This is a genomic window from Nocardia sp. NPDC004340, assembly GCF_053602575.1.
On the sequence record NZ_JBSGDW010000005.1, the window covers coordinates 540,883 to 598,553 of the forward strand.

The 57,671-nt window shown below is 68.2% G+C and carries 48 protein-coding genes and 1 tRNA gene (2 of these 49 only partly in view); 23 read left to right on the forward strand and 26 right to left on the reverse strand.

Translation table 11 applies throughout. The features are described 5' to 3' along the window. The 4 genes from ACWEOI_RS23535 to ACWEOI_RS23550 form a co-directional block, all read right to left on the reverse strand. Nucleotides 1-3,191, reverse strand: partial view of a protein kinase domain-containing protein gene (locus ACWEOI_RS23535; RefSeq protein WP_452361005.1) — the 5' portion only. The gene continues 55 nt to the left of window position 1, outside the view; 3,191 of the gene's 3,246 nt are visible here — the first part of the coding sequence; it begins with the start codon at nt 3,189-3,191; the stop codon falls past the left edge of the window. Nucleotides 3,192-3,333: 142 nt separating this feature from the next. Then, nucleotides 3,334-3,567 carry a hypothetical protein gene (locus ACWEOI_RS23540; protein ID WP_083869469.1) on the reverse strand — a complete coding sequence of 78 codons (234 nt, stop codon included), beginning with the start codon at nt 3,565-3,567 and terminating at the stop codon, nt 3,334-3,336. A 70-nt stretch (nt 3,568-3,637) separates the two neighbouring features. Next, the gene (locus ACWEOI_RS23545; RefSeq protein WP_433667072.1) at nt 3,638-4,117 is read right to left on the reverse strand and encodes a hypothetical protein; all 480 of its coding nucleotides are present in this window, start codon (nt 4,115-4,117) and stop codon (nt 3,638-3,640) included. A 249-nt stretch (nt 4,118-4,366) separates the two neighbouring features. Then, the gene (locus ACWEOI_RS23550) at nt 4,367-5,203 is read right to left on the reverse strand and encodes an NAD(P)H-binding protein (protein WP_452361006.1); all 837 of its coding nucleotides are present in this window, start codon (nt 5,201-5,203) and stop codon (nt 4,367-4,369) included. A 171-nt stretch (nt 5,204-5,374) separates the two neighbouring features. On the opposite strand from ACWEOI_RS23550, the gene ACWEOI_RS23555 reads away from it, so the two are divergent. From ACWEOI_RS23555 to ACWEOI_RS23570, 4 genes are all read left to right on the forward strand, one after another. Then, the gene (locus tag ACWEOI_RS23555; RefSeq protein WP_452361007.1) at nt 5,375-6,838 is read left to right on the forward strand and encodes an MFS transporter; all 1,464 of its coding nucleotides are present in this window, start codon (nt 5,375-5,377) and stop codon (nt 6,836-6,838) included. A gap of 101 nt (nt 6,839-6,939) precedes the next feature. Then, on the forward strand, nt 6,940-8,358 hold the full coding sequence (locus ACWEOI_RS23560; protein ID WP_452361008.1) for an MFS transporter: 1,419 nt from the start codon (nt 6,940-6,942) through the stop codon (nt 8,356-8,358). A gap of 60 nt (nt 8,359-8,418) precedes the next feature. After that, nucleotides 8,419-8,763: an ArsR/SmtB family transcription factor gene (locus ACWEOI_RS23565; RefSeq protein ID WP_452361009.1), complete on the forward strand. Its 345-nt coding sequence runs from the start codon at nt 8,419-8,421 to the stop codon at nt 8,761-8,763. Then, complete coding sequence (locus tag ACWEOI_RS23570; protein ID WP_452361010.1) at nt 8,763-9,470, forward strand: cation transporter; 708 nt, start codon at nt 8,763-8,765, stop codon at nt 9,468-9,470. The genes ACWEOI_RS23565 and ACWEOI_RS23570 overlap by 1 nt, the downstream gene beginning before the upstream one ends. 46 nt (nt 9,471-9,516) lie before the next feature. On the opposite strand, the gene ACWEOI_RS23575 is transcribed toward ACWEOI_RS23570, so the two are convergent. From ACWEOI_RS23575 to ACWEOI_RS23595, 5 genes are all read right to left on the reverse strand, one after another. After that, nucleotides 9,517-10,737 (reverse strand): vWA domain-containing protein, encoded by a 1,221-nt coding sequence (locus ACWEOI_RS23575; RefSeq protein WP_433667066.1) that lies wholly within the window; start codon nt 10,735-10,737, stop codon nt 9,517-9,519. Further along, nucleotides 10,734-11,957: an AAA family ATPase gene (locus ACWEOI_RS23580; protein ID WP_433667065.1), complete on the reverse strand. Its 1,224-nt coding sequence runs from the start codon at nt 11,955-11,957 to the stop codon at nt 10,734-10,736. Before ACWEOI_RS23580 ends, ACWEOI_RS23575 begins: the two co-directional genes overlap by 4 nt. A 54-nt stretch (nt 11,958-12,011) precedes the next feature. Continuing rightward, nucleotides 12,012-12,830, reverse strand: coding sequence for a hypothetical protein (locus tag ACWEOI_RS23585; protein WP_452361011.1), 819 nt, complete (start codon nt 12,828-12,830; stop codon nt 12,012-12,014). A gap of 694 nt (nt 12,831-13,524) precedes the next feature. Further along, nucleotides 13,525-13,761, reverse strand: coding sequence for a hypothetical protein (locus tag ACWEOI_RS23590; protein WP_452361012.1), 237 nt, complete (start codon nt 13,759-13,761; stop codon nt 13,525-13,527). Nucleotides 13,762-13,850: 89 nt separating this feature from the next. After that, nucleotides 13,851-14,261, reverse strand: a complete 411-nt coding sequence (locus ACWEOI_RS23595; protein ID WP_433667062.1) for a hotdog fold thioesterase — start codon at nt 14,259-14,261, stop codon at nt 13,851-13,853. A 113-nt stretch (nt 14,262-14,374) separates the two neighbouring features. Here ACWEOI_RS23595 and ACWEOI_RS23600 point away from each other — a divergent pair, with 113 nt between their 5' ends. Next, the gene (locus ACWEOI_RS23600; protein WP_452361013.1) at nt 14,375-17,515 is read left to right on the forward strand and encodes a BTAD domain-containing putative transcriptional regulator; all 3,141 of its coding nucleotides are present in this window, start codon (nt 14,375-14,377) and stop codon (nt 17,513-17,515) included. A gap of 6 nt (nt 17,516-17,521) precedes the next feature. On the opposite strand, the gene ACWEOI_RS23605 is transcribed toward ACWEOI_RS23600, so the two are convergent. Continuing rightward, nucleotides 17,522-18,910: a serine hydrolase domain-containing protein gene (locus ACWEOI_RS23605; RefSeq protein ID WP_452361014.1), complete on the reverse strand. Its 1,389-nt coding sequence runs from the start codon at nt 18,908-18,910 to the stop codon at nt 17,522-17,524. 169 nt (nt 18,911-19,079) lie between these two features. Between ACWEOI_RS23605 and ACWEOI_RS23610 the strand changes: the two genes are divergently transcribed. After that, nucleotides 19,080-20,117 carry an alpha/beta hydrolase gene (locus ACWEOI_RS23610; RefSeq protein ID WP_452361015.1) on the forward strand — a complete coding sequence of 346 codons (1,038 nt, stop codon included), beginning with the start codon at nt 19,080-19,082 and terminating at the stop codon, nt 20,115-20,117. 167 nt (nt 20,118-20,284) lie between these two features. After that, the gene (locus tag ACWEOI_RS23615; RefSeq protein WP_452361016.1) at nt 20,285-21,265 is read left to right on the forward strand and encodes an alpha/beta hydrolase; all 981 of its coding nucleotides are present in this window, start codon (nt 20,285-20,287) and stop codon (nt 21,263-21,265) included. Between the two features lie 69 nt (nt 21,266-21,334). Here ACWEOI_RS23615 and ACWEOI_RS23620 read toward each other — a convergent pair whose 3' ends face one another. The 3 genes from ACWEOI_RS23620 to ACWEOI_RS23630 form a co-directional block, all read right to left on the reverse strand. Further along, complete coding sequence (locus ACWEOI_RS23620) at nt 21,335-22,942, reverse strand: NAD(P)-binding domain-containing protein (protein ID WP_433667057.1); 1,608 nt, start codon at nt 22,940-22,942, stop codon at nt 21,335-21,337. 117 nt (nt 22,943-23,059) lie between these two features. Then, complete coding sequence (locus ACWEOI_RS23625) at nt 23,060-23,425, reverse strand: metalloregulator ArsR/SmtB family transcription factor (protein ID WP_433667056.1); 366 nt, start codon at nt 23,423-23,425, stop codon at nt 23,060-23,062. Nucleotides 23,426-23,429: 4 nt separating this feature from the next. Further along, on the reverse strand, nt 23,430-24,668 hold the full coding sequence (locus tag ACWEOI_RS23630; protein ID WP_452361017.1) for an MFS transporter: 1,239 nt from the start codon (nt 24,666-24,668) through the stop codon (nt 23,430-23,432). A gap of 112 nt (nt 24,669-24,780) precedes the next feature. Here ACWEOI_RS23630 and ACWEOI_RS23635 point away from each other — a divergent pair, with 112 nt between their 5' ends. Further along, a complete protein-coding gene (locus tag ACWEOI_RS23635) occupies nt 24,781-25,545 on the forward strand; it encodes a hypothetical protein (RefSeq protein WP_433667054.1) in 765 nt (254 codons plus the stop codon). Here the strand turns inward: ACWEOI_RS23635 and ACWEOI_RS23640 are convergent. Together ACWEOI_RS23640 and ACWEOI_RS23645 are read right to left on the reverse strand one after the other, a co-directional pair. After that, nucleotides 25,535-26,320, reverse strand: a complete 786-nt coding sequence (locus tag ACWEOI_RS23640; RefSeq protein ID WP_452361018.1) for an SDR family oxidoreductase — start codon at nt 26,318-26,320, stop codon at nt 25,535-25,537. The two genes, ACWEOI_RS23635 and ACWEOI_RS23640, sit on opposite strands and share 11 nt — an antisense overlap. Nucleotides 26,321-26,473: 153 nt before the next feature. Beyond that, on the reverse strand, nt 26,474-28,108 hold the full coding sequence (locus ACWEOI_RS23645; RefSeq protein ID WP_452361019.1) for a TerD family protein: 1,635 nt from the start codon (nt 28,106-28,108) through the stop codon (nt 26,474-26,476). Nucleotides 28,109-28,217: 109 nt separating this feature from the next. On the opposite strand from ACWEOI_RS23645, the gene ACWEOI_RS23650 reads away from it, so the two are divergent. Further along, nucleotides 28,218-28,712 carry a hypothetical protein gene (locus tag ACWEOI_RS23650; RefSeq protein ID WP_433667051.1) on the forward strand — a complete coding sequence of 165 codons (495 nt, stop codon included), beginning with the start codon at nt 28,218-28,220 and terminating at the stop codon, nt 28,710-28,712. A 14-nt stretch (nt 28,713-28,726) separates the two neighbouring features. Here the strand turns inward: ACWEOI_RS23650 and pabB are convergent, their stop codons facing one another. Further along, nucleotides 28,727-30,850, reverse strand: a complete 2,124-nt coding sequence (pabB, locus tag ACWEOI_RS23655; protein WP_452361020.1) for an aminodeoxychorismate synthase — start codon at nt 30,848-30,850, stop codon at nt 28,727-28,729. A 116-nt stretch (nt 30,851-30,966) separates the two neighbouring features. Between pabB and ACWEOI_RS23660 the strand changes: the two genes are divergently transcribed. Next, on the forward strand, nt 30,967-32,031 hold the full coding sequence (locus ACWEOI_RS23660; RefSeq protein WP_433667049.1) for a phosphotransferase: 1,065 nt from the start codon (nt 30,967-30,969) through the stop codon (nt 32,029-32,031). Between the two features lie 79 nt (nt 32,032-32,110). Next, on the forward strand, nt 32,111-32,692 hold the full coding sequence (locus ACWEOI_RS23665) for a DinB family protein (RefSeq protein WP_452361021.1): 582 nt from the start codon (nt 32,111-32,113) through the stop codon (nt 32,690-32,692). Between the two features lie 3 nt (nt 32,693-32,695). Here ACWEOI_RS23665 and ACWEOI_RS23670 read toward each other — a convergent pair whose 3' ends face one another. After that, nucleotides 32,696-33,886 carry a serine hydrolase gene (locus ACWEOI_RS23670; protein WP_433667047.1) on the reverse strand — a complete coding sequence of 397 codons (1,191 nt, stop codon included), beginning with the start codon at nt 33,884-33,886 and terminating at the stop codon, nt 32,696-32,698. Nucleotides 33,887-34,102: 216 nt separating this feature from the next. On the opposite strand from ACWEOI_RS23670, the gene ACWEOI_RS23675 reads away from it, so the two are divergent. The 5 genes from ACWEOI_RS23675 to ACWEOI_RS23695 all read left to right on the forward strand — a co-directional run bounded on the left by ACWEOI_RS23675 (nt 34,103) and on the right by ACWEOI_RS23695 (nt 39,464). Next, the gene (locus ACWEOI_RS23675) at nt 34,103-35,509 is read left to right on the forward strand and encodes an amino acid permease (protein ID WP_452361022.1); all 1,407 of its coding nucleotides are present in this window, start codon (nt 34,103-34,105) and stop codon (nt 35,507-35,509) included. Between the two features lie 9 nt (nt 35,510-35,518). Next, nucleotides 35,519-36,331 (forward strand): serine hydrolase domain-containing protein, encoded by an 813-nt coding sequence (locus ACWEOI_RS23680; protein ID WP_452361023.1) that lies wholly within the window; start codon nt 35,519-35,521, stop codon nt 36,329-36,331. A 121-nt stretch (nt 36,332-36,452) separates the two neighbouring features. Next, a complete protein-coding gene (locus ACWEOI_RS23685; protein ID WP_379278772.1) occupies nt 36,453-36,986 on the forward strand; it encodes a DUF3145 domain-containing protein in 534 nt (177 codons plus the stop codon). A gap of 112 nt (nt 36,987-37,098) precedes the next feature. Beyond that, entirely contained in the window at nt 37,099-37,518 is a 420-nt protein-coding gene (locus tag ACWEOI_RS23690) for a hypothetical protein (RefSeq protein ID WP_433667044.1), read from the forward strand. 554 nt (nt 37,519-38,072) lie between these two features. After that, a complete protein-coding gene (locus tag ACWEOI_RS23695; protein ID WP_452361024.1) occupies nt 38,073-39,464 on the forward strand; it encodes an FAD-binding oxidoreductase in 1,392 nt (463 codons plus the stop codon). 78 nt (nt 39,465-39,542) lie between these two features. Here the strand turns inward: ACWEOI_RS23695 and ACWEOI_RS23700 are convergent, their stop codons facing one another. From ACWEOI_RS23700 to aceE, 6 genes are all read right to left on the reverse strand, one after another. Beyond that, nucleotides 39,543-40,973, reverse strand: a complete 1,431-nt coding sequence (locus ACWEOI_RS23700) for a carboxyl transferase domain-containing protein (RefSeq protein ID WP_433667042.1) — start codon at nt 40,971-40,973, stop codon at nt 39,543-39,545. Nucleotides 40,974-41,134: 161 nt separating this feature from the next. Then, nucleotides 41,135-42,385 carry a KasA/KasB family beta-ketoacyl-ACP synthase gene (locus ACWEOI_RS23705; protein ID WP_213560178.1) on the reverse strand — a complete coding sequence of 417 codons (1,251 nt, stop codon included), beginning with the start codon at nt 42,383-42,385 and terminating at the stop codon, nt 41,135-41,137. Nucleotides 42,386-42,395: 10 nt separating this feature from the next. Beyond that, the gene (gene acpM, locus ACWEOI_RS23710; RefSeq protein ID WP_357098105.1) at nt 42,396-42,695 is read right to left on the reverse strand and encodes a meromycolate extension acyl carrier protein AcpM; all 300 of its coding nucleotides are present in this window, start codon (nt 42,693-42,695) and stop codon (nt 42,396-42,398) included. A 95-nt stretch (nt 42,696-42,790) separates the two neighbouring features. Further along, nucleotides 42,791-43,705, reverse strand: a complete 915-nt coding sequence (locus tag ACWEOI_RS23715; protein WP_379276474.1) for an ACP S-malonyltransferase — start codon at nt 43,703-43,705, stop codon at nt 42,791-42,793. Nucleotides 43,706-43,833: 128 nt separating this feature from the next. Then, nucleotides 43,834-45,135 (reverse strand): helix-turn-helix domain-containing protein, encoded by a 1,302-nt coding sequence (locus tag ACWEOI_RS23720; protein WP_433594726.1) that lies wholly within the window; start codon nt 45,133-45,135, stop codon nt 43,834-43,836. A gap of 45 nt (nt 45,136-45,180) precedes the next feature. Further along, nucleotides 45,181-48,081 carry a pyruvate dehydrogenase (acetyl-transferring), homodimeric type gene (gene aceE, locus ACWEOI_RS23725; RefSeq protein ID WP_433667041.1) on the reverse strand — a complete coding sequence of 967 codons (2,901 nt, stop codon included), beginning with the start codon at nt 48,079-48,081 and terminating at the stop codon, nt 45,181-45,183. Nucleotides 48,082-48,313: 232 nt separating this feature from the next. On the opposite strand from aceE, the gene ACWEOI_RS23730 reads away from it, so the two are divergent. The 4 genes from ACWEOI_RS23730 (at nt 48,314) to ACWEOI_RS23745 (ending at nt 50,176) form a co-directional block, all read left to right on the forward strand. Then, a complete protein-coding gene (locus ACWEOI_RS23730) occupies nt 48,314-48,877 on the forward strand; it encodes a hypothetical protein (protein ID WP_433667040.1) in 564 nt (187 codons plus the stop codon). Between the two features lie 187 nt (nt 48,878-49,064). Then, nucleotides 49,065-49,487, forward strand: coding sequence for a DUF3052 domain-containing protein (locus ACWEOI_RS23735; protein ID WP_433673437.1), 423 nt, complete (start codon nt 49,065-49,067; stop codon nt 49,485-49,487). Nucleotides 49,488-49,609: 122 nt separating this feature from the next. Then, complete coding sequence (locus ACWEOI_RS23740) at nt 49,610-50,074, forward strand: peroxiredoxin (protein WP_452361025.1); 465 nt, start codon at nt 49,610-49,612, stop codon at nt 50,072-50,074. A 27-nt stretch (nt 50,075-50,101) separates the two neighbouring features. Beyond that, nucleotides 50,102-50,176: transfer RNA gene (locus tag ACWEOI_RS23745), tRNA-Val, on the forward strand. 914 nt (nt 50,177-51,090) lie between these two features. Here ACWEOI_RS23745 and ACWEOI_RS23750 read toward each other — a convergent pair. The 3 genes from ACWEOI_RS23750 to ACWEOI_RS23760 all read right to left on the reverse strand — a co-directional run bounded on the left by ACWEOI_RS23750 (nt 51,091) and on the right by ACWEOI_RS23760 (nt 54,130). Beyond that, complete coding sequence (locus ACWEOI_RS23750) at nt 51,091-51,876, reverse strand: alpha/beta fold hydrolase (protein WP_452361026.1); 786 nt, start codon at nt 51,874-51,876, stop codon at nt 51,091-51,093. Between the two features lie 143 nt (nt 51,877-52,019). After that, a complete protein-coding gene (locus ACWEOI_RS23755) occupies nt 52,020-52,499 on the reverse strand; it encodes an SRPBCC family protein (RefSeq protein ID WP_452361027.1) in 480 nt (159 codons plus the stop codon). Then, entirely contained in the window at nt 52,499-54,130 is a 1,632-nt protein-coding gene (locus tag ACWEOI_RS23760) for an aldehyde dehydrogenase family protein (RefSeq protein ID WP_452361028.1), read from the reverse strand. Before ACWEOI_RS23760 ends, ACWEOI_RS23755 begins: the two co-directional genes overlap by 1 nt. Before the next feature lie 679 nt (nt 54,131-54,809). Here ACWEOI_RS23760 and ACWEOI_RS23765 point away from each other — a divergent pair. The 3 genes in view from ACWEOI_RS23765 to ACWEOI_RS23775 are tightly spaced (each overlapping or abutting the next) and all read left to right on the forward strand, a layout consistent with a single transcriptional unit that may run on beyond the window. Then, nucleotides 54,810-57,095, forward strand: coding sequence for an MMPL family transporter (locus ACWEOI_RS23765; protein ID WP_452361029.1), 2,286 nt, complete (start codon nt 54,810-54,812; stop codon nt 57,093-57,095). Then, a complete protein-coding gene (locus tag ACWEOI_RS23770; protein ID WP_452361069.1) occupies nt 57,082-57,354 on the forward strand; it encodes a phosphopantetheine-binding protein in 273 nt (90 codons plus the stop codon). Before ACWEOI_RS23765 ends, ACWEOI_RS23770 begins: the two co-directional genes overlap by 14 nt. Then, nucleotides 57,273-57,671, forward strand: partial view of a wax ester/triacylglycerol synthase domain-containing protein gene (locus ACWEOI_RS23775; RefSeq protein ID WP_452361030.1) — the start only. Its footprint extends 987 nt past the window's final position; 399 of the gene's 1,386 nt are visible here — the first part of the coding sequence; its start codon is at nt 57,273-57,275; the stop codon falls past the right edge of the window. Before ACWEOI_RS23770 ends, ACWEOI_RS23775 begins: the two co-directional genes overlap by 82 nt.

The window sequence follows — 57,671 nt, forward strand, 5'->3', positions numbered from 1 at the left end:
GCGCGCGAGGTGAATCCCAGTTTGGTCAGGATGTGTTCCACGTGCCCATCGGCTGTGCGTGGTGAGATCGTCAGCCGGGCGGCGATTGCCTTGTTGGTCAGACCCTGCGCAACGAGATCGGCAACCTGACGCTCTCGTTTGGTCAGGTCACCTTCCGAATGGGGTTCCGGTTCAACCGCTTTGGCTCGTTCCTCGAGCGCGAATTCCATCGCGGCATCGACAGTCATCGCGGTGCCTTCTTGGTGAGCCGCCTCGAATGCTTGCTCTCCGAGTGCTTCGCGGCTGCATTTGGTGCATTTCTCACGGTAGGCGAGCAAAGCGCGCAGCGTGGCCGTGGAGCCGCCGGCAAGACGGCCCAGCGAATCGGCGGCACCCAGCAGGACAGCGGCGCGCCGGACGTGGTGCTGCTCGGCCGCGATCCAGGCCAGCGTCTCCACACAGGTACCGATGATGAGAGGGTCCGCGGCCAGCCGGGCCGTTCGAATCCCGTCCTGCAGCAGGTGCGCAGCGCGGTCGGGTTCATGTCCTCGCCACACGGCGAATCCCGCTGCCCACAACTCCCACGGACGAAGCATCATCTCACCGGTGGATTCGGAGATCGTGAGTGCTTTGTCGAGGTACGCGAGAGCTTGCGCGGCGTCCCCCTGCAGGGCGTAGGCCCATCCGAGCGCAATCAGGGCATCCAACTGCAGCCAGAGGTTCCCGGATGCCTCGTAGGTGTCGACGGCCTCGGTGAGCACGGTTTCTGCGCGAGCCCGATCATCGTCACCGCCCTCGAGCCAGGTGATTGCCTCGACATGCCTGCACAAGGTTCTGACCAGCGGCTCGTCGGTCCGCTCGGCCAGGAGCTCGAGCTGCGTGATTCTGTCGGCGGCGGCCGACAGGTCACCCTGGAACCCTGCCAGCGTGATTGCGTCGTAGAGGCTCTTGGCCCGGTCGGCGGTCGGCGCGCCGGTCGTATGGTCGAGGGCACGCTCGCACCAGTGGCGCCCCTCGCTGAGCCGTCCGCGCGTTGTCCACAGAGGGAAGAGAGCGGAGGCGATCCGCAGTGCGGCATCGTTCGACTCGCTCACGCTGAGTTCCAGTGCGTCGCGCAGATTGGGTAGTTCCCTTTCCAATCGGGCAACCCACTGCAGCTGGTGCGGGCCGACGAATTCCGCCGCTGCTCGGAGCGCCAGCTGCTCGTACCAATCTCGATTCCGCCGAACGTATTCGAGGTGCCGTCCGCTTTCCACGGCCCGCTCCCGGCCGTATTCCTGGACTGTTTCGAGCATTCGGAAGCGAATCGTGCCGTCGGTTTCCTTGCGGATCAGAATCGACTTGTCCATCAGCCCGGACAGCCCGTCGTGTAATTCCGCCTCGGTCAGGTCGCAGACCTGTTCGGCGGCATCGAGTTCGAACCCGCCGGTGAACACCGACAGCTGGTTCCACAGCCGCTGCTCGACCGGGGTGCACAGGTCGTAGCTCCAGCCGATGCACCACCGCAAGGTCTGCTGCCGCTTCGGGGCAACACGGCTGCCGCCGGTCAGTAAGGAGTATCGGTCGTCGAGCCGGGACAGGATCTGCGCGGGCGACATCGTCATCAGGCGGGCCGCGGCCAGCTCGATCGCCAGCGGCAGGCCGTCGAGCCGTGCGCAGATGCGAGCGATGGTGTGCCTGTTGTCATCGGTGATCTCGAACCCCGGTGCGGCTGCGGCGGCGCGGTCGGCGAACAAGGCCAGCGCGTCGTAGCGTGCACGCGCCGACGGCTTGTCCGTCACGTCGGGAATCCCCAAGGGCGGCACCGCGAATACCGATTCCCCGCCTACGTTCAAGGCCTCGCGGCTGGTTGTCAGAATCCGCAGCTGTGGGCAGGTCTGCAGTAGTGACTTGGTCAGCTTCGTGACGGCCTCGATCACCTGCTCGCAGTTGTTCAGGATCAGCAGCAGAGTGCGTTCGGACAGCAGTTCCGCCATGACCTCGAGCATGGGGCGCGGGCTCTGATTCCGTAGGCCGAGGGTGGCGGCCACCACGTCGACCAGCAGTGTTTCATCGCGCAGATCACCCAACTCGACGACCCAGACGCCGTCGGCGAAATTGTGCTTCACTTTGCCGGCGACGTGCAGTGCGAGCCGTGATTTGCCGACTCCGCCCATGCCGGTCAGCGTCACCAGGCGCGACCCGGCCAGCAGATTCTTGACCTCGGTCACCTGGATCCGCCGACCGACGAAGCTGGTGAGCTCGAGTGGGAGATTTCCGATGCCGTTCCCCACCGCGGGCATCGACGACACCGCCGATGGACGGGCGGCTCCGGGTTCGGCCGGCAGGGCCATCGTGTCTACGGCGAATCCGTGCTCGCGCTCGATCTCCTGGAGTCGCCGACCCAATTCCACGGCGGTCGGTCGGTCTTGCGGGTCGCGTGCCATCGCCGCCTCGATCACCGCGGACAGGTCGTCGGGGATGCCGCTCTCGCGCAGATCCGGGATCGGTTGCTCGGTGATTCGCACGAAGTGCGCGAGAAGTTGCTCGCCGCTACGGCGTTCGAAGGCGACGTGACCGGTCAGGGCGCAGAACAGGGTAGCGCCGAGCCCGTAAACATCCGAGGCCCGGCTCGGGGCTTCCCCGCCGAGTATCTCGGGCGCGGTGAACGCCGGTGAACCGGTGATCATGCCGGTCGCGGTCTCGAACCCGCCGGCGATATGGGCGATCCCGAAGTCGGTCAACACCGGTTCGCCGTAGTCGGTCAGCAGAATGTTCCCCGGCTTGATGTCGCGATGCAGCACGTCCGCCCGATGCGCCGTTTCCAGCGCCCCGGCGATCCTCACCGCCAGGTGCAGTACGTCTGGCAGCGACAGTGGGCCGTCTCGCCGGATACGGGCATCGAGGGAGCCGCGCGAGTAGTAGGGCATCACCAGGTATGGAAGGTCGCCCGAGGTCTGACCCACCTCCAGCATGTCGGCGATATTGGGGTGCCCGGTCAGCTGCCCCATCGCGCGCTGCTCGCGGAGGAAACGTTCCCGATCATCGTCGAGCTCACCGGTGAGCACCTTCACCGCGACCGTACGGTCCACAGCGAGCTCGGTACACCGATATACCTGGCCGAACCCGCCGCGGCCGATCTCTTCCGCATCGTCGAAACCGGCAGCGTGCAGTTCCGTGATGACATCGCTACCCGCATCACGCTGTGTCTGGAATTGATCGCTTTCGGCCATCGCGTGCTCGTGCCTCGTACTCAGCGGCCACTTGCCAGGGTATCCCTGTGGCCCTTTGCCCCGCCCGCCCCACAACCGCCACGGTGCGCAGTCCGAAATGCCGAAGCACCGCAGGGGTGTTCGGCATTCCGGACCGCCCGTTTCAGATGTGGTCGACCAGGCCTATGGCACCCTCGGACACGGCGCAGTGCACGCAGCAGAAGAATCTGCCCTCGGACTCCACGCCGTGTCCGATGATCTTGCAATTGCAGTGCTCGCAGATGGGTGCCATACGGTGGATCGCACATTCGAAGCAGTCGAAGACGTGCCGCACTCCCTGAGCTTCGACGACGATCGGCATGGCGTAATCGTTACCGCAAACCTCGCATGCGCTCATTGACCGCACGCTACTCCGTGGGGCCGGTCCGGTGTTCCGGGTTCCGGCTTATGTGCCCCTCACCAGGGGCTCAAGGAGTGGTGAACGTTCCGAGTCCCGAGGACACGTTGGCGGCGACGCCGCCGGCGGTCACGATCGCGGCGATCCGGCCCGGTCCGGTGTTCACCGACACCGGGACCGGGGCGCAGTCGCAGGGCTGCTCCGCGGTCTCGCGAACGTCCATGTCGACGATGCCCGCCGCTCCGGTCGACAGGTTCGCCCACCAGATCCGGGCGGGCGAATCGAGCGGGTGCTTGCCGTCGAACGGCGGCGGGTTGGCGACACCGAAGGTGGTGACTCCGGGTTCGTTGCCGACGGTCGCCGTCAGGAAGATCGTGAATGATGCTGGGACACCCCATGATTGGGATACCTCCAGCAGCGGGAGTTGGAACGTGGTCGTCTCGGCGGCGTGCGCGACGGCGTGCTGTTCCAGAACCAACGCACCGGCCACCACACCCGCGAAACCCAGCCTGCCGACCATGCCGGCCCGCTGAACCACCTTGCTCGTCACTAGCCCTCCTCACTGTTGATTCCTGCATGTGCATCTGATTCCTGCATGTGCATCGAGTGATTTCTGCGTGCATCGAGATCGGCGGTGCGATGACGATCGATCACGCGATCGCCGGATCGGCAAGGCCGACATCCGCAAGCGCAGCGACGCCGGTCCATTCACCAGGGCGCCGTGATCGAGCACCTTGCCATCAAGGAACCCAAGATGCGATTTTCACCGCATCGAACCGCGCGTCGCTGCGCGTGTCGCTCAGGAGAAGTCAGCGAGGTGGTCGGCTGCCCAGTCGGCGTAGGTGCGGGGAGCGTGGCCGGTGAGGTCTTCGATGACGGTATTGAGTGCGGCGGGCTTGCCGACGGTTTCGGCCATCAGGTCGAACAGGGCGTTGATGAAGGCCGGGTCCATGAACTGGGCCATCTGGGCGCGCACCGGGGCGTCGTCGAGTTCCTCGAAGGTGAGGGGACGGTCGAGGGCCGCGGCCAGGATCCCGACCTGCTCGGTCTGGGTGAGGGACTGCGGGCCGGTCAGGTCGTAGGTCATTCCGGCGTGGCCGCCGGGCAGTACCGCGGCGGCCACCTCGGCCACATCGTTCTCGTGGACCACCGACGCGGCGGCCTGGCCGTAGGCGGCGCGGATGACGTCGCCGCCGGCCAGCTGCATGGCGAAGGTCAGGGAGTTGATGGCCGGGAACAGCAGGCGCAGGAACGTCCATTCGATGCCGGACGCCTCGATCGCGGCTTCGACGTCGCGGTGGTACCGGGCGATCACGTCGGGCTGGGCCTGCGCGCCGTCGACCACCGCGCCCGAGGACAGGAAGACGATGCGCCGCACTCCGGCGCGGCGGGCGGCGGCCAGCAGGGGAGCGACCTCCATGCCGTAGGGGAGCACCAGGAAGATCGCCTCGACGCCTGAAACCGCTTCGGCCAGAGCGTCTTCGGAGGTGAGGTCGCCTGCGGTCACCTGTGCGGCCGCGGGCAGCCCGGCGGTCTCGGGGCGGCGGGTCAGAGCCCGTACCGGCAGGCCCGCGGTCAGCAGGGCGTCCACGGACTGACGGCCGAAGTGAGCGGTGGCGCCGACGACGAGGTACATGGGTTCTTCCCTTCGGATCAGCGACCCGGGTCGGTCGCATGCGGCGACAGTATCAGAACGGAATGTTCTATTCCAATTCAATTTCACGCTTGATCCGAGCGGAGCCCTCTGCTTCACTGGAACGGAACAGATCATTCCGTTCTGATTAGGCATCGGCGTCAGGAGACAGCCATGACCGTCACGGTCGACCATCCGCCCCTCGAAACCTCCACGATCACAACCGATTCCGCCGGACCGTTGCCGCGGCGGTGGTGGGGGCTGCTCGCCATCCTGGCCGCGACCCTGCTGAATCTGCTGGACGCCACCATCGTGAACGTGGCCGCGCCCGCCATTCGCGGCGAGCTCGGCGGGTCGGTGGCGACCGTGCAGTGGCTCAGCGCGGGATACACCCTGGCCATGGCGATCGGGCTGCTGACCGGCGGGCGGCTCGGCGACATGTACGGGCGCAAGCGGGTGCTCATGATCGGGCTCGCCGGATTCCTGATCGCGTCGCTGCTGTGCGGGGCCGCCGGGTCCATCGAACTGCTGCTGGCCGGACGGGTGGTGCAGGGCTTGTTCGCGGCGGTCATGGTGCCGCAGTGCTTCGGTCTCATCCGCGATCTGTTCGGACGCGAATTCGGTAAGGCCTACGCGGCTTTCGGGCCGCTCATCGGCGTCGCCACCATCGCCGGGCCGATCGTCGCGGGACTGCTCATCGACGCCGACCTGCTCGGCAGCGGGTGGCGTGCCATCTTCCTGATGAACCTGCCGCTGGGCGTGGTGGCGCTGGCATTGGGCGCGTGGATCCTGCCCGCCGCCGCCCCGCTGCCGGGTCTGACCTTGGACCTGCGCGGTGCGATCGTGGCCGGCGCCGGTTTGGGCATGCTGCTGTACCCGCTGGTCGAGGGGCGCGCGGCCGGGTGGCCGAGCTGGATGATCGCCATGGCGATCGCGTCCATTCCGGTACTCGGACTGTTCGCCCGGGATCAGGTGCGCCGCTCCCGCGCCGGGCAGGCCGCGCTCATCGAGACCAGTGTGTTCGCCAAGCGTTCCTACACCTCCGGCATCGGCTTCATCACTGTGTTCTTCGGCGGCGTCGGCGGATTCTCGCTGGCGGTCGGGCTGTTCCTGCAAATGGGTCTCGGCTTCAGCGCGCTGCGGGCCAGTTTGACCATGGCGCCCTGGGCAATCGGCGCGTTTCTCGGGTCCGGAGTCAGCGCGGGCCTGGCGCCCAAGCTCGGCCGCAAGGTGCTGCACCTGGGCCTGGGCGGGATGCTGCTCGGCCTGATCGCCCTGTTCTGCCAGTTCAGTTCGGCAGCAACGCCGACCGCGCTCGCTCTGGCCCCGGCGCTGCTGGCGTACGGGCTCGGGATGGGCATGATCTTCGTGCCGCTGTTCGGCATCATCGTCGGCGAGCTCGATGATCACGAAATCGGTTCGGCCTCGGGGCTGCTGGAGTCCTTCCAGCAGGGCGCGGCGGCGCTCGGTGTTGCCATTCTCGGCACGGTGTTCTTCAGCGGCTTCGCGCTCGGCGACGGCCCGGCGGTCGCGGTGACCGCCATCCGCGCCGTCACCGGGGTGGCGATCGCGCTCACCGTGGCTTCCTTCGCGGTGGTGTACGGCCTGCCGAAACAGGCCGCCGCGCAACCGCACTGATCGCGCATTGCCCATAGGCCCGCCCCGGCATCCGTCGGGGCGGGCCTTCGTTCAGTCACCTGACTTGATGCAACCATAGTCAGCATCTACGGTATCTAACTATGGTTGAAACAAGTCAGGTGGATTCTGCTGCGCAACAGACGCGGAATCGTTCGGATCTCGTTCTGCTGGTGCTGTGTTCGGCGGCCTTCATGGCGATGCTCGATACCTTCATCGTCAATGTCGCCTTCGAGGCGATCGGGGAGGGCTATCCCGGGTCGACATTGTCGGATCTGAGCTGGGTCCTGAATGGGTACACGATCGTGTATGCCGCGCTGCTGATTCCCGCCGGGCGGCTGGCCGATCGGTTCGGGCGCAAGCGGGGATTCCTCATCGGCCTCGCGGTTTTCACGCTCGCCAGCGTGGCGTGCGCGCTCGCCCCGACCTTGTGGTGGCTCATCGGATTCCGGGTATTGCAGGCCGCCGGCGCCGCGGTGCTGACGCCGACCAGCCTGGGGCTGCTGCTGACCGTGCTGCCGGTGGAACGGCGCGCCGGGGCGGTGAAGATCTGGGCCACCTCGACCTCCCTCGCCGCCGCGATCGGGCCGGTGATCGGGGGTGCGCTGGTGAAGGTGTCGTGGCAGTGGGTGTTCCTGGTCAATGTGCCGGTCGGCGTGATCGCGCTCATCGGCGCGCTGGCACTGCTGCCGGATACCAAAGGCGAGACGGTGGAACGGATTCCGGATCTACTGGGCGCGCTGATTCTCGCCATCGGACTAGGCGCGCTGGCGCTCGCGCTGGTGAAGGGCCAGGAATGGGGTTGGTCGGGGAGTTCGACGCTCATCGCCTTCGCGGCGGCCGCCATTGCCGCGGCGCTGGTGATCGCCCGAGTGCTCACCCACGCGTCGCCCATCATCGATCCGGCCCTGATGAAGGTTCGAACCTTCTTCTGGGCCAATGTGACCGCCCTGCTGTTCTGCACCGCCTTCGGTGCGGTGCTGCCCAGCGTCGTGCTACGGCTCGAGGGTGGCGCGGGGTACAGCGCCCTGGCCACCGGGCTCGCGGTGGCTCCCGGCCCGCTGATGGTGCCTGTGTTCGCCGCGGTGGGGCAGCGCCTGACCGGGCGCGGCTGGTCGGCCGGTTATCTTGTAGCCCTGGGTAATTCGTTGGTTTTCCTGGGCGCGTTGGTCTTGGCTCTGAGTGCCCGGACCGAGGTCGACTACCTGACCCAGGTACTGCCCGGTTGGTTGATCATCGGTGTGGGCGTCGGCTTCTCGTTGCCCAGCCTGCTGGCCTCCGCCACGGTGGATCTGCCGCCCGCCCGGGTCTCGACCGGCAGCGGCATCGTGAACACCAGCCGCCAGCTCGGCTACGTCCTCGGTGTCGCCATGCTGGTCGCCCTGCTCGGCACGCTCACCGCCTCCGAGGGTGACTCGCTCGACAGGTTCACGCACTCATGGTGGGCGATCGCGTCGGTGGCTCTGCTCAGTGTGCTGACCGCGCTCGGCATCACGGCGCGGCGTGCCTCGACCGGTTCGTGAGACAGGTTGCCGAATGGGCGGCTCCTCGAATGGTTCATCATTTTCTGAATACAGATTCTGATGTACTGTCAGGGTGTGGACGCCCTGCTGCACCGTGATGCGCTTGCCCGGTTCGGGCATGCTTTGTCGGATCCGACGCGGACCCAGATTCTGCTGAGTTTGCGGCGGGAGCCGAGTTATCCGTCGGAGTTGGCGGAGCGGATCGGGGTGTCTCGGCAGATTCTGTCGAATCATCTTGCGTGCCTGCGGGGTTGCGGACTCGTCGTCGCGGTGCCGGAGGGGCGGCGGGCGCGGTATGAGTTGGCGGATGCGCGGATCGGGCGGGCGCTGGATGATCTGACCGGGCTGGTGTTGGCGGTCGATCCCGCGTGTTGTGCGGCGGCCGAGGCCGAGGGGTGCTGTTGATGTCGGCGTCGCTGGGGATGCCGTCCGCTGGGGTGGTGGGGCCTTCGGCGGAGCGGAGGGCGCTGCTGGCGAGTCGGATTCGCTGGTTCGTGGCGGCGACCATCGGCTACAACGTGGTCGAGGCGATCGTCGCGCTGAGTGAGGGCGCTCGGGCGTCGTCGACGGCGTTGATCGGGTTCGGTCTGGACTCGGTGATCGAAGTGTCCTCGGCCGCGGCGGTCGCGTGGCAGTTCGCGGGCCGGGATCCGGAGCGGCGGGAGCGGACCGCGTTGCGGATCATCGCGTTCTCGTTCTTCGCGCTGGCCGCGTACGTCACGGTCGACTCGGTGCGCGGGCTGGCCGGTGCGGGGGAGGCTCGGCACTCGCCGATCGGGATCGCGCTGGCGGCGGTGAGTCTGGCGGTGATGCCGGTGCTGTCGTGGGCGCAGCGCCGGGCCGGGCGGGAACTCGGGTCGGCCTCCGCGGTGGCCGATTCGAAGCAGACGCTGCTGTGCACCTATCTGTCCGCGGTATTGCTGGTCGGACTGGTGGTCAACACTGCGTTCGGCTGGTCGTGGGCCGACCCGATCGCCGCTCTCGTCATCGCCGTCATCGCGGTGAAGGAAGGTGTCAACGCGTGGCGCGGTGACACCTGCTGCCCGTCCCCGGCCGCGCTCGGAGCAGGCGCCCGAGCGGCGGACCGTGAGTGCGACTGCTGCGAGGACTGAATCCGATTGCGCGGCGGCGTTGTTCGACCTGCCGCCGCCACGAATGTCAGCCGATCTCGACGACACGGGCCCACGATGGGGGCTTGTCGGGGACGAAGCCCGTGTCGTCCGCGGTCCAGGTGATGGGGCGGCGGAAGAGTCCGACCACGGTTCGAGCGGACGGACACTGCTTGGGCCAGGGGGTTTGGCCGTCGGTGAGGACCACCAGGACATCCGGGCGGGGTTGGGCGCGTGCGGCTTTGGCGAAACCCGCACAGAGGTCGGTGCCGCCACCGCCGATCAACGGAATGCTCTCGGACTGGCAGAACGGGCCCGCGATGTGCGCCGCGGCATCGCAGGAGATGACGGTCAGGAGGTCCTTTCGGCCGCCCAGAGTCCGGGCTATGGCGGCGGTTTCCACTAGGGCGCTGCCCAGTTCGGTGTCGCTCACCGAGCCCGAGGTGTCGATGATGACGGTGACGCGGGGTGGGGTGCGGCGCAGGGTCGGGAGAATGGTTCGGGGGAGGGCGGTGGCGCGGCGTGACGGTCGCGAGTAGGTGTGGGTTGCGCCGAGGCCGGGCGCGGAGGCGGCGGAGCGGAGGGCCGCGCCGAGGAGATCTCGCCAGGGCTGGGGTGGGTGGAGGGCGCGGTCGGCCCAACGACGCCAGCCTTCGGGGGCGTCGCCGGGCTGGCCGACAATACCTTGGGCGACACGGAATTTGACGGCGTCCCGTTGCTGGTCGGTCAAGCCGTCGGCATCGCCCGGGCCCAGATCCCACTCGCGGTCGAGACCGTCGGCGCCGCTGCCGCAGTCGAGCCAGGCCAGGTGCTGGGCGTCGACGGTGAGCCGGAACTGGTGGAGGTAGTCCTCCATGAGCTCGCCCGGGGACAGCCCGAGGGTGGCCGGGGTGACCGCGTCCTCGGGCTGGATCAGGCCGTCGCCGAACGCGTCGTCGTTGATCTCGGCGTCGGCGGCGATGTTCATGCGGAGGCGTTCGGCGGGGCCGGACAGGTTGTGGGCCTGGGCGAAACGATCGCTGCGGCCGTGGTGGTCGCGGAGGAGATGGGAAACCTCGTGCACGAGAATCGACGCCAGATTCTCGACTGGGGTGTGGTCGACGAAGGCGGGGGAGACGTAGCAGCGCCAGTAGCGGTCGACGGCCATGGTGGGGACCCGGCGGGATTCGACGATATTCAGGGCGTAGAGGGCCGTGGCCAGGTAGGGCCGGGCGCGGACGGCCAGCAGGCGGGCGGCGAAGAGCTTCTCGGAGTCCAGGATCGGGGTCATCGGCCCACCTGCGCGGTGACGCGGGCGGCGGCGCGGTCCGCGCCCTGGGAGACCGAGACCATGCCGGTGAGGCGCTCGATCGAGGCGGGCACGTCCCAGGTTTCGTGGCGCAGACTCGCGAGGGTGGTGGCCGGAACGACCACCAGGTCGGGAGCGCCGGTTTCGGCGGCCTTCGCCAGCAGCGCCCAGGCGGCGTCCCAGCGGGCCTTGGTGCGGCGGCTGCGCACGGCCGCCACCACGGCGTCGAGCGCCGCCTGCCGTAGGTCGCCGCGGGTCGGCAGGTCGGCGGCGTCGGGATCGGCGAGCAACAGCTCGGGATCCGGGAGATCCATGCGGTCGATGCTGGTGAGCAGCTCGAACCCGGGGCCGTCGCCGACCGAGCCACGGACCAGCAGCGACAGCACGTCACGGCCGGCCCCCGCGGCGGTGGCGAAGGCGATGAGCCGCACCGTCATCTCCCAACTGCGCGGCGACGGCCACGCGCCGCCCCGACGAGCCTCGCTGCTGGGCAGCTGGTGCACGAGCTTCGGGCGGCCCGAGAGCAGGCCGCACACCGCGCGACGGGCGAAATCGACTGCCTCCGGGAACTTCTCGGGATCGAGCGTGGGCAGCGTCGCGTACGGCCACGTCCCGCCGAGACCGCGCACCACCACCTCATGGTCGTGCACCCAGTTCAGGTGGACGAAACGGTTGGCCAGCGGCGGGCTCAACTCCCAGCCGTCGGCCGCCGAGGACCGCGGGTTGGCGGCGGCCACGATCCGGACGCCCGGCGGCAGTCGCAGGGTGCCGATCCGGCGTTCCAGCACCAGGCGGAGCAGGGCGGCCTGGACGGCGGGCGGCGCGGTGGACAGCTCGTCCAGGAACAGCAGGCCACGCCCGGCGCGCACCAGGCGGACCGCCCACTCCGGCGGGGCCATGGGGACACCCTGGGTGGCGGGATCGTCGCCGATGATCGGCAGGCCCGAGAAGTCCGACGGTTCGTGCACGCTGGCGATCACCGTGGTCAGCGGGAGGTCGAGGGCGTCCGAGAGTTGGGTCAGGGCCGCGGTTTTGCCGATGCCCGGCTCGCCCCACAGGAGAACCGGCAGGTCGGCGGCCACGGCCAGGGTGAGGGCTTCGAGCTGAAGATTGGGCCGGGGCTCGGTGGCGACATCGCCCAGCAGGGTCAGCAGGTCGCCCGCGATGGCGAGTTGGGAGTCGGAATGGGCTTCAGTAGACATGCGTGAATCACCTTGGGAGTTCAGAGGAATGGGGAAAGGCGCGACGGCCGGGGATCAGCGGGAGGTCGCGTTTCGTGGATGGGCGCGGTGCGTCGGCCGAGGAATGCAAGGGAACGGCTTGGACAGGCCGGATCGGAACAGGCCGTAGGTGATCCGTTGCCGCGCGGCCGCCTCCAGCTCGTCGCGCAGCGCGCCCTCGCGGAGCAACGCGTCGGGACCCAGAGCGCGCTCGACAACGGTCAGTGCACCGGCGGTGTCGCCGTGCATCAACCGTTCCCGGACATCGGACAGCCAGTCCGGTTGCCGGTGCGCCCGGTCGATCGCCTGCAGACACGGCAGGGGAGTGCCGGTCAGGGCGACCAGCAGCTCCTCCCGCCGGACCTCGGCGGGAGCGTGATCCAGGGCAGTCAGCACCCCGTCCACCAGTGCCACCCGATGCAGCTCGCCGCGGCACTCCACCAACAGCGTCCGACCGTCCTGACCTGTGCCACCGGAGGTTTCGGACCTCGAATGGCCCGGCTCCAGCGCCGACGCGACCAGTGGATGCAGCCGATCGGCCGTGATCGCACCCGCGCGCAACAACTCCAGATCGGGCAGCACCCAGGTCGCGGCATCGGGCAGCACAGGTAGCCCGGACATCTCGCCGCGTGGATATCGCTCGGCGATTCGCACATCGGGCGGATCACCTGCGTGCGAATACAATTCGAGAACGATCCGCCGCCGAACCCCGGCCCGCACGAGCACCTGGCCGCCGGTATTCCCTTCGGCGCGCAGCAGAATCCCGGCCTCGTCGGCCCACCGGTCCACGGCGCAACCGGGTGGGGCCGCGCCCGAGAGTTGGGTCTCGATTTCGTTCGGGCTGTCGAGTCGCACTGCCCCGGAACGTATTCGGAGCTCGTCGCTACGAAGCGAATCCCACAGGTGGCGATGAAGATCGAGCCGATACCGCCGGTCCGGACGGGGATGCGGATGCAAGGTGCCCACGTCCCGGTCACCGGATCCGTCCCACAGCGCGAGACTCACCCGCTGACCGGCATCTGCCCACGCGGGAGCGGTCCGCACCACCAGATGAACCGAATCGGCTCCGCCGCAGCCACTTCCGTACTCGTCGCCGCCGTACCGAGCCAGCGACATCGTCAGCCCGGGCCGCAGCAATCCGTCAGGAGCGACCCGGGGCAGATGCCAGCGCAGCAGATCCGGTGCCAGACTTCGCAGATCGTCTCGAACGCGAGCGGCAAGCCCTCGCCCATGGACGCGGGCCACGGCCCGCAGATCGATATCCACATCGAAACCCGCTGCGGCACAAGCCCCAGCCCAATCCCCGGCACGACGCCGAGTGGTAGCGGTCTCGATCATGGAGGGCGGCACGGCGAGCTCCCGCACGCGCAGCCAGAATGAATGTCGGGAAGTCGTCCCGTTCGCGGTGGATGGGTGCATCAGCACTCACCAGAAGCGAACGAGACCCCCAATCGTGGATTGGAATGAGTAATCATCGAGCCGATCATAACGCCCCACCCCGATCCGGGCCACCCGGCCGGATCGAGGAGTGATCGGCATCCACTCGGGATCAGATGACGGTGCAGTGGGACGGGGGAGCGGTCTCGGCGGCGGAGCTGGTCATGGTGCCGCCCTTCAGCTGGCACAACAGCGTCTGGAGTCCGAGGCCGACCAAAGTGCCCGAGCCCGAGGCGGAGCCGCTGTCGGCGACGGGGGTGGCGGGCTCGGGCGCCGCGGCGGCGGTGGCGGCCAACGGGCCGAGGGCGAGAAGTGTGCTGGTGGAGGCTGCGGCGATGAATCGGTTCACGGAGGGTCCCTTTCGACGGGACGAACAGTAGTTGCGGTCGTTCCGTTTGGAACGACCGCAACTTTGGGGGCATCGCGTCGACAGCCGGGCTAGAGCACCGCCTGGGTCTGGGTCACCTTGGCGACGAGAGCGCCCGCGTCATCGCGGATCTCGGTCTCCACGACGATGAAGCTCCGGCCGGTGTGCAGCGGCGTGGCGGTGGCGGTGGCGTGACCGGACCGCAGGGCGCGCACGAAGTTCGTTTTCGACTCCACGGTGGTCGTACCCTGCTTGCCCGCCGGGAGATTCAGGTACGCGCACACCGCCGCGGTGGCGTCGGCCAGCGCCATCAGCGCGCCGCCGTGCAGGGAACCGCCCAGCGTGCACAGGTTCTCGCGCCAAGGCAGCCGGCTGCGCACGAGTTCCGGGCCGCAGTCGAGAACCTGCACGCCGAGGCTCTCGGTGAACGGCATGGTGGCGAACAACTGGGGGCCGATCGGGTCGGCGGAGATGTCGGTCATGGGATCGACTGTGCCCGCCGCGGCGCCCGGAGTCGATTACCTCAGGGGTAAACGGCTGGGCCCCGCCCGATCGGAGACGGGTGCCCGGCCGGTGTGTCTGGAAGACTCGCCGGGTGCAGGTGAGTGTGCTCGGACCGGTTCGGGTCCATGCGGAGGACGGGACCCGGGTCGAGATCTCCGGCGTCCGGGTGCGAATGCTGGTGGCGCGATTGGCGCTGGAGTCGGGGCGCGATGTGTCGGTCTCCGCGCTCGTCGACGGCCTCTGGGGCGAGGAACCGCCCGCCGAGGCGTCGGGCGCGTTGCAGGCGCTGGTGTCGCGGCTGCGCAAGGCCCTGCGCGATGTGGGCGCCGTCGAATTCGGGCCCGGCGGCTACCGGCTGCCCGGGGTCCGCGTGGACGCGGAGCAGTTCGAGGATCTGGTGCGGCGCGGACGGCAGGAACTGGCCGCGGACCGTGCCGAACCGGCTGCCCGACTGCTGGGCGAGGCCCTCGAGCTGTGGCGCGGGCCCGCCCTCGGCGACGTACTCGACGCCCCGTACGCCCAGACCGCCGCGACCCGGCTCGACGATCTGCGGGCCGCCGCCCTCGAGGACCGCTTCGAGGCCGATCTGCGGTTGGGCCGCCACATCGAGGTGCTCACCGACCTCGAGGTCGCGGCCTCCGACAATCCGCTCGGCGAACGGCTCGCCGCCCTGCGCATGCGGGCCCTCGCCGCGGCCGGACGGCAGTCCGACGCGCTGGCGGCCTACGAGGAGACCCGGGCCCGGCTCGACGAGGAACTGGGCATCGACCCGTCGGCGATCCTGCGCGAAACCCACCTGGCACTGCTGCGCGGCGAACTCGAAAGCCCCTCCCCGCGAAGGGAACCCGCGACCCGGAACCTCCCGGCCCGCCTTACCGGATTCGTCGGCCGCGAACCGGAGATCGCGGAAGTGATCGGGCTGCTGGCGGATTCACGACTGGTCACCATCGTGGGACCCGGCGGCGCCGGCAAGACCCGCCTCGCGCTCGAGGCCATGGACCGGCACGGCACCGGCGCGGTGTTCTTCGTCCCGCTGGCCGAACTGGGCGCACCCGACCAGCTCGCCGACGCCGTCGCGGGCGCACTCGACAGTGCTGCCGCCGAACGTCCCGACAAGACCGGCCGGCTGATCGAACTCCTCGACGTCGGGCCCGCCGTCCTGGTGCTCGACAACTGCGAGCACGTCATCGCGGCCGCCGCCGGGCTCGCCGAGACACTGCTGGACCGGCTGCCGCAACTGCGGGTACTCGCCACCAGCCGCGAACCCCTCGCCATCACCGGTGAGGCCCTGTGTCACCTGGGTCCGCTCGACGTGCCCGCCGAGACCGCGGATTCCGCTGCGGCCCAACGCTCCTCGTCGGTGCGGCTCTTCGTCGAACGCGCCGCCGCCATCCGTCCCGGCTTCGCGCTCGACGACGACACCGTCGCACCGGTGGTGGAGATCTGCCGCCGGCTCGACGGCCTCCCATTGGCCCTGGAACTGGCCGCCGCGAAACTGCGCGCCATGAGCGTCGACCAGGTGGCCCGGCGGCTCGGCGACCGCTTCCGGCTGCTCACCTCCGGCAGCCGCACCGCCCTGCCCCGGCAGCGCACCCTGCTCGCCCTGGTCGAATGGAGCTGGGATCTCCTCGAAGAGCCCGAAAAGGTCCTGGCCCGAAGGCTTTCCGCGTTCCCCGGCGGCGCGACCGCGGAAGCCGTCGAGATCATCTGCGGCGACGAGCAACTCCCGGCCGACGACCTGCTCTACCTGCTGGACGCCCTGGTCGAGAAGTCCCTGGTCACCGTGAACTCCGATGATCCGCCGCGCTACCGCATGCTGGAGACCATCCGCGCCTACGCCGCCGACCGGCTCGCGTCCTCCACCGACCACCTCACCGAGCCGTTCACCGACTACTACCTGACCCTCGCCGAACAGGCCGAACCCCACCTGCGCGGCACCGAACAGCTCGCCGCCATCGCCCTTTTCGACGCCGAACACGCCAACCTGGCCGCCGCGCTACGCACCGCGCTGGGGCAGCCGGCATCGCCGGAGATCGCGTCGCGGCTGGTGCGCGCCCTGTTCTGGTACTGGGGGATCCGGGGGATGAGCACCCAGTTCGAGAGCTCGCTGGCCGGAATCCTGGCCCTCGCGGATCAGCTGCCGGAATCGGCGCGCGCCGCGTTCCGGGTCATCGCCCTCATGGCCGGAGCCCCGCCCGCCGGAAGCTCGCTGTCGACACTGATCGAGGACTGCGTGGCAGCCGGTGGGCTGGAATTCCATCCCGCTGTACCACTGTGGACCGCGCTGCTGGCCGCCCGCGCCGAGGACGGGAAGCTCGCCGAACGACAGCTGCGGCAAGCCATGACCTGGCCGGATCCGTGGGTGCGGGCCAGCGCCCAGTTCGCCCGCGACATCGCCCTGACCGGGGAGGGACGGCTGGCGGAGGGAGTCGAGGCCCGGCGAGAAGCATTGCGAGGCTTCGAGATCGTCGGTGATCGCTGGGGCCTGGGCATGGCCCTGCTCGCGGACGGACGCGCCCACGCGGTGGCGGGCGAGCACGATCGGGCCCTCGCCGACTTCGCCCGCGCGGTCACCCTGGCGTCCGAACTCGGGACCGAGGACGATATCGCCGCCGCTCGCACCGCCCTCGCGGAAGAACGAATGCGTGGCGGCGAACTCGCCGAGGCCGCCGGCGATATCGAGGCCGCGCAACGACTCGCCGCCGACCAGGGCCTGGCTCGGCTGAGCGCGGTGATCCTCTTCGCCAGCGCCGAATTGCATCGCCGCACAGGTGATCTCGATCGTTCCGGCCGCGATCTGGAGCAGGTCGAACAGCGGATTCGTCACCTGCCCTACCCGGAACCCATGGCAGCCAACCAGATAGCGGTCGCGCGGCTGCGGAATCACCTCTCGGGAGCGGACGTCGGGTCCGCCCGTGCGCTGCTCCCTCAGGTGATCGACGGGTCGTTCGTGCACGGCGACTCCGCCCTCACCGCGCACGCGCAGGCTCAGGCCGCGGAACTGCTCGCGAAACTCCGTCTCCTGGAGGATGATCCCGCAGCGGCCGCCACGGCTCTCGGCCTCAGCGAGGTCATCCGCGGTGTCTTCGATCACGGAGAGCCCGAGCTGACCACGCTCGTCGCCACCCTCACCGAGCGTCTCGGCGAGGACGAGTACCACCGCGCATATCGCCTCGGGGCCGATCTCTCCAGGCCGGAAGCCCTGGGCCGCTTGACGGGGGCGGTGGGCTGACGCCGCTCAGGACACCCTGCTGAACAATCGCCCGGCCAGATCCACCCCGATGATCTCCCCGTCGGCGTCCCGGCTGAAGAACCCGCGCTGACCCTCGAAAGACCCCGCGGTGATCACATAGTCGTCCCCGTCGCCCGGCAGGATTCCGAACGGGAACGGCGGGTGATCCTGCGGGATCTCCGCGCCCCCGGCGGCCCGGATCTCCGGCTTGACCTTGCAGTCCAGGTACAACTGATCGCCCTCGGCGTAGCAGGTCATGGTCATAGCGTCGATGTCGTACACGCCGGACAGCTCCGGGACGCGGGCGGCGTCGAACGGCACCGGCTCCGGGTCCTGGTCGAGCACGCCCAAGTAGTGCTCCAGCGCCCAGCGGACGATGGCCTGGTTGGCCGGAATGCCGTCCGGGCTGGCATTGGAGAGCACCACGATCGCGAAATCGCGCTCCGGCACCAGCTGGAAGTCCGCGAACTGGCCGAAGCCGGAACCGCCGTGCCCGGCCATGCGTACCCCGTCCACCTCGCGCAGCATCCAGCACAGGCCGAACGCGTCGGCCAGGGTGCTGTTGCGCAGCGTGACGGTCGGCTCCCGCATGGCGCGCAGCAGATCGGTGGGCAGCACGGTCTCGCCGTGCGCGCCCCGGCCGTCGCCGAGGTGGAAGCGGCCCCAGCGCAACAGATCCGACACCGTGGTGCCGAGGCCGCCGCCGGGATTGTTGGCGCGGGTACCCTTCCAGACCCGCGCCACCTCGAGGGCCCCGTCCTCCTGGCGCTCGTGCCCGGCCGCGAAACGGCGAGTCATGATGTCGCCCTGGAAGTAGTGGCTCTCGGTCAGCCCGACCGGCGCGAAAACGGTGTCGGCGACGACCTTTTCGAACGGCTCGCCGGTCACGTTCTCGATGACGCGGCCCAGCAGATTGAAACCGGCCTGACTGTAGGACGCGCGCTCACCGGGAGCGCCGAGCAGCGGCAGCTCGGCCAGCGACGCCACGAACGCGGCCAGCCCGTCCTCGCCCTCGCCGGTGTTGTTGATCAGGTTCCACTCGAACCCGGCGGTGTGGTTGAGCAGCTGCGCCACGGTGATGGTGGCCGCGGTGTGCTCGTCGAGCAGTTCGAGCTCGGGAACGTAGGTGCGGACCGGGGCGTCCAGGTCGACCCGGCCGTCGGCGACCAGGCGCAGCAAGGCGGTGGCGGTGAAGGTCTTGGAGGTCGAGCCGATCGCGAACACGGTGTGCTCGGTCACCGGCACCGGGTTCTCGGTGCTGGTCACGCCGACCGTGGCATGGATCTCACGGCCGCCCGCCCAGATACCGACGGCGATGCCCGGCATGTCGTACCGCGCGGCCGTGGCCTCGACGAAAGCGGTCAGGGCGGCGTCGGAAGTTGTGGTCTGTGTCATATCCATGACGATGCCGACCGCCGCTGACACCTCACCGACAGTGCGCTGACAGCCACTGACCGGGGTTCTCAGCCACCACTCAGTTTCGAGCCAGCAATTACTTAGAACGTATCGGCAATGTGATGCGCTGAGTAGTAACAAGCTGGAAAACACTGCCGAAGGAGAAAGCGTGCGTTCAACGAAGATCTGGTGCAGTGGAGTACTCGCCTTGACCGCAACCGTCCTGCTACCAATCGCCGCCGGTGCCGCCTGGGCCGACCCGGGCGCCTCGGTGGACTATGCCGGGGCCTCCGCCGACGGCTCCCGCATCGCCTCCAGCAAGCCCACCGATGCGCGGAACCTGACCTTGCAGGTCTATTCGGCCGCCATGGACAAGAACATCCAGGTCGACGTGCAACGAGCCGCCGACACCTCAGGGCCCACCCCGGTGCTGTACCTGCTCAATGGCGCGGGCGGCGGCACCGACACCGCGACCTGGCGCAAGCGCACCGACGTCCTGAACTTCCTGTCCGACAAGGACGTCAATGTGGTGCAGCCGATCGGCGGCGCGTTCAGCTACTACACCGACTGGCGCGACCCGGATCCCACACTGGGCGTGAACAAGTGGAAGACGTTCCTCACCGAGGAGCTACCCCCGCTCATCGACGCGGCCTTGAACACCAACGGGCGCAATGCCATCGCGGGTCTGTCCATGGCGGGCACCTCGGTGTTGCAGCTGCCCATCGCCGCGCCGGGCCTGTACAAATCGGTGGCCGCCTACAGTGGTTGCGCCCAGATCAGCGACCCGCTCGGCTACAACTTCGTCAATATGGTCGTCGCCGTGGGCGGCGGTGACAGCAAGAACATGTATGGCCCCCAAGGCGATCCGGAATGGGCCGCCAATGATCCCTACCTGCACGCCGATCAGCTGCGCGGCCTGGACCTGTTCATCTCCAGCGGATCCGGCCTGCCGGGCGAATGGGACACCCTCGACGGCCCGCACACCCAGCCGGGCGCGGGCGGCCTGGTCAACCAGCTCGCCCTCGGCGGCGGGCTCGAGGCCGCCGCCAACTACTGCACCCAGAATCTGAAGGTCAAGCTCGACGGCCTCGGTATTCCGGCGACCTACGACTTCACGCCCACCGGCACCCACTCCTGGGGGTACTGGGAGGACGCGCTGAAGAAGTCGTGGCCGGTCCTGGCATCCGGTCTGGGCCTGCCCGCCTGATCGGAGACGACGAAACCGGCGCGCCTCTAGGGGAAGCGAGCCGGTTTCGTCGTGTCCGGGGGTGGTCGCGGGACGGCCACAGTGCGGTCACCGGGGGCGGAATCCGGCCCTGACCGGCGGCGCGGAATCGTACCCTCAGGCATAGTTCCATCGCCGAAGGAGACACCGTGCGATCGACAAATTCCCTGGTCAGCGCACTATCCGCCGTGGCCGCAACCATCCTGCTCACGACCGCCGCGGGCACCGCCGCCGCCGAACCCGATACCGGCGACGGGCGCCTCCAGACGCTGTGGGTCCATTCCGACGCCATGGGCCGCGACATCCAGGTCGAGGTGCAGCGCGCCGCCGACACCACGCAGCCCGTCCCGGTGCTCTACCTGCTCGGCGGCGCGGGCGGCGGCGTCGGCGCGGTGAACTGGCAGACCGCGACCGACGCCATGGACTTCCTCGCCGGCAAGAACGTCACCGTGGTGGCGCCCATCGGCGGCGACTACACCTACTACACCGACTGGCGCGCGCCCGATCCCGTTCTGGGCGTGAACAAATGGCGGACCTTCCTCACCCAGGAGTTGCCGCCGGTCGTGGACCGGGAACTGAACGGCAACGGGCGCAACGCGATCGCGGGCCTGTCCATGGCGGGCACCTCGGTGCTGCAACTGGCCATCGCCGCGCCCGGGCTGTATCGATCGGTCGCGTCCTACAGCGGCTGCGCCCAGATCAGCGACCCGCTGGGCCACCATTTCGTGAGCACCGTGGTGGAGAAGGGCGGCGGCAACCCGGCCAACATGTACGGGCCCGCGGGTGATCCCGAGTGGGCGGCCAACGATCCCTTCCTGCACGCCGATCAGCTGCGCGGCCTGAACCTGTTCGTCTCCAGCGGATCCGGGGTGCCGGGCCAGTGGGATCTGCCGGGCGGCCCGCACACCCTGCCCGGCCTCGACGGCTGGATCGACCAGCTGACCCTCGGGGGCTCCATCGAAGCCGTCACCGACTACTGCAGCCACCATCTCGCGGGCCGGCTCGAATGGCTCGGCATTCCCGTCACCTGCTACTTCACGCTCACCGGCACCCACTCGTGGGGCTACTGGCAGGAAGCGGTGAAGCAGTCGTGGCCGGTGCTGGCGGCGGGCTTGGGACTGCCTGCCTGACACGACACAGCGCCGAATACGACGAAACCGGCTTGCTTCCACGGGAAGCAAGCCGGTCTCCTCGGCCGATTACGCGGTCAGCTCGAAGTTCGGGTAGCCGTTGTCGCGCTCGTCGTCGCAGTAGCGGCGGTAGTTGCCGAAACCGCCGATGTAGGGCATGAACACGCGCTTCTTGCCCTCCACGTTCGCGCCCATGTACCAGGAGTTGGCCTTCACGAACAGCGTGCCCTCGGCGACCTCCAGCAGGTGATCGGTCCACTTGACCGCCGCCTCCGACCGCGCCTCGGCGGTGCGGATGCCATGGGCGCGGCAGTGCTGCACCAGCGCCAGCACCCAGTCCAGCTGCTGCTCGGAGTGCAGCACCATGTTCGCCATCACCGACGGGGTGCCGACACTGTTGATGCTGAACATGTTCGGGAAGCCGGGGATGCCGAAGCCCAGGTAGGTGACCGGGCCGTCGGCCCACAGGTCGCCCAGGCGGGCGTCGCCCGCGCCGTGCAGGTCGATGCGCAGCAGCGCGCCGGTCATGGCGTCGAAACCGGTGGCGTAGACCAGGGTGTCGAGCTCGATGAACTGGTCCGCGGTGCGGATGCCGGTCGGGGTGACCTCCTCGATCGCCTCGCGACGCAGGTTCACCAGCGACACATTGGGCCGGTTGAACATCTCGTAGTAGCCCGAGTCGGTGCAGATGCGCTTGGTGCCGATCGGGTGGTCGGAGGGGATCAGGTCGTCGGCGACGGCCTGATCGTCGACCTTGGCGCGGATCTTCGCGACCGCGAACTCGCGCACCAGCTCATTGGCGCGGATATCGCTGTTCTGGTCCGGGAAGACCTTGTTGAACAGCACGCCGCCGCCGTTCCAGCGGTCCTCCATGGCCGTGGCCCGATCCTCGGCGCTCATCTCCAGGGCCTTGGTCTCCAGCGAGGCGTGCGGGGTGGCCGCGCCCGCGTAGTAGGACTTCTCGCGGCGCTGCCGGTAGGTGGCGCGGATGTCGGTCTGCTCCTGCTCGGTCCAGGGGCGGTTCGGGACCGGGACGCTGAAGTTGGCCGAACGCTGGAACACGGTGAGCGCCTGCGCCTCCCGCGCGATGATCGGCGACACCTGGATGCCCGAGGAACCGGTGCCGATCACGCCGACCCGCTTGCCCTCGAAGGACACGCCCTGCTCGGGCCACTGCGCGGTGAACAGCTCCTCGCCCGCGAAGGATTCGATGCCGGGGATGTTCGGCTTGATCGGCGCGGACAGGCAGCCGGTCGCGAAAATCACGAACTGCGAACGGAATTCGTCGCCGCACTCGGTGCGCACCGTCCAGATGGCGGCGGCGTCGTCGAAGCTCGCGCCGATCACGCGCTGGCCGAAGCGGTAGTGGCCCTTCAGCTCGAAGCGGTCGGCCACGTGATTGATGTAGTCGAGGATCTCCGGCTGCGCGGCGAACCGCTCGGTCCAGGTCCAGCTCTGCTGCAGGTCCTCGTCGAAGGAGTACGAGTAGTCGACGCTCTCCACGTCACAGCGCGCGCCCGGATAGCGGTTCCAGAACCAGGTGCCGCCCACGCCCTCGCCGGCCTCCAGGCCGAGCACGTTCAATCCGGCCTTCGCCGCCTGGTGGACGCCGTACAGTCCGGCGAATCCGGCCCCGATGATGATGACATCGAATGGGCTGCCCTGCTCGGGATGCATGCGCGCGACCTCTCACTATTCGTCCGGCGATATTTCGAATAGGCATATCGTCGCGGCGAATGCGGGTACACGGCGATACCACGTCCCACTGACCAGGAGCGCAGGTCCGGGGGATGGTTACTCGTGGGAGGGTTCGCCGGTCACGACGTGATCGGCGTGGTTGAGGCCCTCGCGGACCAGGCGGGCCAGGTGGCCGTCGCGAATCCGGTAGATGATGCGGCGGCCCTCGCGGCGGGTGTCGACCATGCCCGTGAAGCGCAGCTTCGCCAGATGCTGGCTGACCGCGGTCCGGGACGCGCCGCAGGCCACGGTGAGCGCGGAGACATCGGCCTCGGCGTCGGCCAGGATCCACAGGATGTGCAGGCGGGTCGGATCGGAGAGCATGCGGAAGGTCTCGGTGGCCACGTCCAGCCGGGCCTCGTCCGGGGCGACCGGATGGGTGAGGCTGGGAGTGGCGGCGGGCAGCGATTCGGCCTTGCTCACCTGATCACCTTCCTGCCGCGGGCACCGCCTCGATGTCGGCGGGGACGGACGCGGGCCAGACCCGCGCCGCGGTCGTCGCTGCCAGTGTAGCGAGCGCGGCCAGCACGATGGCCGTGGTCGGCAGACCCGCCAGCGCGCCCAGCTTGCCCGCGATCGGATAGGTCACCAGGAAGCAGGCGTGCGACAGCGAGAACTGGGCGGTGAAAACGGCTGTGCGATCGGAGAGTTGGGTCTGGGCGCGCAGCAGGCGGGCCGACGGGGTGCTGATCATCGAGGTGCCTGCGCCGAGCAACAGCCAGGTCAGGGCCAGCGCGATCGCACCGGCGGTGTCGGGGAGCAGCGGCGGCAGGGACGCGGCGATCAGGCCCAGCGGCAGTAACGCGCTGCCGGTCAGCATGAATCGCCGGTCGGGGAGGATCGTCAGCAGTCGCGGGGTCGACAGCGCCACCGCCATCGATCCGAACCCGAAGCAGGCCAGCGCGAGTGCCACACCGGTATTGGAGCCGTCGAGCTGGTCGCGCACGTACACCACGGTGTTCACGATGACCAGCGACGAGGCCGCGGCCACCACCATGTTCAGGGCCAGCAGGCCGCGCAGCACCGGGCGGTTCATCATGATGCGCGCGCCCGCGGTGATGCGCTCCAGCAGCGGGGCCGAGTGGTCGGCCGGGTCCAGGCGGGGCAGCCGGGTGGTCACCACCAGCAGCGCCGAGGCCACGAAGCCCGCGGCGGTGCCGACGAACAGCGAGTGATAGCTGATCACCGTCAACAGGGCGGCTGCCAGCATCGGGCTGAGCAGCGACTCCAGGTCGCAGGCCAGGCGCGACAGGGACAGGCCGTGCGTGTAGTCCTCCTCGTCGACCAGGATCGACGGGATCAGCGACTGGAAGGCCGGGGTGAAGGTCGCCGAGGCCGACTGCAGCAGCGCGATCAGCACGTAGATCTGCCAGGTGTGGGTGACGAACGGCAGCATGAGCGCGATTCCGGCCCGCACCGCGTCCGCCGACACCAGCACCAGGCGGCGCGGCAGCCGCCCGGTGAGTGCCGAGATCACCGGCGCCACAGCGACATACGCCACCATCTTGATGGCCAGCGCGGTCCCCAGCACCGCCCCCGCCTGACCACCCGCCACCTCGTAGGCGAGCAGGCCCAGCGCGACGGTCAGCAGGCCGGTACCGACCAGGGCGACGACCTGGGCGGTGAACAGCTTGCGGAACTGAGGATGGCGCAGCACGACGAGCATGCCGCCACTATAGGCCAATAGGTGCGCAGGTGTGCACATGATGTCGCGTAGTTGTTTCCGGCACCCCGTCGCCGTGCGGGTGACTGGGCGATTCGTCGCTATCCTCACTGTTATGGGGAGGAATCTCGCGGCCGGCGCCCTGGTCGCCGCCGCGACACTGGCGCTGGCCGCCTGTGCCCGCCCCGACGCGCCCATGGCGGGCAACCTCGACCCGCAACCCAGCGCTCCCCGCGACATCGCGGCCACCGAGCCGCCCGCCCCCGTCTCCGGGCTACAGCCCTGCGGCGATATCGGTTCCGCCGCAACGCCTCCCGACTGCTACCTGCAGTCACACGACAGCGCCGGACTCACCTTCGAGGTCCGCCACCACGGCCACGGGCAGCAGAGCGCGGTCACCGTCACCACCCTGGACCCCGAGGGCGTCACCCTCCAGACCCTGACCGAACCGGCCGTCGGCACGACCGAACCGCGCCTGCGCGACGTCGACAACGACGGCCGCGACGAGCTGATCATCCCGGTCATGGCCGCCACCGCCAATATCCGGTACGTCATCTACCACGCGGCGCCCGACGGCAAGCTCCAGCGCTCCGGCGAACTCGCCGGAATCGGCATCGACACCTCCGCCGCGGGCTACACCGTCATCACCGCCCGCGACTCCTACGAACTGTGGAACATCCAGTTCTGGACCTTCGACGCCGCCGTCCTGCACCCGCTCGTCACCGTCGAGGTCCACTTCCTCGACGACGGCACCGGTCACGTCGGCGGCAGCGAATGCACGGTCGTCGACACCGGCGGGCTGGCTCGCACGGGGCTCAGCCCCGACCAGGCCACGGCCCAATTCTGCGCCGAACCAACGGTGCTTCGGGTCAAGCGCTGACCGGCTTCGCGTACCGGCGGCGCAGCCACTCGGCATAGTCGAAAGACACTGCCTCGCCCTCGGAGTCGAGGCACAGCGCGGCGTCACGCACCCGCCGGATGGCGCGGCCGATGGGCGGCACCGGGAAGGGCAACAGGGCCTGGCCGAGGGTTCGGGCGCGGAGTTCGGCGAGCTCGGCCAGCGTCTGCACGACCGGGCCGCCGACATCGCGGACCCGGCCCGACGGCCCGGCCTCCACCGCGTCGGCGAGCCGGCCCGCCACCGCGGTCACGTCGACCGGCTGGAAACGCATGGCGCTGTGCGGCGCGATCCGGAACTTCGCGCCGCCGCCCAGCAGTTCGTCGATGAGCTCGTGGAACTGGGTGGCGCGCAGCAGGGTCCACGGGATCGGGCCCTGCGTGACGGCCCGCTCCTGGGCGACCTTCGTCCGGTAGTAGGCGAACGGGACCCGCTCGCAGCCGACGATGGAGATCTCCACGTGATGGCCGACCTTCGCGCGCTGCTCGGCGGCCAGCAGGGCGCGCACGCCCTCGACCATGGTGCGGGCGCTGCGCGGGCCACGGTGATTACCGGCGTCGACCACCGCGTAGACGCCCTCGAGCGCCGCGTCCAGGCCCGCGCCGGTCACCAGATCGACCGCGTGATGCTCGGTCCCCGGCACCGGGTCGGCCGGTGCGGACCGGCTCAGCACCCGCACGGTGTGGCCCCGGGCCGCCAGCTCACGGACCACCGGCGCGCCCAGGGTTCCGGTGCCGCCCACCACTGCTACCTGCATTTCGACTCCCCTTCCTCGATCTGCTCGTCTCGGACGCTAGAACTACAAGGGATGGCGCTCAACATGATTCATCGCATGGTGTTCGATTGCCCACAGCGTTCGATTACCCACATTCGGTGCGCTGTCGCGGGGTGGTGCGGCTGGATTCCAGGCTCAGATGTGCGCGCCCTTGGTGCGATTGCAGGCGCGGCACAGGATCTGCAGGTTGGCGGGGCTGGTCGCGCCGCCGCGGCTGATCGGGATGATGTGGTCGAACTCCAGATAGTGGGTGTCGCCGCATTCGACGCACTTGCCGCCGTCGCGCTGCCACACCACGGCCTTGACATCCGGTGGAACCGAACGGGTGTCGCGGCGCCCGGGGGTGAGGGCCAGGCGTTTGGCCACCCGGAGCGCGCCCTCCATGGCGGCGGCCGCGTAGTCCGGATCGGCGAGCTCGAGGATCGCGCCGCCGCGCGCGGAGGTGGCCGAGATCTCGATCCGCCCGGCGGCGGGGGTCACCGAAACCACTCGGGCCCAGGGCATCTCGATGCCGGTGTCGGGACCGGTGAAACGGAGTTTGCGGTTGCTGACGATCAGGCGGCCCTCGGTGCGTTTGGGGCCGCGGGCCAGCTGGCGGACGTGGACGGCGGGCAGGTTCAGGTGGACGCGCTCGTCGGGGTCCAGGTGCAGGCCGGTGGCGGGCTGGTGCGGGAGTTCCCCGGAGCGCAGCCGGGTGAGCAGGCGGGCACGGTGCAGGCGGCGGCGCAGATCCTCCACCAGCGGGCCCGACAGGGACAGTTCGGCGGCGGTGTCGTCGAAGTCGTCCAGGGTGGACTGCTCGACCACGCCGTCGGCGAGGGCGAAGGCGACCACGCGTTCCAGCTGCTCGGAGGCGGCCGGGCGCAACAGGTCCAGGGCCGCGGCCCGGTCGATGCGCTGGAAGCGCAGATCCGACCACATCGACTCCCAGTCGCCGCCGGCGCGCAGGACCCGTTCGGCCCGAGGGCGCCAGTCGCGCAGGTATTCGGCTGTCTCCGTACCGCATTCACGGCACAGCGGGGTCGCCCCGAACAGTCCCGCGGCCGCGCTCAGCAGACCCCTGCGGGGCGCGCCGCAACGCGGGCAGTGGCGGGCGTCCCGCACCGGGACCGGGCGGGTCGAGGCGGTCCAGGTGCCACCGTCCCACCAGCGCAGGCGGGCCGGATCGCGCGGGTCCGGATGCCAGTCCGCCCGTTCGGGATCCGAGGGCGGCGGGGTGCGGCGCGGTTCGGCCTCGACGCCGCGCGCGGGATCGATCCGGATACCGAACTCGCGCACCAGCCCCGCCAGACTGACCCCGGGATCGGCCAGCGCGCGGAACTCCCACGCGCCGTCGGCGCGCGTGAACTCGCCCAGCACCAGCGCCGACGCCGGCTGCGACGCGTCCACGTCGTAGGAGACCACCGGACTGTCGTGGTCGAACACGGTGAGCCGCAAGCCCTCGACCCCGGCGAAACCCTGGCCGCCCCGGCCGGAACCCTCGGTGTCCGCGACCGCGCCGACGACCACGATCCCGGCCACCTCCGGCCCGGTCCGCGGTAGCGACACCGACAGCCGGGCCGTCCCCGCCGCCGGCTCGCGATCCAGCGTCACCGCCTGGGAGACGTGGCGGGGCGCGTCGAACCAGACGAAATCGCGGTCGGACCGGGCTCGGCCGTGCTCCGCCACCAGGACGGCCTGCGCCCGCACCGCATGCGACGACCGCCACGAAAGCACAACCGTCAGAAGCGATGTCGGAACCGTCGTTCGCTCACCCTTGGTCAGTTTCATCGTGGTGGCACTATGCCACGAGCCACCGACAAAACCGGCCACCGGCCACCGGCGAAACCGCACGCCCGCCCTCACGGCCGATCCGGAAATCGTGCGGCACAGTAGAGGGATGACCAACCCCAAGGGGAGCGACCAGCAGAACCCCGCCCCGCGCGGCAAGGGCGCCGGCTCGCGGGTGCCCACCGCCGGCGACATCCTGGCCGCCGCGCAGGCCGCCGTCGAGGCCGCCCAGAACGCCGCCGGGCTGGCCCTGGACTCGGCGCAGGTCACCGCCTCGACCGCGTTCGACACCGCGGTCCGGCTGCCGCCCGCCTCCATCCAGCTCGCGGCGCAGCTGCCCGACCTCATCCAGAGCCTCACCACCGCGGTCGAACGCCTCAACTCGACCATCGACCGGCTCGACCGCACCCTCGCCCTGGCCGAACCGGCCTTCATCGCCTACGACCGCGTCCTGTCCCGGCTGGAATCGGTCACGGCCCTCGGCGAGGACATCATCGAGCGACTGGACAAGCTCCCCGGCGTCTCCCTGCTGGGTCGCCTCACCGGCGGCCGTGACAATCCAGAACCCGAACCGCCGCAGGACAAGTCCCGCCGCCGCAAATAATGTGACCGCGGCGGTCAGGACAGGGGGAGCGGAGCCCGCGGCGGGACGCCCAGACCGGGCAGGGCGCGCAGCGCGGCCGCGGCCTTCCACACCATCTCGTGGTACTCGCCCTCGGGATCGGAATCCAGGACCACCGCGCCGCCCGCGCCGATCCGCCACCGGCCGTCGTAGCGGACCGCGCTGCGGATGACGATGTTCAGATCGGCCGTCCCGCCCAGACCGAGGAAGCCGATCGTGCCCGAATAGACGCCGCGGGCCTCGGTTTCGAGGGCGTCGATGATCTCCAGGGTGCGCAGCTTCGGCGCGCCGGTCATGGAACCGCCCGGAAAACAGGCGCGCAGGCAATCGACGACATCCAACTCCGGACGCAGCCTGCCGCGGACCGTCGAGACCAGTTGGTGCAGCGTCGTGTACGTCTCGACGGCCATCAGCTCGGGAACATGCACCGAACCGACCTCGCAGACCCGGCCCAGATCATTGCGGAGCAGATCCACGATCATCAGGTTCTCGGCGCGGGTCTTCGGGTCTCGCGCCAGATCCGCGGCGATCTCCGCGTCCTCGGCAGGTGTGTGGCCACGCTTCGCGGTGCCCTTGATCGGCTTGCTCTCCACGGTCCGGGACCGGTCCAGCTTGAGGAAGCGCTCGGGGGAGGAGCAGGCCACCTCCAGGTCCGCGAAGCGCAGGAAGGCCGCGTAGGGGGCCGGATTGCAGCGGCGCAGTGTGCGATACACGGTCAGGCCGTCAGCGTCGCCCGGTGGATACGCGCTGTCGGTGATGCAGATTTCGTACGACTCGCCCGCGTGCAACTGCTCCTGGCAGGCGGCGACATCGGCCAGATAGCGGGCGCGGCCCCGGGTCAGCAGCGGCGCGACCGTCGCCTCGTCGGCACGCAACTCCAGCAGCGGCGGATTCTCCCACGTCGGAAGGGTTTCCACGACGGCCCGGGTGGCGGCGAGCCAGTCCCGGGCGGCGGTGGTGGCCTCCGGATCGGTGAGGGCCAGCAGGTGGGTGCGGCCCGCCTCGTGGTCCACCACGATCAGGCGGTCGGCGAAGATCCACTGAGCGTCAGGGGTGGGGGAGCGGTGCGGTGCGACGGCACCGCAGTCGGCCTTCATCTCGTATCCGAGGTAGCCGACGTAGCCGCCCGCGAAATCGAAAGGCACGTCCGGGAAGTCGATCCGGCGGCGGCGCAGCTCGGCGGACAGATAGTCGAGGACGCTGCCCGGGACCGTGCGGCTCCCGTCCGCGGACTCGACCTCCACGTGGCCGCTGCCCACCCGGTAGCCGACCACCTCGGCCAGCGGGCCCGACGCGTCACCCAGGAACGAGAAGCGGTCCAGGCCCGGCTCCACGTGTTCGCTGTCGAGCCAGAAGGCGTGGGGGGAATCGGCGTAGAGGGCGTCGAAGACGGCCTCGGCGTCGACCGCGCGCTCCACGACGGTCCGCTCGACGCGGTAGTGGACGGGTGCGTCGACCGGGCGCGAGGCCTCGGCCTCGATCTCGCTGTGCGCCACAGGTGTTCGCTCGGAAGGGAGGGAGACACCCTGTCCCCGATGGTATTCGGTGGTCAGGGCGGCGAAATTGCGAAGCAGCTGTTCCCCGTGCTCGCTGGAGACGGACTCCGGATGGAACTGGACACCCCATTGCGGGCGGGTGCGGTGGCGTACGCCCATGATCACGCCGTCCGGCGCGGTGGCCGTGACCTCGAGGGCCGCCGGGACCGGCTGAGCCGCGCACAGCGAGTGATAGCGCACCGCCGAGAACGCCTGCGGCACATCGGCGAACAGGCCGCGTCCGTCATGGCTGATCAGATCCGGATACCCGTGCCGGGCCCGCGGTGCGATGACCACCTCGCCGCCCGCCGCGATCACGATGCCCTGATGGCCCAGGCATACGCCCAGCAAAGGGAGCTCCGATTCGGCGATGAGCGCCGCCGAGATGCCGAAATCGCGGGGAACATCCGGCCGTCCCGGCCCGGGGGAGATGACGATGTTGTCGAATCGTTCGAGCCCGACCTCCTCGATCGACCCCACCTCGTCATTGCGCACGACCACGGGTTCGACCCCGTTCACCTGGCTGATCAGCTGATACAGGTTGTAGGTGAACGAGTCGTAGTTATCGATCAACAGCGTGCGCATTTGACCACGCACATTACGCCTGCCGCGTCGAAACACCGCGCTCCGACCTGCGCGAACGAGTCGCCCGCCACTACTGCTGGCACACGCCTTCAGTTTGTCCGGGCGACTACGGCACAATGGTCGGCATGTCTGTTGCGCAGCCGTCCGAAGTGGATCGTGACGTCGTCGATTTCGCCATCGTCGGAAAGTGGATGGAGGAGCAGGGCTTGCCCGGCGGCGAGTTCGAGGAGGTGAAGCCGCTCGGCGGCGGCACCCAGAACATCATGCTGCGCTTCCGGCGCGGTGGCCGCGACTACGTGCTGCGGCGCGGGCCCAAGCATCTGCGCACCGCCAGCAACACCGTCATCCAGCGTGAGTCCCGCATCCTCGGCGCCCTCGGCGACACCGAGATCCGCGCCCCCAAGGTGATCGCGGCCTGCCCCGACGAATCCGTGCTCGGCGCGTCGTTCTATCTGATGGAACCCATCACCGGCTTCAACCCGCAGAACGAACTGCCCGAACTGCACGCCGGCGACCCCGAGGTGCGGCGGCGGATGGGTCTGTCCGCGGTCGAGGCCATCGCCCGGCTCGGCTCCCTCGACCACGAGGCGCTCGGCCTGGCCGACTACGGCAAGCCCGAGGGCTTCCTGGAACGCCAGGTGCCGCGCTGGCTCAAGGAACTCGACTCCTACGGCGTCAACGAGGGCTACCCCGGCCCCGAGATCCCCGGCGTGCAGCAGGTCGGCGACTGGCTCGACCGCAACCGGCCGGTGCAGCCGAAGGCGGGCATCCTGCACGGCGACTGCCACCTCGCCAACATGATGTTCTCCTTCGACGGCCCCGATGTGGTGGCCATGGTCGACTGGGAGATGTCCACCATCGGCGATCCGCTGCTCGACCTCGGCTGGCAGATCGCCACCCGCCCCGAACCCGGCACCACCGGCGCGGCCCTGATCGGCACCCTCGGCGCGGTCGGCGGCCTGCCCACCGCCGAGGAGATGATCGCCCACTACGGGCGGTTCTCCGACCGCGACCTGAGCCACGTCACCTGGTACACCGTGCTGGCCTGTTTCAAGCTCGGCATCGTCCTCGAGGGCACCCATGCGCGCGCGTTCGCGGGCAAGGCGCCCAAGCAGGTCGGCGACTTCCTGCACGCCATCACCCTCGAACTGTTCGACAAGGCGCACAAGCTGATGGAGTGACGGCAAACCTGTCGCCATCTCGACGACAGCTGGCTGAATATTGGTGGCCGACAAACAAATGCCACCGTATGTTGGGGCCATGCCGATCGTTCCCGACGCCAAAGACTGGACCTGGGTGCTCGAACGCACCTGCGCCGACTGCGGGTTCGACCCCGACGCCATCGCCTTCGCGGCGGTGCCGGGGTCGGCCCGCGCCAGTGTCACCCGGTTGCTGGCCGCGCTGGAACGGCCGGACGCGCGGCTGCGGCCCGACGACTCCACCTGGTCCGCGCTCGAATATGCGGCCCACGTGCGCGACGTGTGCCGCATCTTCACCCATCGGCTCGACATCGCGCGCACCGGCGAGCCCCGGCCCGGGCCGGTGATCGCCGCCTACGACACCGCGGTCACCGTGGGGGACAACGGGATTCCCATGTTCGCCAACTGGGATCAGGACGCCACCGCGCTCGCCGAGAACTACGGCGCGTCCGAGACCGCCACCGTGGCAGCCGAACTCGCGGCCGCGGTCGACGTGGTCGCCAACGCCTTCGCGGCCGTGCCGGACGACGAACGCGACCGGGCCGCGCTACGCGGCAACGGTTCCGCGTTCACCATCGACTCCATGGCGCGGTACTTCCTGCACGACCTCGTGCATCACGCGCACGACGTCGAACGCGGCTGAGGATCAGCGGCACCGCAACAGGGCGTCGCGCAGATTGCGCGAACGAACGTCGTCGAGCACCGCCATACCCAGGCGGTTCATCACGTAACCGAAGCCGAGACCCGTTGCCGGATCGGCGAAACCGAACGAGCCGCCGTAGCCGGTGGTGCCATAGGCGCGCTTGTCGGAGCCGAACCGGAAACCGCCGCGGGACTTGCGGAAACCCAGGTGGTAGCGGCTCGGGGTGAGCAGCACCAGATCCTCGGCGGGGACGTCGTCGGCGGTGTCGGCGGTGGCCAGGCGGTCCAGCAGGGCCCGGTCGATGGGCAGCTCACCGGTCTGCCCGGCCGCCGCGCCGTAGACCCGGGCCAGGGCGCGCGCCGTGCCGACGCCGCCGGCCGCCGGGCTCTCCACCGACAGGAACTCGCGTCGCGCGGCTCGGGCGGGCGCGCCCACCTGCGGGCTGTTCAAGGCGCGGAAGGACAGGCCGCGCTTGCTGTAGAGCTGGATGCCGATGCGCACCGGGAGATCCCGCTCGTAGCGCAGGATGTCCAGGCCCTCGGTCGCCGACAGGGTCGCCACCCGATCGAGGGAAATCTCCTCCGGCAGGCCGATATAGAACTCCGCGCCCACCGGGGCGGCGATGTCCTCGGCGAAGATGCGGCCCAGCGTGCGATGGGCGGGATCCACCCGTCGCAGCAGCTCGCCCTGGTACAGGCCGGCCGTGATCGGGTGATAGCCGTGCCGGGTTCCCGGCTGCCACAACGGTTTCTGCTCGGCCAGCACCACCGCCATGCCGTCCAGATCCGCCATGTCCGTGAGCCGGAACGGGCGATCCAGGGCCGCCAGGCCACCCTGATGGTCGAGCAGCTGGCGCACGGTGATCGATTCCTTGCCGTGCGCGGCGAACTCGGGCCAGTGCAGCGCCACCGGATCCTCGTAGTCGAGCAGGCCCTTCGATACCGCCGACGCGATCGCGAACGCGGTCATGCCCTTGGTCGAGGACCACACCGGGGCCATCGTGTCGCGCTCCCACGCCGCCGTGCGCTTGCGATCGCGATAGCCGGCCCACAGATCCACCACCGGCCGATCCCCGTCGAAGACGGCGACCGCCGCACCGATCTCGCCGTGCCGGGAGAAATTGCGGCGGAACGCGTCGGCGACCGGGCCGAAACCCGCGTCCACCTCGCCGTGGACCGTGACCTGCTCACTCATGATGGGGTCGATCGTAACCGGGTTCGGCGACAGCGCCAGGGTGAGCGCTCGAGCGGGCGACGGACAACGCTCGGTCCGGTGATGCGCTGGTCCGCGGCCGGGCGACGCAGCGCACACCGTGCGACGCCAGTGCATAGCTGGGCGTGACCGAAGACCTTGCCGGCCACGGTGACCGCGCGATATTTCTGCCGATCCGTGCCGGTATCGTGGCCGGACATGCCCGGAATCCCGCGGATTACCGCATCATTGCTGCGCACCAAGCCGGTGGAACAACTGACCTCCGACGGCGAGCACACCGCACTGCGGCGCAGCATGGGCCTGACCGCGCTGATCGCCCTGTCGGTCGGCGCGACGCTGGGCACCGGCATCTTCGTCGTCCTCGGCGAGGCCGCGCCGCTGGCGGGGCCCGCCGTCGTCGTCTCCTTCGTCATCGCCGCGCTCGCCGCGCTGTTCTCGGCGCTGTCCTATGCCGAACTCGCCGGCGCCGTGCCGGTATCCGGGTCGGCCTACTCGTATACCTATGCGACGCTGGGCGAGATCGTGGCCTGGGTGTGCGGGTGGTGCCTGCTGCTCGAGTACGGCGTCTCGGTGGCGGCCGTCGCGGTCGGGTGGGGCGCGTACCTCAACGAATTCCTCGGCTCCACCATCGGCTGGCGCATCCCCGACGTGCTCGCGCAGCCGCCGGGCGAAGGCGGCGTGATCAACCTGCCCGCCGCCGTCGTCGTACTGCTGGCCACCGCGGTGCTGCTGGGCGGCATCCGGGAGAGTGCGCGGGTCACCACCGTCACCACCATCATCAAGATCGCGGTGCTGGTGTTCTTCGTGGTCGTGGCGGTCACCGCCTTCAACTCCTCGAACCTGCACCCCTTCGCGCCGGAGGGCATCTCCGGGATCGGGGCGGCCGCGTCGATGGTGTTCTTCTCCTTCATCGGCTTCGACGCCGCCTCCACCGCGGGCGAGGAGGCCAAGAACCCGCAGCGGGATCTGCCGCGCGCCATCATCATCTCGCTCGGCATCGTGACCCTGATGTACGTGCTGGTGGCGCTGACCGCCGTCGGCGCGGTCGGCGTGGACGACGTGAGCAGCTCCGGCGCCTCCCTGGCCACCGTGCTCGACCAGGTCACCGGGCGCGGCTGGCCCGCCACCATCCTCGCGGCCGGCGCCGTCATCGCCATCGCCTCGGTGGTGCTGACCGTGCTGTACGGGCAGACCCGCATCCTGGTCGCCATGTCCCGCGACGGGCTCATGCCGAACGTGCTGTCACGGGTCGGGCAGAAGCGGGTGCCGACGATCAACACGCTCATCGTGGGCGGGGTGGTGGCGGTGCTGTCGGCGCTGGTGCCGCTGGGAGAACTGGTGAACGCCACCAATATCGGCACGCTGGTGTCCTTCGGGCTGGTGAACATCGGCGTGCTGGTGCTGCGACGCACCAAGCCCGACCTGCCGCGCTCGTTCCGGACGCTGGTGCCGGTGGTGCCGGTCATCGGCGTGGCCATGTGCGTGTGGCTGCTCGTCCATCTGCCCGGGGTGACCTGGCTGGCGTTCACCGTGTGGTCGGCGATCGGGCTGCTGGTGTACTTCGGGTACGGCAGGCGGCGATCGGCGCTGAACCGGGCCGCCTAGGCTCGACATATGCGAGCGCTCGAGCAGATTCGACAGTGGCCGGTCCGGAACGCGGCGGCGGGTGTCGTCGTCCGGGGCAAGGGTGTGGTCGACACCGAGGGGGATACCGCGCGGGTGTTTCCGCTCGCCTCGGTGACCAAACCCCTTGTGGCGTACGCGGTTCTGGTGGCGGTCGAGGAGGGGGCGATCGAGCTCGACCAGCCCGCCGGGCCGCCCGGATCCACCGTGCGGCACCTGCTCGCCCACACCTCCGGGCTGGCCTTCGACACCGACGCGGTGCTGGCCGCGCCGGGTGCGAAGCGGATCTACTCCAGCGCCGGATTCGAGGTGCTCGCGGATTTCGTTGCGGCGCAGACCGGTATCGCGTTCGACCGGTATCTGCACGAGGCGGTGTTCGAACCGCTGGGGATGACGTCCTCGGTGCTGACCGGTCCCGCCGGGCATGCGGGCCGCTCGTCGGTCGCAGATCTGCTGCGCTTCGCTGAGGAATTGCTGGCACCGGAAATTCTGAGTGCCGAATTGGTTTCCGAGGCAAGCGAAGTGCAATTCCCGGGACGCAATGGCGTGCTGCCCGGCTACGGTTCGCAACGGCCCAACGACTGGGGACTGGGATTCGAGATCCGCGACCACAAGGCGCCGCACTGGACCGGCGGCGCGAACTCGCCCCGCACTTTCGGGCATTTCGGGCAATCCGGAACGTTCCTCTGGGTGGATCCGAACGTCGGCATGGCGTGTCTCGCACTCGCGGACGAGAATTTCGGAGACTGGGCCCGGGCCGCGTGGCCGACCTTCAGCGATGCCGTGATCGCGGAGTTTGCGTAGACGGCGACACGGTCGCGGAGTAACACACGCAACATCGGGCACTCCAGTAAACTCGGGCCACGCCGAGCTCGGACCAGGGTCGTTGGGGAAGACGTACCTCGTCGAGCCGGAGGTGTCAGTGGTGCGTGCGTCTAGTCAGTTCGCGGAAGCGACGTCTGGGGTCGTCTATGTCCATTCGTCGCCGGCCGCGCTGTGCCCGCATATCGAATGGGCACTCACCTCGACGCTCAAGGCCCCCGCCAAACTCCGCTGGACCGTCCAGCCCGCCGATCCCGGGCAGCTGCGCGCCACCACTGATTGGTACGGGCCAGTCGGTACCGGGGGGCGATTAGCCAGAGCATTGCGCGATTGGCCCGTGCTGCATTTCGAGGTCACCGAGGAACCCAGTGAGGGTGTCGACGGCGAACGCTTCAGCTTCGTCCCCGGCCTCGGTATGTGGAGCGGCGCTACCGGCGCCAGCGGCGACGTCATGGTCGGCGAGATGCGGCTGCGCGCCATCGTCGCCGAGGCCCGCGCCCACGGCCGCGGCACCGCCGCCGAGATCACCGCCGAAATCGATCGCGCCCTCGGCACCGCCTGGGACGACATCCTCGAGCCGTACCGCCTCGGCGGCGACGGCGCGGACGTCACCTGGCTGCGCCGCGACGTCGGCTAGACCCGTACCACCGGACACACCGCGCGGACCGCCGAACCATCCGGGCCTGCCGTCGCAAACGCCCCGAAACGGGCAGAATGCCCAGGGGAGGGGCAGCCGACGAGGAGGATTCGTGCGGACCACAGCGCAGATCGCGGGCACGGCACTGGCCGTCATCACCACGGCCCTCACCCTGACCGCCTGCAACGACGCCACCAGCAACAGTTCTTCGGACGCGACCAGCAGCGCCGCCAAACCCGCCCCGTCCGCCGCCGCCTTCCCGGCCGCCGGCCACGACGCCGTCCAGTGCGGCACCGGCCCCTGGGGACTCGCTGTCGTCGCCTCCACCGCCAAGGGCAACGACTTCTGCCCCACCGCCCTCTCCGTCGCGGGCGCCTACGCCGACCAACGCGCCAAACAATCCACCGGCGACATCGCCGTCACCGTCGCCACCATCCGCTGGGTCTGCGGCGAACGCGCCGGCAGCCCCAACCCCTACCAGGAATGCGCGAGCCAGAACGAATCCGCCGACAAGGTCCGACTCCAGTCCTGAACCCGGCCAACGGATTCGCGCACTATTCCGCGGGCGCGACCGTGCTGCTTCCGCCCGGCCCGATCAAGCCGATCGCTGGTCGCCGCGGGTGCCGACCAGCTCGGCTACCTTGACCACCCCCCAGGGCGAGCAGGGTTATCGCGAACAGCACGGGCAGGGCGAGCATCCAATGCTCGGCAGCGCTGTCGCCGATCGACAGGCGGGTGAAGGGGCGGTCAGCCTTCTGCTCATCGCTCAGTCGGTTCGGCGCGCGCGGGCGGCGTCGGTGAGGATGCGGACGGCGTGGTCGTCGGGGAGGGGGCCGCCACGCATCTGCTGCGCCACATCCCCGGCGGTTCGCCATCGACCCGCCGCGCGGGCGGAACACGCGCCACGCGCGACTCGCCGACCATTTCGGCGCGCTCCGGCCCATGAACCCGGTCCGCGTCTGCTGCGTACTTCCGGAACACCCGAGCCGCGGCGTTCAATAGGGCGAACGACCGATGTGCTGTGACCCCGTACAGCGCAGCCTGAATTTCGCCACGGAGGCAGACCGACACCTTTGAGGAGCGGACATGACCACTGCGGAAATCGATATCGAGGGACTTCGCTCGGCCGTCGACGGGGTGGTGATCACGCCCGCCGACCCCGACTACGACACGGCCCGTCAAGTCTGGAACGGCGGCATCGACCGCCGCCCCGCCGTCATCATCCGCCCCGCCTCCGCGGCGGGTGTCGCGGCCGCCGTGCTGGCCGCCCGCCGGTACAACCTCGAGATCACCGTGCGCGGCGGCGGCCACAACTACGCGGGCCACGCGGTCGCCGACGACGCCATGATGATCGACCTCCGCGCCCTCGATTCGATCACCGTCGACACCGACGCCAAACTCGCGCACATCGGCGGCGGCGCCACCTGGGCGCAGGCCGACGCCGCGACCTCCGCGCACGGCTTGGGCGTCACCGGCGGCTTCATCTCCACGACGGGCGTCGGCGGCCTGACCCTGGGCGGCGGCATGGGCTGGCTCACCATGCGCTGCGGCCTGAGCTGCGACAATCTGGTCGCCGCCGAGGTCGTCACCGCCGACGGTCGCGTCGTGGTCGCCTCACCGCGCGAGAACGCCGAACTGCTGTGGGGATTGCGCGGCGGCGGAGGCAATTTCGGCATCGTCACCACCCTCACCTTCACCCTGCACGATGTGCCGTCGCTGGCCCAGCTCGCCATGCTGTGCTGGACCCCCGAGCACGCCGCCGAGGGTCTGGCCGCCGGGCGTGAACTCATCGCCGGCCTGCCCAAGGGGTACGGCGGCGTGATCATGGCGGTCAGCGCGCCGCCCGCCCCGTTCGTGCCCGAGCACTATCAGGGTCAGCCGGGATTCGTGGTGGGGGTGGCCGGATTCAGCGATCCGGACGAACTCGAGGCCATCGTCAAGCCGCTGCGCGACGCCGCCCCGGCCCCGGCCTGGGAACTGGTCACCCCGCTCCCGTACACCGCGCTGCAGCAGATGTTCGACGAGTCCGCCCCGCCCGGACTGCACGCGTACGAGAAGTCCCTCTACGTCGACGATCTGTCGGACGCCTGCCTGGCCACGCTGATCAGCACCTTCCCGCAGCGCCGCTCCCCGCTGACCCTGGTCCCGATCTTCCCGCTGCGCGGCCGCTACAGCGAAACCCACGAGGACACAACGGCATTCAGCGGTTCCCGCAACCCGTGCTGGGCCATCAACATCAGCGCCATCACCCCCGACCCGGCCGATTTCGCGTCGGAACGGCAGTGGACCCGCGACTTCTGGGACGCCCTGCGCCCGTACGCCGATTCCTCGGCGAGCTACGTCAACTTCCTCGTGGACGACGACCCCGCCCGGCTCCAGGAATCCTACGGCGAGAAGTACTCCCGGCTCACCGCCCTGAAAGCCGAGTGGGATCCGGACAACATCTTCCACCACAACGCGAACATCCCTCCGGTCTGACCCGGAATCGATTCCCCTGCAACGCAAAGCGGGCGGTCTCCGTAGAGACCGCCCGCTATGACGTTGCCGCGTAACGAATTACAGCGGAATGTTCTTGTTGTGCTGCGGTCGCGACGGCGCCGCGGCCAGCGCGGCGGCAATGGTGGAGCGGGTCTTGGCCGGGTCGACGACCTCGTCCACGACCCCGATCGCTATGGCGCGCTCGACGCCGCCCGCGATCCGCTCGTGCTCCTCGGTGAGCCGCTCCAGCATGGCCTCGCGCTCCTCCTCCGGGGCGGCCGCGAGAGCCTTCTTGTGCAGGATGCCGACGGCGGCCTTGGCGCCCATGACCGCGACCTCGGAACCCGGCCACGCGTACACGGCCGTCGCGCCCAGCGAGCGGGCGTTCATGGCGATGTAGGCGCCACCGTAGATCTTGCGGGTCACCAGGGTGACGCGCGGGACGCGGGCCTCGGCGAACGCGTGCAGCAGCTTCGCGCCGCGGCGCACCACGCCCTCGAACTCCTGCGAGACGCCCGGCAGGTAGCCCGGCACGTCGGTGACGACGATCAGCGGGATGCCGAACGCGTTGCACAGGCGCACGAAACGCGAAGCCTTCTCGGCGCTTTCGGAGTTGAGGCAGCCGCCCAGGCGGATCGGGTTGTTGGCCAGCACGCCGACGGTGCGGCCGCCGAGGCGACCCAGACCGACCACCATGGACCGGGCGTACCCGCCCTGCAGTTCCTCGAAAGTGCTTTCGCCGTCGACATTGTCGAGCAGCTCGTTGATGATCGGCTTGACGTCGTAGGCGCGCTTGGCCGACTCCGGCATCATGGCCTTGAGGTCGACATCGCCGTGCGCGGCGGCGGCCAGGTCGAATTCGCCCTGCTCGGCGAACATCGAGACCAGGCGGCGCGCACGGTGCATCGCGTCCTGCTCGTCATCGGCGACGATGTGGCAGACGCCGGACTTCTTGCCGTGGGTGACCGGGCCGCCCAGGGTCTCCATGTCGACGCTCTCACCGGTCACCGTCTTCACGATGTCCGGACCGGTCACGAAGACCCGGCCTTCCGGAGCCATGATGACGATGTCGGTCAGCGCCGGGCCGTACGCGGCGCCACCGGCGGCGAAGCCGAGCACCACGGAGATCTGCGGGACCTGGCCGGACGCGCGGACCATGGCCTCGAAGACCAGGCCGACGGCGTGCAGGGCCTCGACGCCCTCCGCCAGTCGCGCCCCGCCCGAATGCCACAGGCCCACAACGGGAATCTTGGAGTCGATGGCGGTATCGATCGCATCGACGATGTGCTTGCATCCCTCGACGCCCATGGCGCCGCCCATCACGGTCGCATCGGAGCAGTAGGCGACGGTGCGGACACCGTCGATCTCACCGATGGCGGCGAGCACGCCGGACTTGTCGCGGGGGTGGAGCGGGAGAACGGTTCCGGGATCGAAGAAGCGCTGCAACCGACCCAGCGGGTCACGGGGATCGGTCGTGGTGTCCGCGTGTGCGGGGGCCATGATGGTCATCGCAAACTCTCCTCATGAGGAAAATGCGGTCGCTGAGAGCGGCTGCGAAATGTCGAAATCCCGGCAGGGGATTCGGGTCCGGGATCTCGATCCGAAATCCCCTGCCGGGACCACTTGTCTTACTGACCGGTTCTAGAAGTGCGCGGTTCGTCTAGTGCGCGTCAGTACCGGCCGAAGGCGAGCGCGACATTGTGCCCACCGAAACCGAAGGAGTTGTTGATCGCGTACTGGATGTCCTGATGACGCGCAGCGCCGTGCACGACGTCCAGATCGATCGCCGGATCCTGGTTCTCGAGGTTCAGCGTCGGAGGGACGACACCGTCCCGGATGCTGAGCACCGTGAGAATCGACTCGAGTGCGCCGACGGCGCCGATCGAGTGGCCCAGGGCCGACTTGGGTGCGTAGACCGAGGCGTGCTTGACGCCGGCCTTGTGAATCGCGTTGGCCTCCGCGGTGTCACCCACGGGGGTGGCGGTCGCGTGAGCGTTCACGTGGGTGATGTCCGAAGCGGACAGACCCGCGGTCTGCATCGCGCGCTGCATGGCGCGAGCCGCACCGCTGCCCTCCGGATCGGGAGCCACGAGGTGGAACCCGTCGGAGGTGATACCCGCGCCCATGAGGCGGGCGTGGATGGTGGCGCCACGAGCCTTGGCGTGCTCCTCGGTCTCGAGGACCATGAGCGCGCCCGCTTCGCCGAAGACGAAGCCGTCGCGATCCTTGTCGAAGGGACGCGAGGCGCCCTTCGGATCGTCGTTGCGAGTCGACATGGCCCGCATCATGGAGAACGCGGCGATCGGAATCGAGTCGATGAAGCCCTCGACACCGCCGGTGACGACCATGTCGGCGTCACCCATGACGATCATCCGCCAGGCGTTGGCAATGGCCTCCGAACCCGACGAGCAGGCCGAGACCGGAGTGACCACTCCCGCGCGGGCCTTGAGCTCGAGGCCGACCACGGCGGACGGACCGTTCGGCATGACCATCTGAACGGCCAGCGGCGAAACCTTGCGGTAGCCACCGTTCTTCAGCTTGTCGACCGAATCGATCAGCGCGTCGCCGCCGCCGAGACCGGTACCGATGGCCACACCCAGCCGCAGCGGGTCGACCTCGGGGGTGCCGGCGTTCTTCCAGACCTCACGACCGAGCACGGTGGCCAGTCGCTCGACATACGCCATGCGGCGGATCTCGACCCGCTCGAGCAGCGTGTCCGGCGACACCTTCAGGTGGCCGCCGATACGAACCGGAAGGTCGTACTCCGCAATGAAGTCGTCCTCGAGAGTGTCGATGCCGCTCTCGCCATTGAGGAGGCCCTTCCACGTCGCATCGACGTCACCGGCGATCGACGTGGTCGCCGCCATGCTCGTTACGACGACGTTGGGAAAGTTCCCGTTCAAGGTGGAAGGAGTGGTCACGGTGTCGGTCCTACTCGCCCTGGTGCTTGGCCTTGAGGGCCTCGGCAGCCTCGGAGTTCTCGGCCTCGAGCTTCTGGATGTACGCCACCGCGTCGCCGACGGTCTTCAGGCTCGCCAGGTCCTCGTCCGGGATCTTGACGCCGTACTTGTCCTCGGTCTGGACGGCGATCTCGACCATCGACAGCGAGTCGATGTCCAGGTCGTCGACGAAGGACTTCTCGATGGTGACCTCGGAGGGCTCGATACCGGTCACCTCTTCGATGATCTTGCCGAGCTCTTCGACGATCTGTTCCTGGGTCAGAGCGGCCACTGTGGTGGCTCCTTATCTTCTGTAGAGGGGTGGGGATTCATTGTTTGCGACCCGGTTGCTCCATCGCCGTTGATGGGAGCGGGCCGCCAGCCAAGCTAGCTTGCTGAAGTCAGCTCGGCGAGCGCGGGGAGATCCGCGGGGGTCTTCAGCGCCAGATTCGGGGTGCCCTTGAGCTCCCGCTTGGCGATGCCGACCAGGGTGCCCGCCGGCGGCAACTCTGCCACCGCGGAAACCCCTGCCGCACGGATCGTTTCGGTGCACAGGTCCCAGCGCACGGGGCGCGTGACCTGAGCAGCGAGCTTGTCGATCGCATCCTTGCCCGAGCTGACCGGCTGCCCGTCGAAATTCGACAGCAGGGTCCGGACCGGCTCGTTCGGGACGATCTGGGCGATGGCCTCCGCCACCGCGTCCTGGGCGGGTGCCATGAACGCGGTATGGAAGGCGCCGGCGACCGGCAGAGCACGGACGCGGGCCTTTTCGGGCGGGTTCGCGGCCAGGGCTTCGAGCGCCTCGAGCTTACCCGCGGCCACGATCTGACCCACCGCATTGCGGTTGGCCGGGACCAGGCCGAGTTCCTCGAGACGAGCGAGAACCTCCGCTTCGTCACCGCCGAGCACCGCGGACATTCCGGTCGGCTCGAGCGCGCACGCCTTGGCCATCTCCGCACCGCGGATGGCGGCCAAGGTGACCGCGTCGTCGGCGGAGATGACTCCGGCGACGGCGGCGGCGGCGAACTCACCGACCGAGTGTCCGGCGACGACTGTATCGGCGGGCAGTGAATCCTGCGGGATTTCGGCGAAAGCCAGCAGGGCGGCCGCGACGACGAGCGGCTGGGTGACAGCCGTGTCGACGATTTCCTCGGCGGTCGCAGTCGTGCCCAACCGCAGCAGGTCCAGCCCCGCAGCCTTACCCCACAGCGCGACGCGGTCCGCGGCGCCGGGGAGTTCCAGCCATGAGGTGAGCATGCCGGGTGTCTGTGAGCCCTGTCCGGGCGTGAGCAATGCGATCACGGGTTTAAGAAAACACTGTGAGGCGGCTCTCACGAGATGTCGGCGCGAATGAAGCTTCGTTGGCAGTTTTGTGAGGAGTCCACAAAAGACCACGTGGGTTGTCCGGATCGCCCGATCCTCGAATCTCGTTACACCCCATCCTTGGGCTCTGTGACGGGAGTCACATCAGTGGCAGGAGTGGGTGATTCGTTACGGGTTCGTGTCAGCCGGCCTACTGTGGCCGCGATCCGTAACACATAGGCATCGCGCGGATTCATCGGATCCCGACCTGTGATGTCGCCGATCCGCTTGAGGCGATAGCGCACGGTATTTGGATGAACGAACAGCTGGCGGGCGCAGGTTTCGACGGCTCCACCGCAATCCAGATACGCATCCAGCGTGTCCGACAAATCGGCGCTGGCGGCGGCCAACGGTAACACGAGAAGCTCGTTCAGAGCGTCGATGGCAGCGCGGTCTCCGAGCAGGGCACGTTCCGGCAACAATTCGGACGCGTGCACTGGTCGGGGGGCTCCCCGCCAGCCCACCACGGCCTCCATGCCGGCCATCGCCTCCACCGAACTCACGTGCGCCGCGGACAGCGCGCGCATCGTCGGGCCGATCACCACCGGGCCCTCACTGAAGGCATCCGCCAGCAGATCCGCGAGGAACTGCGACGGATACATCGGGTCCCCGAGATGTCCGCTGACTACCATTACCAGCCGCGAACCCTGCACCACGGCGAGCGCGTTGCGGCCGTGCCGGGCCGCCACCGCATGTACGGAACTGACAACGGCCACCTGATCTTTGGGAGGAGTCCCAACGAGAACGGTCGCCGGTGCTGTCGCATCCCAATTGAGGGTGGACGCGCGGGAGAGCATTTCCGGGCCGTTGTCGCCGCGCACCACGGCGTCGACGACCAAGGCCTCCAATCGGGTGTCCCAGGCGCCGCGCGACTCCGCGGCCGAGGCGTACACCGAGGCGGCGGCGAACCCGAGCTCCCGCCCGTACCGCAGCACCGCCTCGGTCAACGCCACCAGCTGCCGGTCGTTGCGGGCCAGCGCCGGCAGCCACTGTTCGAAGAACTCCATGGCCACCCGGACCATGTCGACGGTCTGGCGCAGCGTCAGCCGCCGCGCCAGATCATCCGGAATCACCTGGAAGGCATCGAGGCTGAACCGGATGTCGGACTCCGGGTCCTGCAGCCATTCCAGGAAGTTCACCACCGCCGTCTGCACCAGCATCTGCACCCCGGCCCGCTGGGCGGCGTCCAGATTGGCGAAGAACGGCAACCGATCCTGCATCGAGGCCACGGCCTCGGTTGACAGGCGACCGGAGAACTGCTTGACCCGTTTCAGGAGAGTGTCCGGAAGCGGGTCGCGCGTCTGCCGATTCGGGGAGAGCGCGCCGGTCGGAAGATAGACCTCGTGGGAGGAGGTGCCCTCTTCGTTTATCCGGCGCGGCCTCGGCGGTTTACGTTCCACAGTTCCTATGTTCGGCTATGCGTCGCCACCTTCGGTACCGGGTGCCGCCTTCGGCGCGGCGTTCACATCGTCGACGCCGTACCGGCGGGCCGCCTCGGCCACCGTCGCCTGGGCGATCCGGCCCTGATTGGCCAGTCCTTGCAGGGCTGCCACCACGATGGACGCGGCATCCACATTGAAGACGCGGCGCGCGGCCGGGCGGGTGTCGGAGAATCCGAAACCGTCCGTTCCCAGGGTGATGTACTCGCCCGGCACCCACTGGCGGATCTGATCGGGCACCGCGCGCATCCAGTCCGAGGCCGCCACGAACGGGCCCTGGGCCTTGGACAGCACCTCGGTGATGTACGGCAGGCCCTGATCCTGGTCGGGATGGCGCAGTTTCGCGATCTCCTTGGACAGCGCCTCCTTGCGGAGCTCGCCCCACGACGTCACCGAGTAGACATCGGCCTGCACGTTCCAGTCCTGGGCCAGCATCTCCTGGGCGCGCAGGCCGTCCGGCATGGTGACGCCAGCGACCAGGATGTTCGCGCGCAGGATCCCCGCCGAACCGGGCTGATAGAGATAGATGCCCTTCAGCAGGCCCTCGACGTCGAGGCCCTCCGGCTCGGCCGGCTGTACATACGGCTCGTTGTAGAGGGTGATGTAGTAGAAGACGTCCTCGCCGCCGAACTCGTGATGCACCGAGTGCGATTCGGGGTCGGTGCCCGGCAGCGCCTCCTGATACCCGGTGGCCAGGCCGCCGCCGTACATGCGGCGCATGCCGTCGCGCACGATGTGGGCGATCTCGAAGGAGAAGGCCGGGTCGTAGGCCACGCAGGCGGGGTTGGTGGACGCCAGCAGCAGGGAATGACCGTCGTTGTGCTGCAGGCCCTCACCGGTCAGCGTGGTTCGCCCGGCGGTTGCCCCGAGCACGAACCCGCGGGCCATCTGATCCGCGGCCGCCCACAGGCCGTCGCCAGTGCGCTGGAAGCCGAACATCGAATAGAAGATGTAGAGCGGGATCATCGGCTCGCCGTGCGTCGAGTACGAGGTGCCGACCGCGGTGAAGCTGGCGGTCGAACCGGCCTCGTTGATGCCCTCGTGCAGGATCTGGCCGATGCTCGACTCTTTGTAGGCAAGCATCAATTCCGCGTCGACCGATGTGTACAACTGGCCGTTGCGGTTGTAGATCTTCAACGAAGGGAACCACGAGTCCATACCGAAGGTGCGGGCCTCGTCGGGGATGATCGGGACGATGCGCTTACCGATCTCCTTGTCGCGCAACAGTTCCTTCATCAGGCGCACGAAGGCCATGGTGGTGGCCACGCTCTGCTTGCCCGAACCCTTGCGGACCGAACGGTAGGCCTCGTCGCCGGGAAGTTGCAGGGGCTTGGACATGGTGCGGCGCTCGGGGACGAAACCGCCGAGCTGGCCGCGGCGGGCCATCATGTACTGGATCTCGGGGGCGTCCATGCCGGGGTGGTAGTACGGCGGCAGGTACGGATTCGCCTCGAGCTCGGCGTCGGTGATCGGAATGCGCTGCACATCGCGGAACGCCTTCAGATCGTCGAGGGTCATCTTCTTCATCTGGTGGGTGGCGTTGCGGGCCTCGAAGTGCTTGCCCAGGCCGTAGCCCTTGATGGTCTTGGCCAGGATGACCGTCGGCTGGCCCTTGTGCGCCATGGCCGCGGCGTAGGCGGCGTAGATCTTGCGGTAGTCGTGGCCGCCGCGCTTGAGGTTCCAGACCTCGGAGTCCGACAGGCCCTTCACCAGTTCCTTGGTGCGCGGGTCACGGCCGAAGAAGTGCTCGCGCACGTAGGCGCCGTCATTGGCCTTGTAGGTCTGGTAGTCGCCATCGGGGGTGGTGTTCATCAGGTTGACCAGCGCGCCGTCGCGGTCGGCCTGCAGCAGCGAGTCCCACTCGCGGCCCCACACCACCTTGATGACGTTCCAGCCGGCGCCGCGGAAGAACGACTCCAGCTCCTGAATGATCTTGCCGTTGCCGCGGACCGGGCCGTCGAGGCGCTGCAGGTTGCAGTTGATGACGAAGGTCAGGTTGTCCAGGCCCTCGTTGGCGGCCACCTGGATCAGGCCGCGCGACTCCGGCTCGTCCATCTCACCGTCGCCGAGGAACGCCCACACGTGCTGATCGGAGGTGTCCTTGAGGCCGCGGTCGTGCAGGTAGTGGTTGAAGCGGGCCTGATAGATGGCGTTCATCGGGCCCAGACCCATGGAGACGGTGGGGAATTCCCAGAAGTCGGGCATCAGGCGCGGGTGCGGGTAGGACGACAGGCCCGCGCCGGGACCGCCGTGGCTGTACTCCTGGCGGAAGCCGTCCATCTGATCCTCGGACAACCGGCCCTCGAGGAACGCGCGGGCGTAGATGCCGGGGGAGGCGTGGCCCTGGATGAACACCTGGTCGCCGCCGCCGGCGTGGTCCTTGCCGCGGAAGAAGTGGTTGAAACCGACCTCGTAGAGCGCCGCCGAGGACGCGTAGGTCGAAATGTGGCCGCCCACACCGATTCCCGGGCGCTGGGCGCGGTGCACCATGACAGCGGCGTTCCAGCGGATATAGGCGCGGAAGCGGCGCTCGACCTCTTCGTCGCCGGGGAACCACGGCTCGTTCTCGGTGGGGATGGTGTTGACGTAGTCGGTGGAGGTCAGCGCGGGGATCGCGACATGGCGTTCACCGGCGCGCTCCAGCAGGCGCAGCATGAGGTAGCGGGCGCGGCCGGGGCCCTCGCGGGTCAGCATTTCGTCGAAGGAGTCGAGCCATTCGCTGGTCTCCTCCGGATCGATGTCCGGCAGGTATGACGCCACCCCCTCGCGAATCACTCGAACCCGGCCCCCCGCCGGGCTTTTGCGTGCCGATCCGCCCTGGGGTTCCTGTGACCCGTTGGTGGAGTTCGACGACGTAGGGTGCATCAAGTCGGTCAAGACGATTGCTCCTCGTACACATGGGGTGGGACATCTGGTGTGGCGTCAATACCCCGGGTAGCCGTTGGTGCGCGGCGTACCCGTTCAACGATCGGTTGGGGCGCATCTCACATCCTTGCCGATGATGCGGCCCAGGTCATCATGTCAGCCGGAAATCCAGTACCGTGGCGCAGGGAACCGCGCCGCTCGCGACGGGTTCCATCACTTCCGGGCTGGATCGGGGAGGAACCGAGTGAAGCTGCTGAACCCGAGGGGGTTCGGATTGCTGTGCGCGTCCGCGGCGGTGGCGGCCGGACTGGTGCTGGCCGGGTGCGCGAACACGGTCGAGGGTACCCCGACGGCGAATCAGGTTCAGGTGTCGTCGTACAAGGCCGACGCGGCCACCTCGGCGGCGGCGGCCAGCTCCTCGAAGGCGGCCGCGGCGAAGGCGAAGGCGACCGCGGACAACTGCGGCCCGTTCCGCAAGACCACCGGCACCCAGGTCGACCGCTACAACGAGTTCGTGGACGCCCACGACGCGAACGACGTGAGCGCGGCCGACAAGAACGCCAAGCGCGACACCGCGGCCCAGGCGCTCGAGGACGCGGCCAAGACGGTCGAGGCTCAGGTGACCGCGTCGGGTCCGGACCTGGCGCCGGAGGTGGCGCAGAGGTTCACCGACTACGTGTCCGCGGCCCGGGATCTGGCGGCGTCGGTGCGGAAGCTGACCACCAATTCCTCCGTCGCGCCGTTGAACGACGCGAGCAAGAAGGTCAACGACACGTTGACCGCGGTTCGCAACTCCTGTCCGGTCTGAACGCCGCTCCCGCCGCGAGCCCGATCGATAGGCCAGGTCGGAGGGGGTGTGAGCGGGCTGTCCGCTGAGTCCCGGCGGTCTCACATACGACATTTAGGGTGCGATTTCGGCCGATCGGCTTGCGCTGGGGGCTTTTACCATGTTCGCTTGCAACTACCTATTGTCGGGAATTGAGGAGGACACCACCGTGGTCGCCGCGGCGGACGCGCAGAACTACGCTCAGAAGCTTGGCATTTCACACGACATGGTGGTTCAGGAACTGGGCTGGGACGAAGACGCCGACGACGCGCTTCGCTCCGAGATCGAAGAAGCCACCGGATCCGAGCTGCTCGACGAAGACACCGACGAGGTGGTCGACGTCGTGCTGCTGTGGTGGCGGGACGGTGACGGCGACCTGGTCGATGAACTGCTCAATGTGATCACCCCGCTCGCCGATGACGGCGTCGTCTGGGTGCTCACACCCAAGACCGGTCAATCCGGCCATGTCGATCCGAGTGAGATCGCCGAGTCGGCCACCCCCGCCGGCCTCACCTCGACCACTCCGGTCTCCCTGGGCACCTGGACGGGCACCAAGCTCACCCAGCCCAAGACACCCTCCAAGCAGCGCTGAGGCCTTCCACTAAGGTTTTCGGTGAACCGGGTGCACCCGGTGGATCGGCTCGTCCGATCCACCGGGTCGCACGCGGCGCCGCGTCGTACGCCGCGCCGCCACATCAGGATGGAGGGGAACGCATGCCGCTCGAGATCGGTACGCACGCACCGGACTTCACGTTGAAGGACCAGAACAACCAGGAAGTCACCCTGTCGAGCTTCCGCGGTGAGAAGAACGTCCTCATCGTCTTCTACCCCCTCGCCTTCACCGGCATCTGCCAGGGCGAACTCTGCAGGGTCCGCGACGAACTCCCCAAGTTCCAGAACGACAACGCGGAAATCCTCGCCATCTCCGTGGGCCCCCCGCCCACCCACAAGATCTGGGCCGCCGAACAGGGCTACACCTTCCCCCTGCTCTCCGACTTCTGGCCCCACGGCGAAGTAGCCCAGGCCTACGGCGTCTTCAACGCCAAATCCGGCTACCCCAACCGCGGCACCTTCGTCGTCGACAAGGACGGCATCATCCGCTTCGCCGAAATGAACGGCCCCGGCGAGCCCCGTGACCAGGCAGCTTGGGAAAAAGCCCTCGCCACACTAGATTCATAACCCGTCGCCCGGGTTTCCGGGCGGTCAGGGCGTATAGCTCAGTGGTAGAGCTCTGGTTTTACACACCAGCGGTCGGGGGTTCGAAACCCTCTGCGCCCACCAACGAAAATCCAGGTCATGCCTGGGTTTTCGTGTATCAATCCCGACCTTGGCGGCGGTTCGCGTTGGCATTCATGTAGCAGCGATGGGTCCACGTACACGGGCTTGTGTGCGCGCCTGGGCTCGTACCTGCGCAATTACCTGTGTCTGTCCAACGTATCGGCCGGTGTACAAGTGTTCGACTGTGAGTTCGGCGCCAGGGACGGCTTCGGGTATCAGTTTGATTTCGGCCTGTAGCTCGGGGCTTAGGTCGGGAGCATGAGTGACCAACAGCCGGGCTGCACTGATCTCTACTGCTGAGGCCCGGACCATCCCGCCGCCCGAGCTGTCATCGTTTGCTGCAGAGGTCAACACAGCGAGGAAGGTTGGCACAGCAACTTTTCTTACAGCCTCGTCGGTGCCGGCGACTATGCGTCCTGCTCGACGTACCGTACGCGGTCCCCTTGCTGTTGCCCAGCTTGACCTACCGCTGGGTGGTTCGACTGGACGCACAGCCGTCGTCGTGGCAAGAACCTTGGTCAGGTTGTCACCGATAGGGATTAGCGTCGCTCATGGTCTTTTCGGGCCTTCATGCTCTTGGCGGCCTTGCCCCTCATCGAGCCCGCCGCGGAGTACTGCGACCTCATCATCTTCGGGGTGGCGCTCCGGTATTGGTCCGGGCTTGGGTAATTCGATGTTGTGGCCGGCACTCGCGGAACAATGCCCGCGGCGGGGATCGAGGTGGTCCGACTACGGCGCGAGTCGCGGGGATGCTGAATCGTCGCAACGCCAGCACGCCAACCCTGAACAGCTCGAGCACCTGTACGAGTTGGCGGTCAAGCTGTCCGGCGTGCTGAGCTCTACGGCGGTGAACCAGGGAAATTTCCTTTGGCCATGATGTACGCCAAGGAAGCCTTCCACGTGACGGGGCTTCGAGCCTAGGGCTGGGAGGGGTTGGTGGCCGGGTCGCGAAGGAATTGGAGAATGGCGGCGGTGAGGGCCTCGGGGCGGTCCTCGGCGATGAAGACGTAGCAATCGTCGAGGGTGCGCAGGGTGGAGGCGGGGAGTCGGCGGTGGAGCTTCTCGGCCAGTTCGAGGGGGAAGAGCTTGTCCTGCGCGCCCCAGACGAGCAGGGTCGGCTTGGTGAACTCAGAGAGTCTCTCGGCGGCGTCGAGAGTGTAGGTGTTCGAGATGGAGCGGGTGAATCGTCGATAGTCCCAGCGGATTTCGGCGTCGTCGCGGATGTGCGACACATAGCTTTCCACGATGTGCGGCGGCAACGGGCGCTTGGCGATCCAGCCGAAAGCCAAGGGGGTTCGGTGAAGCAATCTCGCCGACAGGAACCGGCTGACCATCCACGGTGCCGCGGGCACGGCGAACAGTTGGGGAAGTAGGTGAAACGGCGGGGGTAGGAAATGGGTGAAGGCGTCGCAGGTGGTGAGGATGACACGGCCGATCCGCTCGGGGTGAGCGACCATGAGCAGCTGAACGAGTGCGCCGCCGGTGTCATTGGCGACGATCGTCACATCGGTGAGGTCGAGGCTCGCGAGAAATTCGTCGATGAGAGTGGCGACGGTCGCCGGCGTCAGTTCCAGTCCGGGCACCGGCACGGTATGTGACCCCAGCGGCCAGTCGGGCGTGATGCATCGGTACCCCAGCGCCGCGAGATCGGGCACGACGTGCCGCCACAGGTCACCATTGGCCAGCAAGCCGTGCACGAACACGATCGGTCCGCCGCTGCCCGTCTCCCGGTATCTCAGCCGACACGAGGAGAGGACAATATCATGCTCGCTTCCCAATTGCTCACTGACGGACATCGTTTCAACTCCTGTCGTCAAATCCCGGGTGGCCCCGCCGACCCAGCTTGTCAGTTCCGCGACGCGCCCGCCAGCGAGTGGCCAGCCGTGTCGTCCAGCCAGTCCGGGCCCGAAGTGACGACGAGTCCGCCTGCCGCGGTCTCGGACAATGCGGAGATGGCCGCCCGCAGCACCGCGCCGCCGATCGCCCGGTCTACGGCACCGGCCCAGTTGGGAATGCTTGTGGTGAAGTCGATCTCGATGCCGATCTCCCACCCGGAGTCACCGGGCTGCGCGCGGATCGAACCGGTGAACGATGAGAACGGGCCGTCGAGCTGCTCGAAATCCGCGGCGATCGACTGCTCCGTGACGCGCCAATACTCGCTTTGTCTCCAGCTCAGCCGGGCGGTCTGGAACGGGACCGACCGCCGCGAATCGGTCCGTACATGGACCTCGACTGGGGAGTCGAGATCAGTGTCGGGAGTGCCCAACGCCAGGGCCACCTGCTCTCGGGAGAGCGCGGCTCGAACGTGAATTCCATAGGACGCCATCAGAAATCCCCTCCGGACACGACGTGGTCGATACCCTGCAGCCGGGTGGTGCGCAGCATCAGGTAATTGGCCTCACCGAAGGCTCCGCCGGTCAGTCCGGTCCCACCGTGGGTCGGCAGGCGCGGGACGAAACTACTGTGCGGAGAGTTGATCTTGAGCTGACCACAGTCGGTGCCAGCCTCGAGGAAACGGGCAATGACCTGTTCATCGCGGGCCCACAACGAATTACGCAGCCCGTACCGGTTGCGTCGGATGAGTCGCAACATCGCCGAGAGAATGCTGTCGTCGGTGCCCGAGTGATCGGCGGCAGTCGGGACGATCACGGGCAGCAACGGCACGAACGTCTCGTTCTCGACGGCCGCGCAGCTCTCCGCCACACTGATCCCGGGAATCTCGAGCACTGCTGGATCCAGGAAAAGTCCGGTGTTACAGGGATTTCCGTGCACATCGAGGTGTCGGCCGCCGGTACGCAGGCGCGCTCCGTGCGCTACGGCATCGCGAATGTAGCGAAAATAGGTATCCGGCTGCAGCACCGGCGTGAGCACGACATCGGGATCATCGGGAAAGCCGGGCCGGATACGACCGGTCGCGGCGACCAGGCGCTCGAGGAAGTCGCCCGCGATATCCGGGTGAACGATCAGCTGATTGGGCAGGTTGCAGATCTGCCCGGACTGGGTGAAGAACTCCGCTGCCGACGCCACGGCCGCATCGATGTCCGCGTCCTTCCACACGATGCTGCAATCGTTGCCGGCCAGTTCGAGAATCGGCTTCTTCCCGGCCGCGACGCATTGCTGTTCCAGGGCCATGCCCTGGGCGCTGCCGCCGATGAAAACGATCGAGTCGACGTGCGGACTCTCGAGCCACGTCCGCATCATCGGCGGTCCGCACAGCACGTTCATGGTGCCTGCGGGTGCGCCCGCGGCTTCGAGGATCGGTGCGACCAGGTAGCGCAGGGCATACATGACCGCCAGGGGCACACCCCGCGGTGCGCGAACGACGACGGCATTTCCGGCGAGCATGGCGGTGAGACCGAACAGGGCGTTGGCGAGCGCCGAGTTCTGCGGTGGATTGACGCAGACCACGCCGTCCGGCACCCGGCGCACGATCCGGCGGTGGTTGCCCCAGGTGTCCTCGGAGTGGAACTGCTCGGCACACCAGCGCAGGGAATCCTCGCTGAATGTCACGTCCGCGACGGTCTCGATCAGGTTGCGCGCCAAGGTAACCGGTTGGCCCTCGGCGACCAGGATCGCGGTCAGCGGCTCGATATGGCGTCGCAGGCTCGTGGCGATCTCTTGACCCACGGCCAGGCGTGCGGTCAGCGGGACCGCGGCCCAGCCGGGCGCGGCCGCGGCGGCAGCCGCCAGTGCGAGCTCGAGTTGATCGGCGTCGGCGAGGGCGACGGCACCCGCGATGGCCGAGTCCGCCTCGGTCACCCCGTGTGTGCCGAGATCGGCGTCGCGCTTGAGAGCGAGCGCCGCCCCGGCGTCCTCGAGCAAGGCGCGCGTCGACACCGTATGCACGTTGCGGCCGTGCGGCGATGGCAGGTCCTGCCCGCCGACATAGGACTGCACGATCAGTAATGGGCCGACCGCCGGGCAATCGGCGAGCATCGATGTTGCCGGCACATTCATGGATGGGTCCTCTCGGTAATGTCGAACGCGCCTGAATACGCCGATAATTCACACAAGGACAGTGGTTCGACTCGGGATGGACACACAGTGGTTGGCACTGCTATCCGAAAGCGGCGCTCCCCACGCGGCGATTTGGAATCTAGCGGCGGCCCGCACGGCCTGTCAATCACTTACCCGGACGGTCCGGCTCCGTGCGGGGACTCATAGCGACTGCGCTCGAGAAATAGCTTTCAGATATAAATGGAGCGACGCGCCCGTGTGGTTCCGATGTCGCGCGACAGCTCGGGAGAGACTGTCGAACAGTGGGTTTGGCCATGCACGATGCTGTCTCTGAGGAGATTGCCGGACCGACCTGCGCGTCGATGCAACACTCGATGTGGTGAATGACACACTGATTGACGCATGTGGCGCTTACCGCTACTGTCGGTGGAGCCGAACGGTTTTCGGCATTCGTGTGGTGCCGTGATCGGTGCCGCCGGGGGTAATTGACATTCACCTGAGGTGAATTTATGCAGGGTGGGGAAATTCTGCAGACCAGGTCTTGGTCATTCTGGCTGCAGTTTTTTCGTGCGCGCATGTTTCGCAACGAAATCGGGGGTGGACATTGGCGTACTCGAAATATGCCGATTCGCTTGTGCGTGGATATGTATCGCTGGTAATCCGGCGACGCCATTTGCTGGTGGTGTTGTGGCTGCTGGCGATGATGCTCGGTGCCGTCGGCGCATCGTCCCTGCACGACCGCCTGAGCGTGGGCGGCTGGATCTCACCGACGGCCGAATCGACAAGGGCCGCAGAGACATTGGCGCAGGGTTACCTCGGTCGCGGGGTGACCTCGAGTGCGCTGGTGGTCCACGACCGGAACCGCACCGCCGACGATCCGGTGTTCGCCGATCGGGTCGCCAAGGTCCTCGAGTTCGTGCGCAACGATCCCCGGCTTCGAACCCGTGACGCGATCGGATACTCCACGCTCGGCGGCCAGCCCCAAGCCGCCTTTCTGGGTAAGGACCGTCGCACCACCCTCACGGTCGTCGGCTCGGACCTGACCGTGGACGCGGCACTGAAAGTGATGCCGCAGGTCCAGGACCGGATCAGGACCACCTTCGAGGCCGATGGGCTGGATGTATCGGTGGTGTCGACCCAATCGGTGTGGGGTGAGGCCAATGTGCAAACCCAAACCGGACTGGTCCGAGCCGAAATCATCACCGCGCCACTGATTCTGCTGGTGCTGCTGTGGCTGTTCCGTGGCGTGGTGGCGTCGGTCCTCGCGGGCCTGGTCGGTGTCACGGCGATCGTCTTGGCGACCGGCACGCTGGGTGTGCTCTCGCACGGGCTCACCATGTCGGTCTTCGTCGAGAACATTGCCACCATGCTCGGGTTGGGCGTCGGAATCGACTACTCGCTCATCATGCTCAAACGGTTCGAGGAGGAGCTGGCAGCGGGTCGCGATGTGCCGGAGGCGATCCGGGTGACAGTCGCCAGATCGGGCCACGCCGTCGTCGCCTCGGGCCTGACGGTCATCATCGCCTTGGCCAGCCTGCTGCTCATCGATCTGACCGCCATCTCGTCGATGGCGATCGGCGGAATGCTGGTGGTCGCGTTCACCATCCTGTCGACCCTGCTGGTGCTACCCACCTGCATGGCAGTCCTCGGCAGGCGCGTGCTGGCCGGCCGCATCGGCGTGCTGCGACGGGCCACGGTCGCGCCGGTACAGCAGAGCCGGTGGTACCACTTCTCCCACGCGGTGATGCGGCGGCCGGTCCGGTACCTGATCGCTGGCACCGCGGTGTGCCTGGTCTGCGCGATTCCGGCACTCAGCATGCGCCTGTTCCTGCCCGACGCCCGGGTGATCTCCGCGGGGTCGACGCCCCGGGTCGGGACCGAACGCATCATCGACGAATTCGGCGCCGGCGCACCGACACCCATTCAGGTGGTGGTGCGGACCGCAGGCCCGATCTCCGAGAGTCCGAACCGCGACGCGATCGTCGACCGGCTGAACCGGATCCAGCGACTGCCGAACGTCGTGGCGGTGAATTCACCCCTGTCGGTGCTGAAGTTCGTCGATGGGCGCGATCCGTTGAGCCTGCTCACCGACCAGCGCCGAGCCTCGGCCCCGCCGGAGGTCGCACAGATCGTCGACTACTACGTCGCGCGTGACGGTCACTCCTTCGTGGCCGATGTCATTACGAATTCGCGTTCGGCATCCGATGACAGTGTCGCCACATTGCGTGATGTCCGAGCCTTGACGCGTGATATGCCGGACGGCGTCGATATATCGGTGGGTGGGGAGACCGCCACCAGTATCGATACCAATGACATTATCGCGCACGGGCTTCCGGGTGTGCTGGTGACCATGCTGCTCGCCATTGCGCTGGTGCTGTTCGCGAGCTTCCGCTCGTACCTGTTGCCGATCAAGGCAATAGCGCTGAACCTGCTGTCGGTCGGGGCAACGTTCGGAATATTGACGGTGCTGTTCCAGTTCGGCTGGGGTGCCTCCGTCATGCCGTTCGCGGTCAATGGCTATGTGGTCAACTTTGTTCCGGTGCTGTTGCTGGCCATTGTGCTCAGCCTCAATACCGACTATGAAGTGTTCCTACTCACCCGTGTCCGGGAATCCTTCCTGCGAACTCGCGACAATGCCGAGTCGGTCGCCACGGGCATCGCGCGGACCGCACCGCTCATCAGCGGCGCGGCGGTCCTGATGATCGCCGTGTTCGCCAGCTTCGGACTCGCGGGCATCATTCCGATCCAGCAGCTGGGCGTCGGTGCGGCGATCGCGATCGCCATCGACGCGACCCTGGTGCGCCTGGTGCTGGTGCCGGCCGCGATGCGGCTGATGGGCGACTGGAATTGGCGCGGGCCGTTCGGTCCGCGAGAGATTCGGCGCGGAGCCGAATCGGCGGCGGACACCGATCAAATGTCTCGACAAACCAACCTGGAAGAGGAGATTGAACATGTCGGAAAATGAGATCCTGCCCGAGGTCCGGGAAACGTTCAGAAGGGATCTTTCGATCGAGCTGACCGACGACATGATCGATGACGACCTCATCGATGACCTCGGTCTGGACTCGGTGGCGCTGGCCATCGCTCTCGTCGCCTTCGAGAGCGTCACCGGAACCCCGGTCTCCGAGGAAGAACTGATGGATTGCAAGACCGTCCGCGACGTGAACGAATTCGTTCGGGCGAAGAAGAAAGAAATCGAGACAGATGCGGCGGTCTCGAGTTGAGCACCGAACCGATACTGCTCTCGGAAACCGATTGCCTGTATCTTCGCGCGGAAAGCGAATTGCGGCCCATTCACTGGACATTCGTCGTCCAGCTCGCACCCGACGAGGACCCGCTGTCGTTCGACGAGGTCGTGCGCCGAGTGGTCGCGCGATCGGGCGAACGGGAGATCTACCGATTGCACCTGGCAAAGAAGGTGCAACGTCGGCCCCGATTCGTCCCGGCGAGCAGCTGGGATCCCCGCGACCATGTGCATTCGGTCGAGCTGGCGGACGAAGCCGCCGTCAACCGCTGGATCTCCAACGCCGTCGCCTCGCAT

Excerpts from the sequence above, each read along its gene's own strand:
- ACWEOI_RS23540 (WP_083869469.1), bottom strand. The coding sequence starts at position 3,567 with ATGAGCGCATGCGAGGTTTGCGGTAACGATTACGCCATGCCGATCGTC.
- pabB (WP_452361020.1), bottom strand. The coding sequence starts at position 30,850 with ATGCGCACGCTGTTGATCGATAACTACGACTCGTTCACCTACAACCTG.
- ACWEOI_RS23570 (WP_452361010.1), top strand. The coding sequence starts at position 8,763 with ATGTCGGCGTCGCTGGGGATGCCGTCCGCTGGGGTGGTGGGGCCTTCG.
- ACWEOI_RS23700 (WP_433667042.1), bottom strand. The coding sequence starts at position 40,973 with ATGACCATCATGGCCCCCGCACACGCGGACACCACGACCGATCCCCGT.
- ACWEOI_RS23560 (WP_452361008.1), top strand. The coding sequence starts at position 6,940 with ATGGTTGAAACAAGTCAGGTGGATTCTGCTGCGCAACAGACGCGGAAT.
- ACWEOI_RS23630 (WP_452361017.1), bottom strand. The coding sequence starts at position 24,668 with ATGCTCGTCGTGCTGCGCCATCCTCAGTTCCGCAAGCTGTTCACCGCC.
- ACWEOI_RS23565 (WP_452361009.1), top strand. The coding sequence starts at position 8,419 with ATGTACTGTCAGGGTGTGGACGCCCTGCTGCACCGTGATGCGCTTGCC.
- ACWEOI_RS23755 (WP_452361027.1), bottom strand. The coding sequence starts at position 52,499 with ATGGCGTCCTATGGAATTCACGTTCGAGCCGCGCTCTCCCGAGAGCAG.
- ACWEOI_RS23580 (WP_433667065.1), bottom strand. The coding sequence starts at position 11,957 with ATGTCTACTGAAGCCCATTCCGACTCCCAACTCGCCATCGCGGGCGAC.
- ACWEOI_RS23645 (WP_452361019.1), bottom strand. The coding sequence starts at position 28,108 with ATGAAACTGACCAAGGGTGAGCGAACGACGGTTCCGACATCGCTTCTG.
- ACWEOI_RS23675 (WP_452361022.1), top strand. The coding sequence starts at position 34,103 with ATGCCCGGAATCCCGCGGATTACCGCATCATTGCTGCGCACCAAGCCG.
- ACWEOI_RS23555 (WP_452361007.1), top strand. The coding sequence starts at position 5,375 with ATGACCGTCACGGTCGACCATCCGCCCCTCGAAACCTCCACGATCACA.
- ACWEOI_RS23660 (WP_433667049.1), top strand. The coding sequence starts at position 30,967 with ATGGTCGGCATGTCTGTTGCGCAGCCGTCCGAAGTGGATCGTGACGTC.
- ACWEOI_RS23760 (WP_452361028.1), bottom strand. The coding sequence starts at position 54,130 with ATGAATGTGCCGGCAACATCGATGCTCGCCGATTGCCCGGCGGTCGGC.
- ACWEOI_RS23650 (WP_433667051.1), top strand. The coding sequence starts at position 28,218 with ATGACCAACCCCAAGGGGAGCGACCAGCAGAACCCCGCCCCGCGCGGC.
- ACWEOI_RS23620 (WP_433667057.1), bottom strand. The coding sequence starts at position 22,942 with ATGCATCCCGAGCAGGGCAGCCCATTCGATGTCATCATCATCGGGGCC.
- ACWEOI_RS23770 (WP_452361069.1), top strand. The coding sequence starts at position 57,082 with ATGTCGGAAAATGAGATCCTGCCCGAGGTCCGGGAAACGTTCAGAAGG.
- ACWEOI_RS23640 (WP_452361018.1), bottom strand. The coding sequence starts at position 26,320 with ATGCAGGTAGCAGTGGTGGGCGGCACCGGAACCCTGGGCGCGCCGGTG.
- ACWEOI_RS23635 (WP_433667054.1), top strand. The coding sequence starts at position 24,781 with ATGGGGAGGAATCTCGCGGCCGGCGCCCTGGTCGCCGCCGCGACACTG.
- ACWEOI_RS23595 (WP_433667062.1), bottom strand. The coding sequence starts at position 14,261 with ATGACCGACATCTCCGCCGACCCGATCGGCCCCCAGTTGTTCGCCACC.
- ACWEOI_RS23740 (WP_452361025.1), top strand. The coding sequence starts at position 49,610 with ATGCCGCTCGAGATCGGTACGCACGCACCGGACTTCACGTTGAAGGAC.
- ACWEOI_RS23665 (WP_452361021.1), top strand. The coding sequence starts at position 32,111 with ATGCCGATCGTTCCCGACGCCAAAGACTGGACCTGGGTGCTCGAACGC.
- ACWEOI_RS23550 (WP_452361006.1), bottom strand. The coding sequence starts at position 5,203 with ATGTACCTCGTCGTCGGCGCCACCGCTCACTTCGGCCGTCAGTCCGTG.
- ACWEOI_RS23670 (WP_433667047.1), bottom strand. The coding sequence starts at position 33,886 with ATGAGTGAGCAGGTCACGGTCCACGGCGAGGTGGACGCGGGTTTCGGC.
- ACWEOI_RS23695 (WP_452361024.1), top strand. The coding sequence starts at position 38,073 with ATGACCACTGCGGAAATCGATATCGAGGGACTTCGCTCGGCCGTCGAC.
- ACWEOI_RS23680 (WP_452361023.1), top strand. The coding sequence starts at position 35,519 with ATGCGAGCGCTCGAGCAGATTCGACAGTGGCCGGTCCGGAACGCGGCG.
- ACWEOI_RS23575 (WP_433667066.1), bottom strand. The coding sequence starts at position 10,737 with ATGACCCCGATCCTGGACTCCGAGAAGCTCTTCGCCGCCCGCCTGCTG.
- ACWEOI_RS23605 (WP_452361014.1), bottom strand. The coding sequence starts at position 18,910 with ATGACACAGACCACAACTTCCGACGCCGCCCTGACCGCTTTCGTCGAG.